This window comes from Geomonas sp., from assembly GCF_056994735.1.
Genome location: NZ_JBXKJL010000217.1, coordinates 1 through 57,671, shown reverse-complemented (window position 1 = coordinate 57,671; position 57,671 = coordinate 1). Strand labels below are relative to the sequence as shown.

Sequence of the window (57,671 nt, the reverse complement as noted above, 5' to 3'; positions counted from 1 at the left end):
TTCACCCGGGCCATCCTGGAAGGGCGCGCCATCGACGTCTTCAACTACGGCAAGATGAAGCGCGACTTCACCTTCATCGATGACATCGTGGAGGGGGTAGCGAGGGTGATGGAGCGCATTCCCGCAGGGAACCCCCAGTGGAGCGGCGAAAGTCCCGACCCGGGGACCAGCTACGCTCCCTACAAGATCTACAATATCGGCAACAACTCTCCGGTCGAGTTGGTCCACTTCATCGAGGTACTGGAGAAGTCGCTGGGGGTGGAGGCCAAGAAGAATCTCCTCCCCATCCAGCCTGGTGACGTTCCGGCGACCTACGCCGACGTGGACGACCTGATGCGGGACGTGGGCTTCAAGCCGGCAACCGCGATCGAGGACGGCGTCGCCAGGTTTGTCGAGTGGTACCGCGGGTACTACCGCGTCTGATCAAGGCACTCAAACCCCGGTTTTCCCCCCTCCCCTTCGAGGGGAGGGTCAGGGTGGGGATGGGGTGAAATAGATGTACAGAGTAACTATCTTCTTCTGCAACTAAGGAACAGGTGTATATGGGTGGAGGTGTGGTTTCGTCGTCGGTGCGGCAGCTGAAAGGTTTCAGTGCGTTTGTACTGCGTTACGCCGGTTTCTGGGTCCTGTACTTCCTGCTGTGCCGGCTCGCTTTCGTCAGCTACCACGGCTCCAAACTCGCCGGCTTCCGCGCCCCCACCCTCGCCGGCATCTTCGGTTTCGGCGCCTATGCCGACCTCTCGGCTTCCTGCTATCTGCTGGTCATACCGTATTTCATCTGGTTCGCCAATTCGCTCTTCCCCTTCCGCATCTCGAAGGTGCTGATCAGGTGGTACAGCTACCTCTTCATAGTGGTCGGCGCCGTGATCAGCGTGGCCGACCTGCAGGTCTACCAGGAGTGGGGGACCAAGCTCAACGCCCAGGCGCTGGCCTACCTCCGCTATCCCCAGGAGGCTTTCGCCTCCGCCGCGTCCTCTCCGCTCCTGCTGCTCTTCGCCGTGGCCGCGGTGCTCGCCGGGATCGGCATCTTCCTGTACGGCGCGATCTGCCGGGACTTGCCGGCCGAGGACCGTCCCGACCGGGGGGTGCTGCGCTTTCCCCTCTTCGTGCTCTTCGCCGGCCTGATCTTCCTGGGGATCCGCGGCAGCGTCGGTGTCGCTGCCATGAACCCGAGCTTCGTCTACTTCTCCCAGAAGCCGTTCGCCAACCATGCAGCCCTGAACGCCAGCTGGAACCTCGTCTACGACGTAAAGTACTATTTCCGGCAAAAGCGTAACAACTACGTCTATATGGCCGACGTCGAGGCGCAGCGCCGTGTGGAGCGCCTCTTCGGCAGGGAAGCCCATAACGACACCGAAGAGATCCTGACCACCAAGCGGCCGAACATCGTGCTCTTCTTGCTGGAGAGCTGGACCGCCGACGTCATCGAGGCTCTGGGCGCGGAGAAGGGGATTACCCCCTTCTTCGAGGAACTCACCAAGGATGGCCTTCTCTTCACCGACTTCTACGCCAACGGCTACCGCAGTTCCTTCGGCGTCCCGGCAGTGCTGGCGGGATATCCTTCCACCCCGGAAGGGACCATCCTGAGCCACCCCCTGAAGATGGAGCGGCTGCCGACCCTCGGGGGGAGCCTGAAGAAGGCCGGATACGCTACCCAGTTCCACTACGGCGGCGACGACCGCTTCGACGACATGATCGCCTTCTTCCGCCACTCCGGGTTCGACAAGATAGTCGACCGCGAGGCCTTCGACAAGAAGGACATGAACTCCAAATGGGGTGCGCAGGACCATGTCCTCTTCAACCGGGTGATCGACGACCTGAAAGGGGAGAGGACGCCGTTTTTCAGCGCCATGTTCACCCTGAGCAGCCACGAACCTTTCGAGGTGCCGATGGAGCCGGTCTATCGGGAAGGGAACTCGGCGGCGCTCTTCAAGAATGCGGTTCTCTACAGCGATCGCAGCCTGAAGGGCTTCTTCGAGCGGGCCAGAAAGGAGGCGTGGTACAAAAATACCCTGTTCGTCTTTGTTGCCGATCACGGCCACCCCCTCCCGCTGAACCGCCCGAACGATTTCATGACAGAGCGCTACCGCATCCCGCTCCTCCTTTACGGGGAGGTCCTCAAGAAGGAGTACCGCGGCCGGCGTAACCCCGTCACTGCGTCACAGGCGGACATCGCCTCGACCATCCTGGCCCAGCTGGGGCTCCCTTATGGCGAGTTCGAGTGGAGCAACAACCTCTTCAACAAGAACAGGAACAATTTCGCCTACTACAACATCCACGGCGGATATGCGTTGCGCACGCCGCAGCAGAGCATCGCTTTCGACAACATGGCAAAGAAGGTGCTGATGCGGACCGCCGGCGGACGCAGCGAAGCCCAGGACGCCGAGTCGCTGAAGAACGCCCAGGCTTACGTGCAGTACCTTTACAAGCGCTACCAGGGGCTGTGAAGAAGGTAAACTTCCCACCAACCTCCCTCTCCTCAAAGGGAGGGGGGGCGAACGAAAGAAAGGACAGACATGAAGTACGCACCTCTTGATTTCTCCGGGGTCAGCACCTACCCGATCGAGACCCGTAACAACAAGGTCAGCGTGGCCAACGACTTCGCCGGGACCGTTGCCGGCGGGATGACCGTTTCCGGCCTGCTGGCGATGATGCCCAACCAGCTCGGCTCGCAGTCGCTAAACAGCATCATTAACGCCGTAGTCGCCGCGAGGGAGAAGGGGAAGCCGGTGGTGATGGCCATGGGGGGGCACGTGATCAAGTGCGGGCTCCAGCCCGTCTTGAAAGCGCTGATCGAGGCCGACGTGGTGACCGCGGTGGCCCTTAACGGCGCCGGCTCCATCCACGACTTCGAGATCGCCCTGATCGGCGCCACCAGCGAAGACGTGGGAGCCGTCCTCCATGCCGGGACATTCGGCATGGCCGAGGAGACCGGGGCCCAGATCAACGCCGCCCTCAAGTCCGGGGTGGCGGCGGGACTCGGGCATGGGGAGTCGCTGGGGCGGAACATCCTGGAGCGGGAGCTTCCCTACCGGGAGCAGAGCCTGTTGGCGACCTGCGTGAAGCACGAGATTCCGATCACCGTCCACGTCGCGGTCGGCACCGATATCACCCACCAGCACCCCAGCGCCGACGGCGCCGTGATCGGGGCCGCGAGCTACACCGACTTCAGGATCTTCACCTCCGTGGTATCGCAGCTGGGGGATGGCGGGGTCTATCTGAACGTGGGGAGCGCGGTGCTCCTGCCCGAGGTCTTCCTGAAGGCGCTTTCCATCGCCCAGAATCTGGGGCACCATGTCGATCAGTTCACCACCGCCAACTTCGACATGCAGCAGCACTACAGGCCGCTGACCAACGTGGTGAAGCGCCCGACCTCCGGGGAGAGCCGCGGCTACACCGTCACCGGCCATCACGAAATCATGATCCCGCTCCTCGCGGCTGGAATCCTCGACAAGGTAAAGGGATAATCGATCAAGAGCCTTAACCACAGGGGACACAGAGGGGAGCGCAGAGGGGCCCAGAGGAAGTAAAGGGCATTTCGCTTTTCCTCTGGGCCCCTCCGGGGGGACCTCGGTGTCCTCTGTGGTGAGCTTTTATAGTTGGGAGATTGTATGGAAAGAAGACAGGTTGAATCGTTTCTGGAGAAGGCTGCCTCGGTGCGGGCACTGGTGGTCGGGGACCTGATGCTCGACGAGTACCTGTGGGGACGGACGGACCGCATCTCGCCGGAGGCCCCGGTGCAGGTGGTCGAGGTGGCGCGCGAGGACCTGCGCCTTGGCGGCGCGGGCAACGTGGTCAATAACCTCGCCGCCCTCGGCTGCAGCGTCGCGGTCTGCTCGGTCATCGGAGCCGATGAGAATGGCGCCCTGCTCCGCCGCGCCTTCGAGGACAAGGGTGTCGAGCTGGAAGGGCTCTTCGAGGACCCGGAGCGCCGGACCAGCAAGAAGACCAGGGTGATCGCGGCCAACCAGCAGATAGTGCGGATCGACCGGGAGACCAAGTCCCCGATCGGCGAGGCCTCGGAGGCCGAGTTGGCCGGCTACCTCCGCTCCTGCTGTGGCAGCTTCGACGTCATCATCGTCTCGGACTACCTGAAGGGGGTCCTCACCCCGCAGGTCCTGGCCACGGTCTGCCAGGCCGGAAGGACCCTGGGGATCCCGGTGGTGGTCGACCCCAAAGGGAGCGACTACGGCAAGTACCGCGGCGCCACGCTCCTCACCCCGAACCGCAAGGAGGCCGAGATCGCCTCGGGTGTGGCCATCACCGACCAGGAATCGCTGGAGCGGGCGGCGGGGGGGCTCCTCTCGGGGCTGGAACTCGACGCGCTGCTGATCACCAGGAGCGAGGCGGGCATGTCCCTCTTCTCTGCCGAGGGGGGCGCGGTGCACATCCCCACGGTGGCCCGCGAGGTCTTCGACGTGACCGGCGCAGGCGACACGGTCATCTCCGTCCTCTCCCTGGGACTCGCCTGCGGCCTCCCGATGGCCGACGCCGCCTGGGTCGCCAACGTGGCGGCCGGCATCGCGGTCGGCAAGCTCGGGACCTCGACGGTCTCGCCGCAGGAGATCGTGGCCGAGGTCGGGCACGGCCTCAAGGACAGCGACGCCAAGATCAAGAACCTCGACGTCCTGGCCCACATCACGGCCCAGGAGCGCTCCCGCGGCAGGAAGGTGGTCTTCACCAACGGCTGCTTCGACCTTCTCCACGTGGGGCACGTGAAGTACCTGCAGAAGGCCAGGTCGCTGGGGGACCTCCTGATCGTCGGGCTCAATTCGGACAGCTCGGTAAGGCGCCTGAAAGGGGAAAAGAGGCCGCTGATCGAGGAGTCGGAAAGGGCCCACATCCTGGCGGCGCTGGACTGCATCGACTACGTGGTGCTCTTCGACGACGACACCCCCTTGCGCGTCATCGAGGCGGTGGCCCCGGACGTGCTGGTGAAAGGCGGGGACTACAGCCTGGACGGCGTGGTGGGGCGCGAGGTGGTGGAGGCCAACGGCGGAAGGGTGGAGCTGGTCCAGTTCGTGGACGGCCGCTCCACCAGCCTGATCATCAACAAGATCCTGGCCAGCTACTAGCGCCGGGATCGGGGGCGCCGCAGCCGATCCCGGCCCCCTGTTCGCGGGGCGGCGTTTTGGAAGGAAGAAGGCCGGCAGCTTCGCTCGAGCCCAGACGCCAAACGGGGTTTTCCTTGCGATTGCCCGCCGCCTCATGTATTTATGAATTCATCTTCGTCATCGGAGGGGAAAATGAAAAAGGCGCTTATTACCGGCATCACCGGACAGGACGGCTCCTACCTTGCCGAACTGCTGTTGCAGAAAGGCTACCAAGTCCACGGCATGATCCGCCGCTCCTCGTCCTTCAATACCGGCCGTATCAACCATATCTACCGCGACCCCCACGAGGAGGGGACCAGGCTCTTCCTCCATTACGGGGACCTGAACGACGCGAGCTCCATCAACCGCCTGCTGCGCGAGGTCCGCCCGGACGAGATCTACAACCTCGGGGCCCAGAGCCACGTCCGCGTCTCCTTCGACGTGCCGGAGTACACCGGCGAGGTCGACGCCCTCGGGACCGTCAGGATACTGGAAGGCATCCGCGAGACCGGCCTCACCCCCCGTTTCTACCAGGCCTCCTCTTCGGAGCTTTACGGAAAGGTGGTGGAGACTCCGCAGCGGGAGACGACACCCTTCTATCCGCGCTCTCCTTACGCCTGCGCCAAGGCCTACTCCTTCTATATCACCATGAACTACCGCGAGAGCTACGACCTCTTCGCCTGCAACGGGATCCTCTTCAACCACGAGTCCCCCCGCCGCGGCGAGACCTTCGTGACCCGCAAGATCACCCGCGCCGCCGCCAGGATCAAGCTCGGAATGCAGCCGTGCCTCTACCTCGGCAATCTCGATGCCAAGAGGGACTGGGGCTTCGCCGGCGACTACGTGGAGGCCATGTGGCTCATGCTGCAGCAGGATCAGCCCTCCGACTACGTGGTGGCCACCGGCGAGACCCACAGCGTGCGCGAGTTCGCCGAACTGGTCTTCGCCCGTCTGGGGATGGAGCTTGGCTGGCAGGGAGAAGGGGTGCACGAGAAGGGGATCGACAAAAAGAGCGGCAAGATCGTGATCGAGATCGACCCGCGCTACTTCCGCCCCGCCGAGGTCGACCTCCTTCTGGGTGACGCCGCCAAGGCCAGGAGGGAGCTCGGCTGGGAGCCGCAGACCGACTTCAAAGGACTGGTCGAGATGATGACCGACGCCGATCTGGCGCAGGCCGAGAGGGAGCTGCGGGCTGATGGATAAAGTGGGCAAGATCTATGTCGCCGGGCACCGCGGACTGGTGGGCTCGGCACTGCTCAGGGAGCTGGAGCGCCAGGGGTACCGGAACCTGGTGGTGAGGACCAGCCGCGAGCTCGACCTGCGCGATCAGGCGGCGACACTGGCCTTTTTCCGCGAGGAGCGGCCCGATTACGTCTTTTTGGCAGCGGCCAAGGTCGGCGGCATAGTGGCGAACAACAGCTACCCGGCCGAGTTCATCTACGACAACCTGATGATCCAGAACAACGTGATCCACTCCTCCTACCTGAACGGGGTCACCAAGCTCCTGCTGCTGGGGAGCTCCTGCATCTACCCGAAGCTCGCTCCCCAGCCGATCCGGGAGGAGGCGCTCCTCACCGGGCCGCTGGAGCCGACCAACGAGCCGTACGCCATTGCCAAGATCGCCGGGATCAAGATGTGCCAGTCCTACAACCGCCAGTACGGGACCCGCTTCATCTCCGCCATGCCGACCAACCTCTACGGCCCTAACGACAACTTTGACCTGACCACCTCGCACGTTCTGCCGGCGCTCTTGAGGAAGTTCCACGAGGCCAAGGTTTCCGGTGCGCAGGAGGTGGTGGTCTGGGGGAGCGGCACCCCTTACCGCGAGTTCATCCACGTGGACGACGTGGCCCAAGCATCGCTCTTCCTGATGGAAAAGTACGAGGACTCGGAGCCGGTCAACGTGGGGAGCGGGGTGGAGCTGACCATCAGGGAACTGGCGCTGAAGATCGGGGCGGTGGTGGGATACACCGGCGAGATCCGCTTCGATTCCAGCAAGCCCGACGGCACCCCCAGGAAGCTCTGCGACGTCTCCAGGATCCACTCCCTGGGGTGGCGGCACAGCATCGAGCTCGATTCCGGCCTCAAGGATACCTACGCCTGGTACCTTGCCAACCGGGGCTGAAACCCTTTTTCAATCTTTGTGCCAAAGTGTCTCGTTTCACCATAATTAGGCTTTACACCCAATTTTGATGATGATATACTTGGCGGCGAAATCATGCATAAACTCAATAATATCAGGCGATTCCTCGCCTTCGTGGCGGTATTTGCCTCGCTCGTGGTGGCCGCCACCATATTCAACAGGATGAGGCATGCGGGGCCCCCCAAGCCGGGGGTGCGGAAGCTCCCGGTGCAGGTCGACGTCTCGCTGCAGAAGGTCCATTACACCGAGACCAAGGGCGGCGAGAAGCGCTGGGACCTCTCGGCGGACCGGGCGGAGTACAACAAGGAAAAGGACAGCACCTCCCTTTCCGGGGTCAGGTTCACCATGCCGGGGAGACTCTCGACAGGGGATCTGCAGGTTACCGCCGAGCGGGCCGAGTACCACAACGCCACCAGGGACATCGACCTTGTCGGCAACGTGCAGGGGAAAAGCGGCAAGGGGATGGAGTTCTCGGCTCCCGCTGTCAACTACCTGGCGGGCCGGTCGCTATTGAAGAGCAACGACAGGGTGCGTTTCGTGGACGCGGGGCTCGAGCTGGAAGGGGTCGGAATGGAGTTCGAGACGCAGACGCGGAGGTTCAAGTTGATGAAGGATGTGACCGCCGTTTACCGGCAGCAGGGGGCGCGGCGATGAGAAAAATATTCTCCGTCGGCCTGGCCGTCCTGCTGCTGGCGCAGAGCGCCTGGGCGGCGCCTGCCACCGGGCGGGAGCCGTTGAAGATAAAATCCGACACCCTCCACGCCGACAACGAGAAGAAGACGGCGGTTTTCGAGGGGAAGGTGGTGGCCCGCCAGGGTGACATGACCCTCTACGCGGACCGGCTGGTGATCACCTCCAGCGGCGTCGGACGCGAGCTTTCCCAGGTGGAGGCCTTCGGCAACGTCAGGATCCTGCAGGGGAACCGCCAGGCCAGCGGCAACCACGCCATCTACTACACCAAGGAGGCCCGCATCATCCTCGACGGCTCGCCCAAGGTGGTGCAGGGCGATGACGTCATCACCGGCAAGGTGATCACCTATTACGTCGACGAGGATCGCAGCGTGGTAACCGGTGGCCCGAAGCAGCGGGTGGAAGCGGTCATTCACCCGGGAGAGCGAGATGGGGCAAAAGCAAAACCGTAGCACGCTGTCGACCGAGGGGCTGGCCAAGGGGTTCAACAGACGGATGGTGGTCAAGGGGGTCGACCTCGAGGTCTCCTCCGGTGAGGTGGTGGGGCTTCTGGGGCCGAACGGGGCCGGCAAGACCACGACCTTCTACATGGTGGTGGGGCTGGCCCGGCCAGACAGGGGGCGTGTTCTTTTGGATGGTGAGGCGATCACCGAGCTCCCCATGTACCTCCGGGCGCGGCGCGGCATCAGCTACCTGCCGCAGGAACCTTCGGTCTTCCGGCGCCTCACCGTGAGGGACAACCTGATGGCGGTGCTGGAGACCATGCCGATGGAACAGGTCCGGCGGCGCGAGCGGGTGGAGGAGCTCCTGGGAGAGTTCCGCATCGAGCACATCGCAGGGAGCCGCGGCTTCGCCCTTTCCGGCGGCGAGCGGCGCCGGGTGGAGATAGCGCGGGCCCTGGCCACCGACCCGGCCTTCATCCTGCTGGACGAGCCCTTCGCGGGGATCGACCCGATCGCCGTGATCGACATCCAGAACATCATCACCGAACTCAAGGAAAAGGGGCTCGGGGTGCTGATCTCGGACCACAACGTGCGGGAGACTTTGGGGGTCTGCGACAAGGCCTACATCATGAGCGCCGGCGAGGTGCTGGAGTGCGGTGACCCGGTCCAGATCTCCCAGAGCAAGAAGGCCCGCGAGATCTACCTGGGCGAGAAGTTCAGGCTGTAGCGGTGAAATTTCCCGGAGCCCGTTTCGAGCCCCGGCTCATCCGGCTCGCATAGGGGAGCTCGACAGGCTATAATGGGATCAAATAATGAACCAGGAAGGGGTCGATAGAGACTTCGACAAAGGGCAGGAAGCGTAGGAAGGTGGCAGACGGCACGTCCAAGGACGGACTTTCGATAGGAGTCAAAGAGGACTTATGGCAATAGAGATGCGCCAGCAGATGAAACTGAGTCAGCAACTGGTGATGACCCCCCAGCTGCAGCAGGCCATCAAACTCCTCCAACTCTCCCGGTTGGAGCTGCAGGACGTGGTTCGACAGGAACTGGAGGAGAACCCGGTACTCGACGAGGTGCTCGACCAGGAGGAGGTCCGCGAACCCGAGCAGCTCGAGTTGCGGGAGAAGGAGGTCGAGCCTGAGAGCCCGGCCGCCGACTTCCAGGAAGTGCGGGCGGGAGAGGATACCCGCGAGGCCGACTGGGACTCCTACATCGACGGCTACAACTACAGCTCCGGCGAGCAGTACTACGACGACGAGGACCGCCCCTCCTTCGAAAACCTCCTGACCAAGAAATCGACCCTCTTCGACCACCTGATCTGGCAGCTGAGCCTGACCCGGATCTCCGAGCGCGAGACCGTGGTGGGGGCCGAGATCATCGGCAACATCGACGAGGACGGCTACCTCAGGGCAAGCCTCGAGGATATCGCCTCGGCCTGCGTCAAGACGGCTCCCTTTCTTGATGAGATGCTCGAGTGGTCGGGCCTTTCCCCCGACGCCCCGCAGGACCGGCTCCAGGAGGCAGAGGACGGCTTCGCCGAGAGCGTGCTGGTACCGCTGGCCCAGACTGTGCTGAAGCGGATCCAGGAATTCGACCCGGTCGGGGTGGGGGCGCGCGACCTGCGCGAGTGCCTCCTGCTGCAGGTGGCGAGCCTGGGCATGGGCGGTTCCTTGGTCGAGTCGCTCCTCAAGGACCACCTCAAGGACCTGGAGGCCCGCCGCTACAAGCAGGCCGCCAAGGTGCTGGGGGTCGAGGTCAACGACATCCTCACCGCCTCCAGGATCATCGCCGAGCTCGATCCCAAGCCGGGCCGGGGCTTCGGCTCCGAAGACGTGCAGTACATCTCCGCCGACATCTTCGTGCACAAGGTGGGCGACGAATACGTGGTGGTCTTGAACGACGAGGGGATGCCCAATCTGAGGATCAACCCCCTCTACGCCCCCGAGGCCAAGGCCAGCCGCGCCGTCGACAAGCAGGCCGAGGAGTACATCGGCGAGAAGATGCGCTCGGCCATCTGGCTGATCAAGAGCATCCAGCAGCGCCAGCGCACCATCTTCAAGGTGGCCAAGAGCCTGGTCAAGTTCCAGCGCGACTTCCTGGACCGCGGCATCGAGTACCTGAAGCCGCTGGTGCTGCGCGACATCGCCGAGGACATCGGCATGCACGAATCGACCATCAGCCGCGTCACCACCAGCAAATACATGCAGACCCCCCAGGGGCTCTTCGAGCTGAAATACTTCTTCAACTCCGGCATCTCCACCGGGGAGGGGGATTTCATCGCCTCCGAGAGCGTCAAGAGCAAGATCAAGGAACTGGTCGACGCCGAGGACCCGAAGCGTCCCTACAGCGACCAGCGTCTGGCCGAACTCCTCTCCACCCACAACATCGTGATAGCAAGGCGCACCGTCACCAAGTACCGGGAGATGCTCCGCATCGGGTCCTCATCGGAGCGCAAGAAGCACTTCTGACGCAAAGCCCGTTTCGGCCAGGGCTTCGGCGTGTATTATCAATAAAGGGAGGTACCAGTATGCAGATCACAACGACATTCAGGCACATGGAGCCCAGCGATGCCCTCAAGGGGTACGCGGAAGAGAAACTGGAAAGGGTGAAGAAGTATATCGACGAGCCGATTGTCGTCCAGGTGTTCCTCACCGTCGAGAAGATCCGTCACGCGGCCGAAGTGACCATCGCGGCCAAGGGAATCACCATCAAGGCCGCCGAAGAGAGCAACGACATGTACGCCTCCCTGGACGCAGTCGCCGACAAGATCGAGAGACAGCTGCGCCGCTTCAAGGAGCGGATCAAGGCCCACAAGCCGAGTGAGGCCCGCGAGCGCCACGTCCAGAAGAGCATCGTGGAGGCAAAGAGCATAGACGAGAGCCGGGAGCCGGTGATCATCAAGACCAAGACTTTCTCGATGAAGCCGATGTCGGTGGAGGAGGCGGTCATGCAGATGGAACTTCTGCACAAGGACTTCCTGGTCTACACCGAGGCCGCCACCGAGAACATCAACGTGGTCTATCGCCGCAAGGACGGCAACTACGGGCTGATCGCCCCTGAACGCCCCTAAAGAGAGCATCGAACAGGAGGCGCCGCAAGGCGCCTCCTCCATGTCGCCCCTCCCGGGGCGCCGGCGCGTGTTGGAAAGGTCGAAGCATTGACAATAATGAGCCTCACCATCAAGGATCTCCTGGAAGACAAGGCCTACGGCCTGGACCTGCAGCTCATGGCAGGCGAGGCCGGGCTCACCAACCGACTCTACAGTTCCCGTATTCAGAAACCAGGCCTGGCGCTCACCGGCTACACCGAGCACCTCCATCCCGACCGGGTCCAGGTGCTGGGCAACACCGAGATCTCCTACCTGAGCCAGATCCCCGCGGACCTCGGGAAGCAGCACATCGACAAGCTCTGCAGCTACCCGATCGCCTGCTTCATCGTGACCAAGGCCCTCGATCCCCCGAACTTTCTCAAGGATTCGGCCCAGGCGGCGGGCATCCCGCTCCTGGTGACCCACCACCAGTCCTCCACCTTCATCTCGCTGATCACCAAGTTCCTGGAGGAGAGCCTCCTCCCCACCACCCACATCCACGGCGTGCTGGTGGACGTACTGGGGGTAGGTGTGCTCCTCCTGGGCAAGAGCGGCATCGGGAAGAGCGAGTGCGCCCTCGACCTGGTGATCCGCGGCCACCGCCTGGTGGCCGACGACGTGATCCACATCAAGAAGAAGATGCCGGCGGCGCTGGTGGGGCAGGCGGGGGAATCGATCCAGCACCACATGGAGATCCGCGGCCTGGGGATCATCAACGTCAAGGACCTCTACGGGGTCTCCTCCATCAGGGAGAAAAAGATCATCGACGTGGTGCTCGAACTGGTCGAGTGGGACGCGGACCAGGAGTACGAGAGGTTGGGCATCGACGACCAGGTGAAGACCATCCTGGGGGTCGACCTGCCGCACCTGAAGATCCCGGTCCGCCCCGGCAGGAACCTGACCTCGATCATCGAGGTGGCGGCCAGGAACTTCCTCCTCAAGGGGATGGGCTACCATTCGGCGCGGGAATTCCACGAGAAGCTGCTGGCGCGGATGGAATTCAGGCCGCTGGGAAACGAGGTCGAATAGCATGCGCATCGTGATCATCACCGGACTTTCCGGATCGGGCAAATCGACGGCGGTGCGCGCCCTCGAGGACGAGGGCTTCTTCTGTCTGGACAACCTCCCCGTCTCCCTGGTGGCCACCTTCCTCGAACTGGTGGAGAACTCCCGCGAAGGCATCAAGGACGTGGCGCTGGTGATGGATATCCGCAGCCGCGACTTCATGAAGGGCTACGACGAGGTCTTCCGGAGCATCTCCAAGGCCGGGCACACCGTCAGGATCCTCTTCTTCGATGCCACGGACGAGGTGCTGATCAGGCGCTTCTCCGAGACCAGAAGGCGCCACCCGGCGCTGGAGGGGGGGACCGTCCCCGAGGGTATCCGCTTCGAGCGCGACCACCTGGCGGGCCTCAGGAGGATTGCCACCAGCATCATCGACACCTCCGAGATGAACGTGCACCGCCTGAAGGAGGTGGTGATCGCCACCATCATGGGGAGCGAGAAGGGGCTGGACATGCAGGTGAACCTGCAGTCCTTCGGCTTCCGCTACGGCCTGCCGCTCGAGTCGGACCTGGTCATGGACGTGAGATTTCTCCCCAACCCCTACTTCGTCCCGGCGCTGCGGCCCTTTTCCGGGCTGGACCAGGGGGTGCGGGATTTCGTGATGGAGCACAAGGAGACCCAGGTCTTCCTGCAGCACTTCAGGGAGATGATGGATTTTCTCCTCCCCGGCTACCGCCGGGAGGGAAAATCGTACCTCTCCGTCTCCATCGGCTGCACCGGCGGGAGGCACCGCTCGGTGGCCATCGCCGAGGAGCTGTACCAGCATTTCAGGCAGAGAAACGTGAACATAAAAATCACCCACAGGGACATCGAGAAGGGGTAGCGATGATAGGACTGCTTGTGGTAACGCACGCCGGGGTGGCCAAGGAGCTTGTGGCCGCGGCGGAGATGATTGTGGGGAAACTGGAGCTGGCCGAGGCGGTCGCGATCGATCCCAGCGCCTCCGGCGCCACGGTGATGGCTTCGATCAAGGACGCCGTCGCCAGGGTTTCGGGGGACGGCGCCATCATCATGACCGACATGTTCGGGGGAACACCCTCCAACATGAGCCTTTCCTTCCTGGAGGAGGGGAGGGTCGAGGTGGTGACCGGGGTGAACCTCCCCATGCTGATCCGCTTCACCCAGGATCGTGGACGTTGCAACGTCCACGAGCTGGCGATCAGGCTCAAGGACAGCGGCCGGGACGGGATCTCCGTGGCCGGGGACTATCTGAAGAAATGACGCGGGGGGACGGGCAGTTCAGCCCGGTACTGCATATATGATCGAAGGCGAATTCGTGATACCCAACAAACTCGGGCTGCATGCCCGGGCCTCGGCGCTCCTGGTGAAGACCGCCAGCCGCTTCAACTCCGAGATCCGGATCGAGCGCGAGGGGGTAGAGGTAAACGGCAAGAGCATCATGGGGATCATGATGCTGGCCGCGGCCAAGGGGAGCACCGTCAAGCTGAAGGTGGAGGGGGCTGACGACGCCGAGGCCTTCGCCGCAATCGGGGAACTGATCCGCAATGGCTTCGGAGAAGAGTGATTCAAGACAGTTCCAGGGGATAGGCGCCTCTGCCGGGATCGCCATCGGGCGCCTGCGCATAACCGAGCGGCGCCGTGTGGCCGTGACCGAGGTCACGGTCGCACCGGATCAGATCCCCGGCGAACTGGCGCGCTTGGCCAAGGCCATCGAGCGGGCCAAGGATGACCTGGTCTCGCTCAAGGGCCAGCTTTCGGAGACCCACGGCCCGGAGCACCTCTGCGTGATCGATGCGCACCTGATGCTGCTCGACGACACCATGCTGGTCGGGGAGACCACCCAGTACATCGAACAGCTGGGGATCAATGCGGAGGGGGCGCTGAGGCGGACCCTGAACCGCTTCAAGTCCTTCTTCGCCGGCGTCGAGGACGACTACCTCCGCGAGCGCGGCAACGACATCGAGACCGTGGTCGAGCGGGTGCTGCGGACCATGGTGGGCGAGAAGCAGGAGCCCCTCACCAGGGCCGGCGACGGCAAGGTCATCGTGGTGGCGCACGACCTTTCTCCCGCCGACATCCTCCAGATCGACAAGTCGCAGGTCATCGGCTTCATCACCGACCTGGGGGGCAAAACCTCCCACTCCGCCATCCTGGCCCGCGCCTTCGAAATTCCGGCGGTGGTGGGCCTGGAGCGGGTGACGACCGAGGTCTATGACGGCGAGATGGCCATCGTCGACGGCGCGAGCGGCGTGATCATCATCGACCCCGATGCCGAGGAATTCAAGGACTACCTGCACAGGAAGCAGCGCTTCGAGTACATCGAGCGGGAACTCCTGAAGCTCAGGGACCTGCCGGCGGAGACCCTGGACGGCCACCGCATCAGGCTCAAGGGGAATGTGGAGATCATCGAGGAGGTGGCCTCCATCAACAGGCACGGTGGCGAGGGGATCGGCCTCTACCGGACCGAGATGCTCTTCATGAACAGGGAGACCATCCCAAGCGAAGAGGAGCAGTTCGAGGCCTACGCCGCCATCGTGAAGCAGATGGCGCCGCACCCGGTCACCATCAGGACCCTGGACATCGGCGGCGACAAGTGCCTGAACGAGCACCTGGCGGACGAGATGAACCCGGCACTGGGGGTGAGGGCCATCAGGCTTTCGCTGCGCCAGCCGGAGGCCTTCAAGTCGCAGTTGAAGGCCATCCTCCGTGCCAGCGCCTTCGGCAAGGTGCGGGTCTTCTTTCCGATGGTTTCGGGTCTGGCCGAAGTGCGGGCGGCCAAGGCGCTTTTCGAGGAGGCCAAGGAGGATCTGCGCGCCGCGGAACTCGCCTTCGACGAGGCGCTTCCGCTGGGAATCATGATCGAGATCCCTTCCGCCGTGGTCATCGCCGACCTCCTGGCGGACGAGGTCGACTTCTTCAGCGTCGGCACCAACGACCTGATCCAGTACTCACTGGCGATAGACCGCACCAACGAGCACCTGTCATCGCTTTACGAGCCGCTGCACCCGGCCGTGCTGCGCTCCCTGAAGATGGTGGTCGACGCGGCCCACGCCGCCGGGATAGACGCCTGCATCTGCGGCGAGATGGCCGGTGAGCCGGAGTATCTCCCGGTCCTCCTAGGGCTTGGTTTCGACGAGCTCTCCATGAACGCGGTATCGATCCCGCGCGTCAAAAAGATCCTCCGCCGCTGCACCATGGAAGCCGCCCGTGAAGTTGCCGCGCGGATACTCACCTATCGGACCGCCGCCGAGGCCGATGCCTATCTCAGGGGCGAAATTTCCGCCCGTTTCTCCGACAGTTTCGACTAGGACCAGATTCCCCCCTGAAATGCGTGCTTCGACAGGCTCAGCACGAACGGGTCTCACATTGCATGCCTCGACAGGCTCAGCACCAACGCGTTCATCGTGAGCTTATCGAACGAAGGAATGGCCGTTCACCCCGAGCTTGTCGAAGGGGGTGCTGGCTTTCCTACAAGCCGTACCCCGCACGCCCCCCCGACTATAGAGTCAGCGCTCTCCCCAAGAGTTCCACGCAGGCGGCCAAATTGTTCCCGGCCTTTCTGGAGTTGCCGGCCAGCTTGATGAGCTGAGGGATGATCCACGGCCTCCTAATCACGCACCCCAGGATCCGGGGGAGACTCAGGTTGAGCTCCCCATCGCAGAATTCCTCCAGCGAGAAGCCAAGCTCCTCGTCCGCCGCATCACTTATCCCCCTCACCGCGACCACGGGTATGCCGGCTTGTCGCGCCGTGGACAGGATGGCTGCGGTCTCCATCTCCAAAACCGGGATCGGGACGGTGTCCCCGAGCAATCCCGCCACCTCTTTCTTGTTCATTATGGCTGCCGCGGTGACGAAGGTCCCCGCCCTGACGGTGATCCCGGCGAAGCGGCAGGCATCCTGCAGCATCTCCGAAAGCTGCCGGTCAGGGAGGGGTGCCTCGGTCAGCTCCCCTTCCGCGAGCAACAGCACCCGGTCCGCCACTACCAGGTCTCCGACCTCAATCCCGGTCCGTACCCCACCGCCGAAGCCGAAGTTCACTATGGCTTCGGGGGCAGCCAGGGAGATCAGTCTTTCGGTCGCGGCGGCAGCCTTCCTCGGCCCCATCCCCGACTCGATGAGCACGACCGGGACCTCTCCCAGCGTGAAGCGGTAAAGAACCCATCCCGCTCCCTTCTCCTTACGGTACCCCGGAACGCGCCGCAGCAGCGGTCCGATCTCCTCGGGCATGGCGGCGACCATGCCCAGGCAGCCTTTATTCATAAATCTGTCTCCGATCTGAAAATACCTCCGCGGGAGAGAGGGCGGGGAAGAGCTGGCGCCGAATGGCTCGGCGGCCCCCTCTCTGCTCTCTGTCATAGCAGTCTTGCCGAGTGTTTAGGCCGAGCCGGCGCTGCCTTGGTCGCACTTTAACAGAGGGCGCGCAGGCCCGCAACGCTAAAGATGGCGGGGCTTTGGCCTTGACAAAAGGGTGCCATCGCTTTATTGTGACGGATTGTTTTTCCTGAGATGTCACACCCCTGGAGGGAGTAAGTCATGAAACCCTTATTTCTGAACCCACCGACCTTCGAGGACTTCGACGGCGGCGCCGGCGCACGCTATCAGGCTTCCCGCGAAGTAACCTCTTTCTGGTTCCCCACCTGGCTCACCTATCCTGCAGGCATGATTCCCGGTTCCCGCGTGGTAGACGCCCCGGTGCAGAGGCTCGATCTCGACGCCTGCCTGGACATCGCCAAGGGCTACGACATGGTGGTGATGTATACCTCCACCCCGACCCTCGCCATAGACGTCGAGACCGCCCGCAGGATCAAGGCCCAGAAGCCGTCCACCGTCACGGTGCTGACCGGCCCGCACGTCACCATCGTCCCGGAGGAGAGCCTCAGGTTCGCCGCCGGCGCCGTGGATATCGTCTGCCGCGGCGAGTTCGACTACCAGATCAAGGAACTGTGCGAGGGGAGGCCCTGGGAAGAGGTTGACGGAATCGCCTTCCTCAAGGACGGCTCGTTCGTGCAGACCAAGGACCGTCCCCCCCTGACCGACCTGGACAGCCTGCCGTTCTCCAGCCAGATCTACAAGCGCGACCTTCCGATCTCGGAGTACGTCATCCCGCACATCAAGCACCCGTATGTCTCGATCTACACCAGTCGCGGCTGCCCTGCGCGCTGCATCTTCTGCCTCTGGCCCCAGACCTACTCCGGTCACAAGATGAGGACCAGGAGCCCCGAGAATGTCTACGAAGAGGTGCGCTGGGTCAAGGAGAACCTCCCTGAGGTGAAGGATATTTCCTTCGACGACGATACCTTCAGTGCCGACAAGAAGCACGCCGTAGCGGTGGCGCGCCTGATCAAGCCGCTGAACGTCTCCTGGGTCATCAACGCCCGGGCCAACTGCGACTACGAGACGCTGAAAGAGATGCGCGAAGCCGGCCTGCACCACGTGATCGTGGGGTACGAGTCTGGGAACGAGCAGATCCTGAAGAACATCAAGAAGGGCGTCACCAAGGCTCAAGCCATCGAGTTCACCAAGAACTGCAAGAAGCTCGGGATCACCATCCATGGCGCCTTCATCATGGGCCTTCCCGGCGAGACCCCCGAGACCATCAAGGAGACCATCGACTACGCCATCTCCCTGAATCTCGACTCCATCCAGGTATCGCTCGCCTCGCCCTATCCGGGGACCGAATTCTACGCCCTTTCCAAGGAGCATGGGTGGATCTCCTCGGACAGCTTCCTCGACCCGACGGGTCACCAGAGGTGCGTGATCAACTACCCCGGGCTCTCCAACCAGGAGATCTTCGACGCGGTGGAGATGTTCTACAAGAAGTTCTACTTCCGCCCCCGCTACATCGCCAGGAGCATCTACCGCATGATCGTGGATTCCGAGACGCGCAAGAAACTCCTCAAGGAAGGCGCCCAGTACTTCGACTACATGAAGAAGCGCCGGCAGATGAAGATGTAGGTTCGAAGTCCCCCTTTGAAAAAGGGGGATTTAGGGGGATTTGGTTTTCGACTGCAGAGGCTGAAATCCCCCCGACCCCCCTTTTGCAAAGGGGGGAGGTGGATGAGATCCTTATGAAAGAGCTGATCATAAATGCCGATGACTTCGGCCTCTCCTGCGGCGCCAACCGCGGGATCATCAGGGCCTGGAAGGAAGGTATCCTCACCAGCGCGTCGCTCATGGTCGGTGGAGAGGCCTTCGAGGAGGCCGTGGATCTCGCCCATGAGAACTCGGATCTCCAGGTGGGGCTGCACCTGACCCTGGTCCAGGGGCGGGCCCTCGTCCCCCGGAAGGGGCTCCCTTCCCTGGCGGACTCGAACGGCGACTTCAGCAACGACCCGGTGCTGGCGGGGATGCGTTACTACTTCATCAAGCCGCTAAGGAAGCAGCTCTACTGCGAGATCGAGGCGCAGATCAACCGCTGCCGGGAGGCGGGAATCAGGCTGAGCCACATAGACGGGCACCTGAACATCCACATGCACCCGGTGGTCTTCGATATCCTCTGCGAGCTGATGCCGAAGTACGGGATCGAGACCTTCCGGCTGTCACGGGAGAGCCTCCCCGCGAACCTGGCGGCCGACCGCGAGAGGCTGATCGGCAAGTGCGCCGACGCCTTCATCTTCGCCTCCCTGGCCAAACGCTGCCGGAGCAGGCTGGACCGGCTCGGCATCCGCTATGCCGGTGAGGTGAAGGGGTTACTGAATTCCGGGCGGATGACCGAAGATTATCTGCTGCAGGCGCTTGACAGTGTGGGTGACGGACTCACGGAGATCTACTTTCATCCCGGATGCCGCCCCTGCGCCGAACTGGACCGCTGGATGCCCACCTACCGCCACGACGAGGAGCTTGCGGCCCTGACCAGCCAGCGGGTGGTGGCAAAGCTGAAGACCCTCGGCATCCGGCTGAGAAATTATCGAGGAGAGGTAAAGAAAGATGCTTAAGACTATCGTCGTGATGCTGATAGCCGTTACGGCCGGGACCATAGGGGACGTGCTGCTCGCCCGCGGCATGAAGGAGCTCGGCGACCTCTCCGCCATGAACCTCAAGGGGATCTTCAGCGTCTTCCTGCAGGCCCTCACCTCGCCAAGGCTGGTGCTGGGGACCTGCATGCTGGCGGTATTCTTCTTCCTCTGGCTGGCCGTCCTCTCCTGGGAAGACCTCTCCGTGGCCCTCCCGATGCAGGCCCTCAACTATATCCTCGTCGCCTTCCTGTCCCAGTACTTCCTGCACGAGGTGGTCAGCCCGCTGCGTTGGGCCGGCACCATCCTGGTTGCCATAGGTGTGATTCTCATCACCAAAAGCGGCGGAGCCTGAGGTTTTCCTCGCCGGATCGGCCGCTTATGGCGGAATTGCCCGATATTTTCCTTGTAAAAAAATCGGCCTTTCCGCTACTCTGGAACGATGAAAACTTTAGCCCTGTTGGCCCTAAGCGCGTTCCTTTCCCTCCCTCTCACCGTCTCCCCGGCGTCGGCCCTCACCGTCCCGGAAAAGCTCGTCTATGACGTAAGCTGGACCGGTGTACCCGCGGCCACCGCCGTCCACGAAATCACCGCCAAGGGAAACGATCTCCACATCACCTCCACCACCCGCTCCGCAGGATGGATCAACACCTTCTTCGCGGTCGATGACCGGGCCGAATCGGTGATCACCCGCGGCAGCGGGCCGGACCATTTCGGCATGCCGAAAAGCTACCGGATGAAGATCAGCGAGGGGAAGTACCGTGCCCTGAGAGAGGCGCAGTTCGACCCGGACAGGCTGAAGGTGGAGGCGAAGGACCTGATCAAGAAAACGGAAAAGGTCGACGACATCAGCCCCAAGACCTTCGACAGTCTCTCCTGCGTCTACTACATCAGGTCGATGGAACTCATCCCCGGCAAGTCCGTCTTCGTCGACATCTACGACTGCAAGAGGTTGTGGAAGACCGAGGTGCAGGTGCTGAGGCGGGAGGAGGTGACCACGCCGGTCGGCCGGTTCAAAACCATCGTGGTTAAGCCGCTGCTGAAGGCGGATGGATTCTTCGCCCGCACCGGCGATGTCACGGTCTGGCTGACCGATGACGAACTTCGGATACCGGTGAAGATGACGACCAAGGTGAAAATCGGGAAGATAACCGCAACCCTGGTCGGTGGGAGCTACTGGCCCAAGGAGACGGCATCGGCACGATAGAGCGGAAATAGAATAAAAAAGGCCCCAGCGATCTCACCCGCTGGGGCCTTTTTGCGTCTTTGGTTCGAACTACCGCTGTCCTTCGATCTGGACCACGATGTTTCCGGGCTGGCCGACCCTGGCGATCACGATCTCGCCCCTGGTGCGATTTATGTTGTCGACACGATAGCTCTTGCCGTCGAACTCGATGGCAGCGCCCTCGTTCAATTCCTTGATCCGCAGCGTCTTTACCGTTGCTGCCGGCTCCCCTTGCGTGGTCCAGTAGTCGTAGTAGATCGACCAGCAAGCGGTCAGCAGTACGCAAGCGATGATGGCCATGCCGAGATAATCGGCCATGGTCAGCGCTGAGTTGGGATTGCTCAGGAGGTGGACGGTAAAGACCAGGCTGAAAATACCATCGGCAATAATAGCGGCCAGTGCGGCGTCAACACGCACCCGCTTCCCTGCGTTATTTCCCATACATTCCAATCCCTACATGGCATTTCATTTAACTGGTCCCGGAGGGGACCACAGGAATACATGCACTTATGCTCGATTTGTGCCAGCTGGGGGCAGCGGAAGTTGCAGGAGCTCGATCTTCGGAGGGGCAGGCGGCATGGTTGGAGGCTATGTGCCGGGGATGACAGGGGATAACCGGAATAGGGAGGGGCTGATGCTCTTTTGTCTACCAGCGGCGGAGGGGGAAATGACCGGCCCTTGCTTCGGGTGGAGTGGGGGGGGATGGCTCAAAGTCGCGTGCAATCACCACGCTGGCCTTGAGGTATACGGTTAAAACACGGCACGATGTCCAGGGGGCCGTGCCGGAGGGGGACGGGAAGGCCCCCGCGAAGGGGCCCTTGCCTTTAAGGCCGATGCCGGCTGGTCAGAAGTCGGCGTGCTTCGGTGTCCGGGGGAAGGGGATGACGTCCCTGATGTTCTCCATGCCGGACAGGTACATGATCAGCCTTTCGAAGCCGAGACCGAAGCCGGCATGCGGGGTCGAGCCCCAGCGCCTGGTGTCGAGGTACCAGGAGAGGGCTTCCGGCGCAATGCCGCTCTCGGTCATGCGCTGGGTGAGGCGGTCGAGCCTCTCCTCGCGCTGGCTTCCGCCGATGATTTCCCCCACCTTCGGGACCAGCAGGTCCATGGCCGCCACGGTCCTGTCGTCGTCGTTCATCCGCATGTAGAAGGCCTTGATCCCCTTCGGGTAGTTCGTGATGAAGACGGGACCCCCCACCACGTTTTCGGTGAGGTAGCGTTCATGCTCCGACTGCAGGTCCAGCCCCCATTCCACCGGGAACTGGAAGGTCACCGGTGCTTTCCGCAGCCGCTCGATCGCCTCGCCATACTCCATCCTGGCGAAAGAGGCGCCGGCCACGGCCTCGATCCTCTCGATCAGCCCCTTGTCGATCTGGCTATTGAAGAACTTCATGTCCTCGCCGCAGTTGTTCAGGGCGAAGGTGCATAAGCGTTTGAAAAAGGACTCCGCCAGGTCGGCGTCGTCGTGGAGATCGGCAAATGCCATCTCGGGCTCGATCATCCAGAACTCGGCGGCGTGGCGCGAGGTGTTGGAGTTCTCGGCCCGGAAGGTGGGGCCGAAGGTGTAGATGTCCGAGAAGGCCTGGGCGAAGATCTCCCCTTCCAGCTGGCCGCTGACGGTGAGTCCGGTGGCCCGGCCGAAGAAGTCCTCGGAGAAGTCGACTTCCCCGTCGATCCTGGGAGGGCTCCCCAGATCCAGCGTGGTAACCCGGAAAAGTTCACCGGCACCCTCGCAGTCGTTGGCGGTGATGATCGGTGTGTGGACGTAGAGGAAGCCGCGTTCGGCGAAGAAGCGGTGGACTTCCTGGGCCAGGGCCGAGCGGAGCCTGAAGACCGCGCCGAAGGTGTTGCTGCGGACCCGCAGATGGGCGATGCCGCGCAGGAATTCGAAGGAGTGCCGCTTCTTCTGCATCGGGTAATCTTGGTCCGCCTCCCCGACGATCTCGACCTCCCGGGCCTTCAGTTCCAGCGCCTGTCCGGCGGCAGGCGACTCCTGAAGGACGCCCCTGACGGCAATGGCGCTCCCGGTGCCTATGCGGCTCACTTCGGAGAAGTTGGCCAGATCCGGCTCGGCCACCACCTGGATGCCGGCCAGGGAGGAGCCGTCGTTGAGCGCGATGAAGGTGACCCCCTTGCCGGTCCTGACGCTTCTCACCCACCCCTTCAGCAGCAACCCATCTCCCGGCTTCCCACTGGCCAGTGCCTCTCTTATCCTGGTTCTGACTGTCATATCGACCACTCCGCTGGACGTTAGAATATAAGATGTTAAGATTCATTATAATATCACACCGAAGTCGCGGCCGCAAAAAGATCTTCGTTTGCCCGTTACCATGGTACGATACATAGGCTTGACAGAAAGAGCAGGGTTAGCTACCTTCCCCATCATGAATAAAACTATCCAAAGAGTTATGGTGGCATTCCTGCTCCTGACCGGAACGGCCTGGGGCGTCAACTCATCGGTTCTTTTCGGCGGGGTCGGGATAGACGGGGTGGCCAGGACGGATGGGACCATCGTGGTGAGACAACTGGTGCTGGGAGGGCCCGCTCAAGAGGCGGGAATACACGCCGGCGACATCATCACCCAGATCGACGGGACCTCCACGGTCGGCAGCGATTTCAAGAAGATGGTGGAACACCGCCTGCGGGGACGCGCCGGGACGCCGGTGGTGCTGAAGGTGAGGAGGGCGGGAAACCCGAAGCCGCTCTCGTTCAAGCTGGTGAGGCGACAACTGGCTGTTTCGCCCGCCAGGAAGAAATAGCAGCAGAAGCAGCAGTTCCGGGGGCATTATGAGGACTTTGCTGATAGCAGCCGCGGCTCTTCTTTTCCTGCTTCCTCTTTCCCAGGCCCGCTCCGAGGAGATGAGCGCCACCCTGGTGCCTCAAAGCCCGCTGGCGGAAACGCCGCTTCCGGAGAATCCTCTCCCCCCCGCTCCCCTCTCCGAAACCGGGACCCAGGAGGAACTCCTTCCCGGGAGCACGCTCCCCCAAAGCCCGCTCCCCGCGACCGGCCCGCCCCACAGCAACTACCCCAAGATCGTCCTCTTCTCCGTCTCCTGGTGCCCGCACTGCAAGGCTGCCAAGGAGTACCTGACCAGAAACAACATCCCCTTCATCAACAGGGACATCGAGATAGATCCCGACGCCTATCAGCTCCTGACCCGGAAGTACAACAGCCAGGGGGTTCCGGTAATCGTGATTGGCGACGATGCAGAGGTGATAAGAGGATTCGACGAAGAGAAATTCCAGAAGGTGCTGGAGAAGTATAAGAAGTAGCTTCGAAAGATGATCTGTTATTGTCCCGGTCCGGCTGCCGGTGTGAGGCCGGCGGTTCCCAAACTAAGGTCCGGCGATTAGGCCGAAGAGCGTATCGACCAGGTACGGGTCGAGGTTTTTCCCCTTCATTCCCGTCAGAGTAGCGACCAATTCCTCCCTGGTGAACCCCCTGCGATAGGGGCGGTCCATGCTGAGTGCGTCGCAGATGTCCGCTGCCGAGACGATCTGCGCCTCCAGCGGTATCCTCGATCCCTTCAGCCCCATCGGGTAACCTGTGCCATCGTAGCGCTCGTGGTGGTAGAGAACGATGTCCTGCACGGCCTTGGGCAGGTTGGCCTTGCGCACCACCTCGCACCCCCATTCCGGATGCTTCTTGATGATGGCGAATTCCTGGTCCGTCAGGCTCCGCTCCGCGTTCAGAATGGCCTCGGGGACCCCGATCTTGCCGCAGTCGTGCAGCCAGCTGCCGTAGCGGATCTGTTGACTGGTATCCTCGGACAGCCCCAGTGCCTCGGCAAGCCGCAGCGCCAGGCCGGCCACACGGTCGCAGTGTCCCTTGGTGCAGGCGTCCTTGAGCTCGATGGTCTGGGCCAGGGAGTGCAGGATGAATTCGTCCTCGCGCTTCAGGGACTGCAGCACGCGGTACCTGCGGAGCCCGTCCTTCACGGCACGCAGCATCTCCGTATTCTTCCACGGCTTCATCACGAAACGGAAGACCTCGCCGCTGTTGATGGCCGCCAGGGTGGTGCTGAGATCCGCCCGCCCCGTCACCATGATCTTCACCGTGTGCGGCGAGACCTCCTTGATCCTGCTGAGGAGTTCCACCCCCCGCATTCCCGGCATCTCGTTGTCCGAGACCACCACGGCGACCGCCTGCTGCTCAACGAGCTTCAGGGCTTCCAGGGCAGAACTGGCGGTGATGATGTCCAAGCCTTTGTTGCGGAAGATGCCGCTGGTGTAGGCGAGGTAATTTTCCTCGTCGTCCACGAACAGGACCGTCTCTCGCGCACCTTCGTTTAAAGACATTACAGATCCCCTTCCAGGCACTTCATTAGGGCGCCATCCCCTCTCTTCGGCACGAGGACTCATTACCTTAGCAAAAATATCACCCCCGCGGCCTCCAACCGGCACGCGGAGGAGTGGCTATCTCCCCTAAGCATGCTTGACAACAGGGGGGACAGCGGTACCATCCAACGATGTGGGGTAAGAGTGAATGCCTCATGGGAGAGGTCGCAGGGGGAGTCTCCCGCATGATAGCCGGGGCTTCCCCTTTCTCATTTAAAAGTTGCAGGGAGGCGGTTATGCTGGTGACGAAGGCGTGGTACACCATCGCTGAGGCCGTGGACAAGTTCGGCGTGGAAGAGGCGCGGCTGAAGGTCTGGATAGAGGAGGGCGTGATACGGACCGAGGAGGAGAACGGTGAGGTGGCCAGGGTCAATGGCGACGACATCGAGTTGAAGCTCGCGGAACTGACGGGAATATAGCGTCGTTTCGGAAAAAAGCCCATCTCGGATTCAAGGTCTTCGCGATGCTGCCGATATAGTGATCTGTGCCGCGCCACTGAGCTAAGTGGCCGGACCAGTTCGCGGTGACGGAGGTTGTGCTATGGGTGAGCTGTATGTCCCCGTTAATATCGAGACCATTCAGGCCGAGGTCTTTCCCGATGTGGCCCTGTACATCCGCAGCGGCGACAAGTATATCCTCTACAAGAGCCATGGGCGCAACTTCTCCAGCGCCGACGCCGCCCGACTGATCGAAAACAACGTCGAGTTCCTCTTCGTCAGCCCATCCGACCTGGAGGTGATCACCTCCTTCATGGAGAACAACGCCGAACGGGTCCTCACCGACGACACGATCCAGCCCAGGACCAAAGGGAAGATCATCTACCAGACCTCGATCAACTTCGTCGGTGACCTGTTCGAGCACCCGGAGAAGGTCGCCGATTCCTCCCGCAGCAAGAGGCTGGTGGAGAACCTGTTGAAATATCTCTCCAGCGATGCCGCCTGCCTCGATTCCCTGGAAAGCGTCATGTCTCACAACTATTACACCTTCGTCCACAGCCTGCAGGTGGCCGCGCTTTCGGTGCTGCTTCACAAGGAGGCCTACCTGCTCTCCCATGACGAGATGATGGACGTCGCCATCGGCACGCTGCTGCATGATTTCGGCAAGGTCTTCGTGTCGCAGGAGATCCTCAACAAGGATGGGAAGCTCACGGCGGCCGAGCAGGAAGCCTACCGGAGGCACCCGGAAGAGGGTTACCAGTACCTGAAAAAGAACACCCGGATCTCCGACATCTCCTTGGGCGTGGTCCGCTATCACCACGAGCGCAACAACGGCAAGGGGTACCCGCAGGGACTGAAGGGGATTTCCATATCCCGCAGCGCGCAGGTCGCGGCCATCTGCGACGTCTACTGCACCCTTACCATCGACCGCAGCTGCCGCAAGGCCCTCTCCTCGTCCATCGCGCTGCACCTGATGAAGCAGGAGATGAAGGAATCGTTCAACGAGCGGCTTCTCGATGCACTGGAGGGGATAGTCTGCACCGATAACCCCGCGCAGTTCCTGTAGGGAAAAAGTCCCGGTGTCACCGCCGGGAAGACTCGCGCCGAGGCCCGCGCCGCCTTTCGTGAGGGGTTGGAAGTGGCAGCATCAGCAGCAGGGCCCGTGATGGGGTCAGGAAAGGGAGGAAGTTTTGAGTAGCATCACCTTTGAAGAAATCATGTTCACCATCATGTCGGCTACCCAGGACACCTTCAAGAGCTACATGGACACCGACATCTATGCCGGCAAGGTGGAGAAGAAGATCAACCCGATGCGCAGCGACGTGGTGGGCATTGTCGGGGTGGCGGGCGACCGGGTCGGCTACATCCTGGTGGCTACCGAGAAGCACTCTGCCGAGCAGATAGCGAAAGAGCTCCTGATGCTGGACGAGGCGGACGAGGACGCCATCAACGACGCGGTAGGCGAGGTCACCAACAACATCGCCGGTGTCTTCAAGACCAAATATCACGAGCTCTACGGGAGCGTGGCGCTGGGCCTCCCCCTGGTGGTCTCCGGTCGCATCCGCCCCATTGATGAGTTCCCCGAGACCGCCCCGAAGGAGGGAAGCATGAGCGTCCAGTGCAAGGGAGTCACCATCCCCTTCACCACCATGGACGGCAGGATCAACTTCCGGGTCATGGTTTACATGTAAACCTCTCCCCTTTTCCCACAGAACCAAAAGGACAGGCGGCTTTTTGTGAATCTCTCACAACTGCCGCCTGTCCTTTTTCGTTCACCGCCTTTCACTTCTCCACTACCTGAACCTGAAGCTATCGATAGTCACGGTACCGTTACTGACAGTGAGGGATCCGGTGGTGGAGTACCCTCCGCTGTTCGTGGTAAAGGCGGTGTCATAACCACCTTGCAGGAGCACCGCGATGTCCTTGGCCAGGACCAGGCTCTCGGCGAAGCTCATGGCCTGGGCCTCGATGGTGTTGCCGCTGGTGGCGTTGTCGTAGGCGCTCTGGAGAGTCTGGTACCCTGTAGCGGCAGGAGCCAGGAGCCGGACCGGGGAGGGTGCTGCCGCGGTTGTGAATGTCCAGGTCATCGCCTGGCTCATCGCGTTGCCGGCGACGTCCTTGACCGCGGTGGTGATGGTGGCGGTATAGGTGGTGGAGTAGGCGAGGCTTCCGCTCGGAGCGAAGGTCGCCGTCCTGGTCGTGTCATCGTAGGTCACGGTGCCGGTCGCGCCGTGGTCGACGGTGAAGTTCGCAAAGGTAATGGTGTTCGCATCGACGCTTTCACTGAAGGTGGCGGTTATGGGAGCGGTAATGCTTACTTCCGCAGCGCCGGCCGCGGGAGAGATGGCGGTGACAGTCGGCGGCGTGGTGTCCGGCATCACCACAGTGGTCTTGAAGATCCCTCTGCCATGGGTTGCCGCAAGGAGGGTGGAGTCATCCAGCCAGGAGAGTTCACTGATCTCGACGTTGGCCGGGCCGTCGTTGGTGGTCTGCCAGGTGGTGCCGCCGTCCTGGCTGGTGAAGAGGCCGACCTCCGTTCCGACATAGAGCCAGTTGGAGTTGGTCCGATGGCGGACGATGGTGAAGATCGGGACGCTGGGGAGATTGCCGGTGATATTGGTCCAGGTGGAACCGTTATCCGCGGTGACATAGAGGTTGTCCGCATTGTAGCCGCCGAAGGCTGCGTAGACCCGATTGGGATCATCCGGATCGATCATGATGCGGTTAACCATCCTTGCCGGCGTTTTGGTGGTAGAGACCTGGGTCCATTTTGGAGAGGCTGCGAGACTGTTGGAGCTCTGATAGATCTTGCCGTTGTTATGTCCGACCCAGACCGTGGAGGAGATTCCGTTCGCCACGGCAATGGCGCTGATGTTGCTGCCGATGGAGGCCTTGATGGCACTCCACGACGGTGAAGAGGCCTTGACGGCGAGACTCTGCCAGAGAGAAGCGCCTCCCGCAAGGAGCCGGTTGTTGTCGTTGGGATCGAGGATGAAGGGGGCGATGAAGTTGGCGTTGGCCGACTGCCCCGCGTCGGTGATGCCGCTGTAGATATAGGAGGATGCCGCGCCGTTGGTGGCGCGGTGGAGCTGCAGATAAACGTATTCGCCGTAGAAATAGTTGTCATCCTGGCTGTCAACCGCGGAGAAGCCGCCATCCCCCCCGTAGGCCAGCTGCCAGTCGTTCGCCGTCGGGGATTTCACCTGGGAGCCGTTATCCTGGGTGCCGCCGATGATCCTGCCGCCGGCGGAGGTATGCCCGGCTCCGCTGTAGAACTGGGTGATCGCCAGGCCGTTGTTGAGGTTTTCCCAGCCGCTGGTCTCGGTGGCCAGGGAGATGTCGGGGGACCGGAAGACCCCGCCGTCGTTGGCGTTGTAGAGCCTTCTGTTGGTGGTGCCGTCATAGTTCGGATCGGAGACCAGGACATGATGGTCGGCATGCGGGACCTGGCGGTAGCCGTTATACATGTTGTTGACCCAGTTGCTGATTTTCGTCCAGCTCACCCCTCCGTTGGTGGAGCGCCAGAGATCGAGCCCGCCGATGACGAGATGCGAGGCGTTGGTCGGGTCGACCCAGATGGTGTTGTCGTACCATCCCTGGGATCCTAGGTGCTGGGGATTGGAAACCGTGGTCCAGCTCGCTCCGCCATCGGTCGATTTCAAGATCTGTCCGCTGGAGTAGTCCTTGGAGGCATAGACAATCTGGGAGTTCGACTTCGCGTATGCCAATTCTATCCTGATGGAGCCGACGAAGGTCCCCCCGGTGATCCAGCTCTGCCCGCCATCGACGGAGTACATGATGTCACTGTAATAGGTCCCGGAGGCATAGCGGATGACGTTGGCGACTGCCTTGCGCGGATCGTTGGGATCGAACCGCACGTCCGATACCCTGCCAAGGTTACTGACGATGCTCCAGCTTGCCCCGCCGTCGGTAGAGCGGTAAATGGCGCCGACATTGGCGTAGTAGCCTCTGGTGGCGGCGAGGATGGCTGAGCCGTCGCCGGCCATGGCGAGGCGATTGACATAGAACCAGTTATAGTCTTCGCTGCTGATGTTGCTGGAGGGCGTGGTGGCCGGCAACTGGTTCCAGGTGACCCCGCCGTCCGTGGACTTGAAGACCCCCGCCCCCCTGACCGCGTCCCCGTTGTAGGCTCCCTCGCCGGTGCCGGCGTAGATGACATTGTGGTCCCTGGGATCCATGACCAGGCTGCTCACCGAGAGGTTGCCCATGAAGTCGTTGCACGGGCTCCAGGAGGCGCCCCCATCGGTGCTGGTCCAGATTCCGCCGCTAACGCTCCCCACCCAGATCCGATCGGCATTGGTCGGGTCGACGAGAATGGCGCGAATCCTTCCTCCGACATTGCCGGGGCCAAGCGATGCCCATTGATTGCCGCTGATGCCGGCGGAGAGGGTGGAGGCACTCCCCGGTACCGTGGGGTCCGCCGTGGCTGTCGTCCCTGCGGCCGCACTTCCAGCAAATCCGGTCCCGGTACCTGCGGCAGTCCCGGGGCCGCCCGGCTTTCTCAACATGTTCTTTCGGTGCTCAAGAGCCTTTATCAGCCCCTCGGCCTTGACCTTCCCGTCCTCGCTTCGCCTCTGCATGTTGCGGAATTCCGCCCATTCCCCGGGGTGGTCCGCCTTCGGCTTGTCGAGCCTGGCAAAGGCCCGTTGCAGGGCGGCATCGGGCATGGTGCAGATGTCGTTGTTGGCGAGGGAGCGATAGGTCTTCAGGGCTGCCAGCCGCGCCGGTGATACATTGATGCTGCGCGCCACCACTTCATCCGCAGCATTCTGGGGACAGCGTTCGATCAGGGGGCGAAGGTTACTTGTGGTTTCGCCGCCGGTATTGAGTGAGAAGCTCTGGCAACCACTGAACGTCAGGCATAGAGACAAAAGCAGCAGGTAAAAGCCATTCCTGGTGAGCATGGTCCTCCTCATAGCATCACAATTCAGAGCCAAAGATGACTAAGTGGTCCGCAGGCACTCGACGTTACCGGGTCTGCGGGCAACACGGATCAGTAATACCACGATCTGCTTCTTTTTGAAACTTTTAACAAACTGGAGCTGACAGAAATTGCAGTGCTTTTATCCTCGCTCCAAAATAAAAAAAGCCCCCGGTGCCGAAACGGCCGGGGGCTTTGATTTTCGCAGAATGGTCGGTTACACACCCAGCTGCTTGAAGAAGTCGTTACCCTTGTCGTCCACCAGGATGAAGGCGGGGAAGTCGACGACCTCTATCTTCCAGACTGCCTCCATGCCGAGTTCGGGGTAGTCGATGCACTCGACCTTCTTGATGTTCTCCTCGGCCAGGATGGCGGCGGGACCGCCTATGGAGCCGAGGTAGAAGCCGCCGTGCTTCTGGCAGGCATCGGTGACCTGCTGGCTGCGGTTGCCCTTGGCGATCATGATCATCGAGCCGCCGTTGTCCTGCAGCAGGTCGACGTAGGAGTCCATGCGGCCGGCGGTGGTGGGGCCGAAGGAGCCGGAGGGCTTCCCTTTCGGGGTCTTCGCCGGGCCCGCGTAGTAGATCGGGTGGTTCTTCAGGTAGTCCGGAAGGGGCTTGCCGGAGTCGAGGAGTTCCTTGAACTTGGCGTGGGCGATGTCGCGGCCGACCACGATGGTGCCGGTCAGAAGGAGCGGCGTGGAGACCGGGTGTTTGGTGAGCTCGGCCAGCACTTCCTTCATCGGCTTGTTAAGGTCGATGCGGACGCCGTGGCCGTGCTTGCCGCGGTACTGCTCGGGAATCAGGCGGCCCGGGTTGTCGTCCATCTGTTCGACCCAGATGCCGTCCTTGTTGATCTTCGCCTTGATGTTGCGGTCGGCGGAGCAGGAAACGCCCATCCCGACCGGGCAGGAGGCGCCGTGACGCGGCAGGCGGACGACGCGGACGTCATGGCAGAAGTACTTGCCGCCGAACTGGGCGCCGATGCCGCTCTCCTGTGCTGCCTTGAGTAGCTTTGCCTCGAGCTCGACGTCGCGGAAGGCCTGGCCACCCTCGTTGCCGGAGGTGGGGAGGGCGTCGAGGTACTTGGCGCTGGCGAGCTTTACGGTCTTGAGGCAGGTCTCGGCGCTGGTGCCGCCGATGGCGAAGGCCAGGTGGTACGGCGGGCAGGCCGCGGTGCCGAGGGTCTTCATCTTGGCCACCAGGAACTTCACCAGGCTGTCCGGGTTGAGGAGGGCCTTGGTCTCCTGGTAGAGATAGGTCTTGTTGGCCGAACCGCCCCCCTTGGCCATGAAGAGGAACTTGTACTCGGTTCCCTTGGTGGCGTAGAGGTCGATCTGGGCCGGGAGGTTGGTCCCGGTGTTGATCTCCTTGTACATGTCGAGAGCCACGGTCTGCGAGTAGCGCAGGTTTTCCTCCGTGTAGGTCTTGTAGACCCCCTTGGAGAGGTATTCCTCGTCGTTGGCGCCGGTCCAGACCTGCTGGCCCTTCTTGCCCATGACGATGGCGGTGCCGGTGTCCTGGCAGACGGGCAGCTCCAGCTGTGCGGCCACCTCGGCGTTTCTCAGGAAGGCGAGGGCGACGCCCTTATCGTTCTGGGAGGCCTCCGGGTCGGCGAGGATTTTCGCGACCTGCTCGTTGTGCTCCGGACGCAGCATGAACGAGAGATCCTTCATGGCGGTGTTGGCCGCGACGGTCAGCGCCTCAGGCGCCACCTTGAGGATCTCCTGGCCTTCGAAATTCGCCACCGATACGTACTTCTGTGAATCGGGGATGAGGCGGTATTTCGTGGTGTCCGGCCCGAGCGGGAAGGTGTCCTGGTACTTGAAATCGGGAGTTGCCATCGGTTGTCTTCTCCTTTTGGTGGGATGATGGTGACTAACTGTATTCGAAGAAAAATCGTCGCTTGAATGGTCGCGCCGGCTCGAATCGTATGCCGCCCGCCGTAATTTGTATACAGCATGTGAATATATTGCAAACGGCTCATTTTGTCGAGAGGAAGTTTAGGGAGCGCGCACGAGGAAGAGGTCGGTAGGGATGGGGCTATAGGGCAGGGGAGCGGGGTCGAATCGCTGGGTGAGTGGGGTGCTGCTGGTGGTTGCTGGTTGGTCCTGGCAACGGAGGGGAGAATGATTATTCGCCCCTACCGATTCCTTCCCCCTCCCCTGGAAGGAGGGGGCTGGAGACCGCATATCCACAGCTCACTTCTGACGCCCGAAGACCTTCATCACCGGCGGCGGGACCACCTTGTATTCCATCCCGGTGCCACCACCGACCGCCAACCTCGGCAGCGCCGATGACGTCACGGTTGGATCCACCACCAGGTCCCTCGTCAGGAAGTACACCATCTGCCGCTGGGCTAGCTGCAACGATATCGGGGAGTTGACCGCATCGATGAGGAAATTATGGGTGACGTCCGCCTGGTCGAATTGGAAATAACCCTCCCGCGGCGCGGTTGCCGTGGCGTCTATGGCGGCCAGGGTCGCCTTCGGCGCCAGCGTGCCTCCGGAAAGGGTGAACATGAAGAGCGACGGGATCCTGCCGGAGGCATATGCCAGCTCCTTGAAACCGGGGGCGATGTCCGTTCCCAGTGCCCCGCGTCCGCCGAGGGCGTTGCCGAAATAGCGGGTGCTGGAGTTGGGAACCACCAGGTCTCCGTTCAATGGCGTCCCCGTGGCGCTGAACGTCGTGCTGGTCCCCTCCTGAATCGAGATGCGTCCGGAGAGCCGCGATGGCAACTGGTCGGCCGACTGGAAGTTCGGCAGCGGTGTGGTCATGGTGGCAGGATCGACCGGGTCGAGCACCGTCTGGGTGAGGAGGAAGAACTGCTCGTAGCTTGGTGTTCCTGTCGCGATACCCTTGGCGGCAAGTCCCGCGTTTATGCCCGGTCCGAAATCGGGGCTTTCCCGGATCAGATAGGCGACGCGGCCCCCGGGGGAGTTCAGCAGCCCCTTCATGTCCCTATCGAGCGAAGCCTGGGTGTAGGGTGGCTGTCCCGTGGCCGGATTAAGCGTCGTATTGCCGGCCAGGTAATAGGCGCCGACGATGGCGCCGAGGCTCAGAGCGACGTATCTCGGCTTGATGGCTGGATTAGGCGCGTTGGCCCCCAAGGCCGCGAATCCCATCGCGGCGAAGGCCGGATTAAAACTGGGGGTGGCAATTACCAACTCGAGCCGGTCCAGGTTGAAAGCCGCCTGCTGGATGTTGGAGCGGGTGGCCAGCGGAGCTCCCAAGGCCATGAAGTCCTGGGTCCACTGCTCCCGCACGGTGTGCCCCGGCATCGCCAGTTGGCCGTGCAGCGGGAGGTCGATGGCCACCACTGCGAAGCCCGCCGCGGTCAGGGAACCGGCGACCCCGAGCACATCTTCCTTCTGGCGGTTGATGCCGTGCTGGAAGATGACCAGCGGCCAACCACCCGTCGGAGGCGTACCTGCCGGAGAGAGGTAGACGAACGGAATCTGTCGCTCGGAGTTGTACCTGTAGCCGGTGAGCCTGCCGGTGGTGAAGTTGCGGAAAGGCTGTACCACGGAAGTTGCCGCGCTGTAGGTGCCGAACGGGACGTTGAGGTTTATCGACCTGCTCGACCGCGCCACGACGGGATTTACCGATATGTCGGCACTGGTGAAGGTCCCGGTCGCCACCGCCCCGACGCTGGCAGGAGCGCTGACCGTTCCGCCTGTCACGCTGGCCCAGTAACTTGCCGGGGTCAGGCCCGAAGGGGTGGTAACGGTGACGCTGTTCAGGCCGGCTCCGATCCAGCTCTTCCCGGGGAGTCCGCCGGGGAGGTCACTGCCGGCGGCGAATGCCCGCAACGCGCTTTCCACAGGCACGAAGCTTCCGGCAGGATTCCCCGGGGCGGTGGAGACAAAGCCTGCCGTGGTGGTGATGAACCGCCCCAGGAGGGCGATCTGCGTCCTGCTCGATACCGTGGTGATTGACGAGGAGGCTGTCATGTCGTTCATGACCTTGGCGTAGCCGGAAAATAAGATGTTCCCGCCCGAATCAACGGTATTGGCGCGGATGGCCTCGAGCCCGGCGAAGGCCCCCCCCAGCGGAACCGTCGACTTCAGTGCCTGGAAATATACCGAACCGGTGACGGACGCGCCGGTAGCGGCGTCTTTTACCCGGTTGGTCACCAGGTAGAGGTAGCGTGTCCCGGGCAGCAGCGGGAAGTTGGGAAACAATGAAACGTCGCTTCTCCCCGCTGTGTACTTGAAGGTAAAGAGTCCGGTGACCTCGGTGAAGCGCAGCGCGTTGTTCTCAGTGGCGGTCGGGCTGGCACTGTCGGGGGTGATCTGGAAGACCTTGATGTTTTCGGGCGTAACGGTCGAGGCAACCAGCGGAGCGGCAAAGCGGATGTAGATCGGCGCGTTTAATCCGGAGACGGCGTTGGTGTTGCCTACCTCGTAGCGGTTGACGTAGGCCAGAGCCTCCAGCGGGTTCATGGCTGCTGTAGCCGGACGGCTGATGACGTCGCCGGTCGCCGGGTCGGTGAACTGGGTAAGGGGATCCTTCGCCGTCGCCGTGGCCAGGACGTTGGGAAGCGGGATAGTCCCGGTCGTGGGGTCGAAGAGGGCAGTGTTCGAGCTCGTGCTTTCGGTCCCGCCGGAGTGTTCCCCGCAGCCGCCCAGCGGGAGCAGGATCAAAAGATACAGCACGAAGCGTTGCAAGAAACCTTTCATAATCCACCTCGTCGGACGGCAGTCGCTTTCCCCGTTTCCTTCACCCTTCACCCTTCACCCTTCACCCTTCACCCTTCACCTTTCACCTTTCACCTTTCACCTTTCACCTTTCACCTTTCACCTTTCACCTTTCACCTTTCACCTTTCACCTTTCACCTTTCACGCCTCTAAAACTTGACCGTGATATTGGCGGCCAGGAGGTAGGCGTCGCTCTTGAACGTGCCGTCAGCGCCGCGCAAGGTGGACATGTCCTGGTTGTTTACCTTGCGGTCCAGGAAATGGACCCACATGTAGGCGAGATCGAATGCGGCATAGTCGTTGTGAATTCCCGTCCCTATGGCAAAGCTGTGACGGTCGGAGTCGGGCAGCAGCGGGTCGATGGTGGCATCCGGAACGGGAGAGATGTCATAGGAGTAGCCGGCCCTGAGGTCCACCCGTGGGGTCAGCGCGTACTGGGCACCGAACTTGTAGCTCCAGACGTCCTCCCAGTTTCGGGGCTCAGGCTGATTGTTGAAAGCGGCGAATTGCGGGCTGTCGAATTCGATTTCAAACTTCTTGAAAGAGCTCCATCCGGTCCTGGTGGCGTCGAATTCGAGCGTCAGTTTGTCGGTGGGGCGCCAGGCGACGGCAAGGTCCAGCGAATCGGGTAGGGTCACGGTGGTCGAGGCCGCAGTCGTTGCCCGTGCGCGCGTGAAAGGGAAAAGTGCTGTGCTTGAGAGCCCGATGGCCCCCAAGCCTGTCGGTGTTGTGGCCAGGAAATTGGCATCACCCCGTATGTCGAGGTTTACTTCACTGCGGTAGGCGAGGCCAAATGACAGGTCCCGGCGGGGCTTCCACATGATTCCGAAGTTATAGCCGAAGCCTGTGGCCGTCCCGTCCAGGCCCAGTGACCCCAGCTCGAAGGCTCCGGAGGGGGGGGAAGGGTTGGACGGGTCAATGAAGGGACTGTAGGCCGACCTCTGCAGCGAGACGATGGCGTAGGTCACGTCGAGTCCGGCTGCGACTGCAAGCTTGAGGTCGTCGAAACGGTAGGCCACGGTTGGCTGGAAATTGACCGGCTTGATGGAGACGTTCTGGACTTGGTTGCGGAAGACGCTGCTGTCATCCCAGCTCTTGGACAGGGGGTAGATCGCGTTTATCCCCAGCCCGACCGAGAGGGGAGCCTTGTGGAAGCTGTAGGTGGCGTAGAAGGTAGGCGAGACGACCAGATCCCGCTTCGACCTTTCCTTAACCACCGAGTTGCCGGTATCGAGAGGGGGATTGCCGCTCAGGGGAGTGGTCCCGGTGAACTCGGTCTGCGGCTCCGTTATCCCGGTCATCCCCACGCTGAACTGGGCTCCCCGGAGGAAGGCGATGCCGGCAGGGTTGAAATAGAGCGCTGAGGGATCATCCGCCTGTGCCGAGAAGGCATTCGCCATGGACATGGCCTTGGCGCCCTGTTCGCTTATTTTGAATCCCGCCGCATAACATGTGCCGCTCATCCCCCAGACGAAGCTGAAGATGGCGGCACAAAGCGATGCCTTTCTCATTGGGTTCTCCTTTAGAGAAATCATGAGGATGACCGAGTTTTGCCTGACATGCTTCGAATTGTGGAAAGGAGGCTCCGCATAGCCTGAACCCGCGGCCTCTCAACCAACCGCAGGCAGAGCGCTGCAGAATAAAGATGAATATCTGCTCATGCTACAGCCGTTAACGGCGAAGTCAAGGCGCTATCATTATGAATTCACAGCCGGAAAGGTGAGATGCGATCCAGAAAATAGGTGCACGCGGATCACATCTGATAAGGTCGGATTAAAACCAGATTGAGTCGAAGGAAGGTCGTCATACCCGCGCAGGCGGGTATCCTGTTTTGTCGGATCTGGATTCCCGCATTCGCGGGAATGACATAAATTGGGGGGGGCAATTCCGTTTCGGTATCAGATGTCGATCCGATTTGATCAGAAGTTATCCGCGGGAACGGGCTTTTCCTGCCTGTGGGTCAGTCGCGGGTGGATACGCTGGCCTCGACGGCGAAGCGCTTGATCTTCCTGGTGGTGGTTTTGGGGAACTCGTCCTCGCGCAGCGTGAAGCGCTTCACGCGCTTGTAGTCGGCAAGGCTATTGCCGGCAGCGAGGACCTCTTCCCTGACCAGCTTTTCCACATGAGCCACGGTCATCCGGCCGAGCCCGTGGTCGAGGGCGTAGTTGTCGAGCTCCTCCTGGTTGGGATAGATGATGGCGTGGACTTCCTCCGCTGCCGGGCCGACCTTGTGTCCGTAAACCATGACCTCGGCTATGAACCTGCTCTTCAGCAGTTCGTTCTCGACCTCTTCCGGATAGACGTTCTTGCCGTTGGGTGTGACGATCAGGTTCTTGACCCTGCCGCAGATCGAGAGGTAGCCGTCGGGGTCGAGGCGGCCCAGGTCGCCGGTGCGGTACCAGCCGTCCCGGAGCACCTCTGCCGTCGCCTCGGGGTTCTTGTAATACCCCTGCATCACGTTGGGCCCTTTGACCACGATCTCGCCGATCCCTTCCTCGTTGGGGTTGTCGATGCGGACCTGGACGTACGGGAACAGGCGGCCCACCGTCCCGAGCCTCGTTCCTCCCGGGTTCTCCGCCGAGATGACCGGCGATGTTTCGGTGATGCCGTAGCCCTGGTAGACGGGGATGCCGAAGGAGAGGAGGCCTTTGGCGATGGCGGGGTCGAGGGCGGCTCCCCCGCTGATGAAGATGGTACCTGCCCCGAAGGCCTTCTTGACCTTGGAGCTCACCAGCTGGCGCGTGATGGGCATGGAGAATAGGACCTTGGAGAGCCTGTGGACATCGACATTTTTCCTGATCCGGTCCAGTATCATCTTGTAGACAGCCGGGACCCCCAGCAGGAAGGTCGGCTTCACCTCCCCCAGGTTTTCCCCCAGTTTTTTCAGCGACTCCGCGAAGGAGACCTTACCGCCGACGGAGAGCGGGAGCAGCACGCCGGCCACCTGTTCGAAGACGTGATTGATGGGGAGAAAGGAGAGTGTGTGCATGGTGTCGTCGAGGCTGAAGTGCGAGGCGGCGCCCTGGATGTTGGAGATGATATTGGCGTGGGAAAGCATGGCCCCCTTCGAGCGGCCGGTCGTTCCGGAGGTGTAGAGAATGACGGCGGTGTCGCTGCTTTTTCGCTGTGACGGTGGAGGGGGCGTGTCCTGCAGCATCGCGTCCAGTGGGATCATCTTTCCGTCCGGGAGGACCGGCATCGGCACGGAAAGGATAGGGTCCAGCAGATGCGGCTCCCGATCCTTCCCCTTGGCAGGGGCGGAGACCAGCAGGCGGTGGACCTGGCCTGCCAGGATTTCCATCCTCGACACCGATTCCTGCGGAATCTCGTGGTTCTTGACCAACTCCCGCCACTCCGCCAAAAGTTCTTCCAGCGCCTTCGCCATCCTCACGTCGTGGACGTGAGGCTTCGAAGGGTGCAGGATGATGACGGTTTCCAGCCCCGGGAGGGCCGGGATGCACTGCATCAGGGTATCGAGGCAGGCTTCGTCCGTGAAGATGAGGCGGGCCTCGGAGTCGGCAATGATGTGACGGAGTTCGGCGCTCTTGAGGTCTTTGTCGACAGGAACGACGACGCCCCCGGCCCTCAGGATGCCGAGGTAGGTCTCAACCCAGCGCATGGAGGAGGGGGCAAGGATCGCCACGTGTTCGCCGGGCCTAAGTCCCAACTTGACGAGGCCGGAAGCGATCCTCCCGGAGTTTTCCCATAGTTCCCGGTAGGTCGCTTCCCGCCAGACACCGGTGACCTTCTGTCGGAGTGCCGTTCTGTCAGCAAAGGCTTCACAGCGGGTTTTCAGAAAGGAGTCGATGGTCTGCACGGATCTGCTCCTGGCGGCGTGATATGAAGTAGTTATATCAACAATCACCAGCTGCTGCCAGAAAAGATCTCGTAACTGCAGAAGCCACCGCCTGCGTCAGTGCAGGGTCCTTCCTTTCATTACCTCTCCGAGCATCTGGCGCAGCGTGTCCTCCTCCACGAACTGGAAGAGCTCGCTCTTGCCGAACGCCACCTCCACCGTGCCGCGGCTTTTCTTGAGCGTTACGGAGACTTCGTGTACCCCGTTCCCGAGCAGGCCCGAATAAACCTGCTCGACGATATTTCCTATGCGATGGGGTTCCCTGCCGCGAAGTTCGAAATAAACAGCCTGGTCCAATGCGTCGTTGGTAAGGTAGATCATGGTGCACCTCCTTGTTTTCCTACATTGAACCGCACCGGTGAGACAGAATAAGTCGTTACCGCCCGAGGCGGCATGGTTTCGGCATTGTCGCCATCGTGTCACCTTACCCACCCTGTGTCTGCGGGGGGAAGCGCCCCGCGGCGCGCAAGCCTCTCCCCTCCCGCCCGCGGGGGTGTACTCCGGATCAACGCGGAGCTTGACAATGTTCAGCGGCTCGGATAATGAGGCAGGATGAGTAGGCACGGAGGGCTGGATGGAGTCGGATCGAACCAAATGGAATCAACGTTACTCGGGGGGCGAGTACCTCTTCTCTCTCACCCCGTGCCGTTTCCTGGCGCAGAGCCTGGACCTGGTGAAGATGCTGGTCCCGGGGCGGCGGGCGCTGGACTTGGCCTGCGGTGAGGGGAGAAATGCCATCTTCCTGGCCAGGAACGGGTTCGAGGTCGATGCGGTCGATATTTCGGAGCGGGGACTCGCGAGGGCGCGGGGCCGGGCAACGGAGCTGGGGCTCGCCATCAACTTCGTGCAGGCTGATCTGGAGCAATACCGGCTGGAAAAGGTCTACGACCTGATAGTCGACTTCAACTTCCTGCTGAGGCCGCTCCTTCCATCCATGGTCGAAGCCCTCGCGCCGGGCGGGGTCATCGTCATGGAGACGATTCTGAGCGCCCCGCACCTGCAGGGGGAGCACAACGCGGATTTTTTGCTGCAACCGGGGGAACTGGAGCTGCTGTTTTCAGGCTTTGAAGGAAGGATACTGAGGCTTGAAGAGGATCCCTTGCAGGAGACACCGCTGGCGAGGGTGATGTATCAGAAAAGCGTTTCTCGCGGATAGAATCGGATAACATCTGATCCGACTTCTGATTTTCAAAAAGAGCTTAATCGGATTTTGATCAGAAGTTATCGGAGTTGATCCGCGAGAAACGTTTTCAAGGTTTACCTGGTGCCGACGTAGACGGTGGCGATGCCTCCGGTGAGGTCGTAGTGCCTGACCTCCTTGAATCCTACCTTGGACATGATGGCCTTGAAATCCTGCCGGGAAGGGAACTCCAGCACGGAGTCGGGAAGGTACTGGTAGGCGCTCATCCTGGAGAAGAGTCCTCCGACCTTGGGGAGCACCTTCAGGAAGTAGAAGTGGTAGAGCGACCTGAAGACAGGCAAGGTCGGAGTGGAAAACTCCAGGATCACGATCCGTCCGCCGTCCCTCAGCACCCGGTGCATCTCGGACAGACCCTTGGTGCGGTCGACCACGTTCCTGATCCCGAACGAGATGGTGGCGGCGTCGAACGTCCTGTCTTCGAAGGGAATCTCCTCGCAGGGAGCCACCTGGAATGAGATGCGTCCGGCATGGCGGGATTCCTCAACCTTGACCCGCCCCAGGTCGACCATCTCCTTGCAGAAATCTATGCCGACGATGCTGACGGAAGCGGGGGTCTGAGAGGCGATCTCGATCGCGACGTCACCTGTCCCGGTCGCCACGTCGAGCACCTTCCCCGCGCCGGAAACGCCGATCTTCTTGACTGCGAAGCGGCGCCAGCGGCGGTCAATCCCCAGCGAGAGGAGGCGGTTCAGAAAGTCGTAACGCGGAGCGATGGTCCCGAACATGGCGCGTATACGTTCACCCTTTTCCGACAGTGCGTACATATTTTCCTACCTTTTTAATCTTTAAAATGCTATAAATTTTAAGCCCTTTGCCAGCGGCTCTGCGATTTAAAGTCTGTTTATTAGCACAAAGTGGCCCGGCTTGCCAGTAAAAAGGGTGAAATCGCCGTCTGTCCCAGAGAGGAGAAAGTAGCTTGTTCCCGTATTTCCGGCCCCAGGATATCGCCGATATCCTGATCATGACCTTCCTGGTTTACCAGCTCTACAGCTGGTTCAAGAACACCAAGGCCCTCCAGGTCGTGCTTGGGCTGCTCTTTCTCGGCGTCATCTACGTTATTACCAAGAATCTCGGCCTCTTCATGACCAGCTGGATACTGCAGGAGCTCGGGACGGTCTTGCTGGTCCTGCTCATCGTGGTTTTCCAGAGCGAGATCAGGCAGGCCCTTTACCGGCTCAGCCTGCTCCGGAAGCTCTTCGACCGGCAGGAGACCCCGGTGCGGGTCGATCTCCTCGAATTTTCCGCAACCGTTTTCGCCCTTGCCGAACAGCGCATCGGCGCCCTTGCCGTCTTCCAGCGTGAAGAGCTTCTGGACGACCTGATCCTTCATGGCGTGCCCCTCGACTCCCTGGTGACCAAGGAACTCCTGACCAGCATCTTCAACCCCAGCTCCCCCCTCCACGACGGCGCGGTCCTGATCAAGGACGGCAGGGTCGCCCTGGCCTCCTGCCACCTGCCGCTGTCGGTGAGCTCTGAGGTCCCGCAGCATTTCGGGACCCGCCACAGGGCCGGCCTCGGCCTCTCCGAGCGCTCCGACGCCGCCATCGTCATCGTCTCCGAGGAACGGGGCGAGGTTTCGCTTTCGGTGGCGGGGCAGTTGGAGTGGATCAAGTCGCAGTCTGAGCTTCATGAGAGGCTCAATTCCCTGCTGCTGCCGCTCTCCACCGAGGCGCAGAGGGTAGGGTGGATCACCAGGCTTTTCTCCAATTTCTGGCCCAAACTGGCGGTCTTCGCCCTGGTTGTCGTCAGCTGGCTCCTGATCACCTTCCGGCAGGGGGAGATTCTTACCGTTTCCGCTCCCATTAAATACCGCAACGTCCCCGAAAGCCTGACCCTGTCCCGCACCTATCCCGACGAGATCGAGCTGCAACTCAGGGCCTACTCCAACCTGATCTCGTCACCCAAGGACCTGAACGTGGTGGTCGATCTCGACCTCTCCAAGGTCAGGGAGGGGGCCAACAGCGTCCAGATCAGGAAGGAAGACATCAAGCTTCCTCCGGGGGTAGCCGTCGCCAACCTCGCCCGTCCGACTGTCAGGGTGGTTACCGTACGTAAAACAATGAAGGACGGATTGCGGCCTCGTTGATTTCTGCAAGTTGCTGTTATTTAAATAGGTATAACTGAGCGAGGAGGTGCTTCATCATCATTAAACTTGACAATGCTGCGCAATTGTTATACAAATTGAGGCACTTTTGTTTGTTTGTAAAACGATGAAGGAGGATTCATGACATATAGACTGAAACTGATAGCCTTATGCCTTTTCATCCTGTCCTTCCCTTCCCTCGCCCTTGCCGCAAAAACCCATCGTGTAAAAAAGAACGAAACCGTTTACACCCTCGCCAAGAAATACCACGTCACCGTTGCAGAATTGAAGTCCGCCAACAACCTGGTTGGCAACAAGCTCAAGCCCCGCTCCGTCCTGGTCATCCCTCCCCGCACTGTTGCCGCGGCTGCACCGGTTTCCTCCGGCGCCTCGGTCTACAAGGTGAAGAAGGGGGACTCCCTGGCCCGGATCGCGAAGAAAACAGGGGTCTCGGTGGCGGAACTGAAGAGGCTTAACGGTATCGGCGGCAAACAGCGGGTCAAGCCCGGGAAGGTGCTGGTGTTGAAGGAAAGCGCACCGGTGGAGGAGCCGCGGCCGAAGATGGTCAAGAGGCTGCAGCTGCGGCACGGCGACCTCTTCAGCGACAAGGATTATGAGCAGAGCCTGCAGGAACTGGCCGAGCTGGAGCCCGAGCACCAGGTCGACCTGAGGAAGAGCACCGAGCTGAAGGTGGATGGAATCAGCGAGCTGAAGAAATCGGCCTACGGCTTCCTCGGCACCCGTTACCGTTTCGGCGGGAACTCGCGGGCCAGCGGCATCGACTGCTCCAGCTTCGTGCAGAAGGTCTTCCGTGAGCTCGAGGTCTCGCTTCCCCGTACCGCACGTGAGCAGTTCGAAGTCGGCAGTGCGGTTGCCCCCGGCGACCTGCAGAGGGGAGACCTGATCTTCTTCAGCACCTATGCCTCCTATGCCTCCCACGTAGGCATCTACCTCGGCGACAACAAGATGATCCACGCTTCCTCGCGTGACCGCCGAGTAGTGATCTCGCCGATGAACACCGCCTACTACCGTTCCCGTTTCCTGGGGGCCAAGAGGATCACCAAGGTCAACCCGGATGTCTTCAAGCTCGACGACCTGATTCTCGGTGTCGAGGAGGAGAAGCCTGACGAGATCCAGCAAAACGACGCGCTTGGCCTGAGCAGCAACTAACGCCAGGTCCAAGTGACGTGACTTCCGAATCCGGCCCCCTGTGGGCCGGATTTTTTTATGGCTCTGTCCGACCCGCCCCCCGTCCGGCATCCGGTTCAGTGAGGGGGTACGATGAGCCCGTGGCCTTGGTTTGACCCGGTGCGAGGCGGAAGCTCCGGCTCCTGCCAAACGACTCCATACCCGAAGAGCCGAGTTGTGGTACAAAAGAGACGATGAAGATACTTCTGACTTACAAGGCACATCCCGCTGGGGCCGAGGATCCCTTCACCTCCCTGCTGCCCGCAGGACTCCTTACCCTCGACGCTGTGGCGCGGGAGGCGGGACACCAGGTCACGCTGGCCAACCTTTCCGGGTTTACCTGGCCGAAGGTGCGCCAACTCCTCAAGAATCTCCGTCCGGAGCTGGTGGGGATTTCCCAGTTCACCCACAACAGGGAGGAGTCCCTGGCCCTCGCCAGGCTCGCCAAGGAGTTGAACCCCGGATGCTTCGTGGTTCTCGGCGGTCCGCACGCCACCCACTCGTGGCGGGAAGTCCTTGCCCGTCACCGCGAAGTCGACGCGGTGGTTCTGGGGGAAGGGGAGGCCACCCTGGTCGAACTTCTCGAGGCGATCCAGGCGTGCCGGGGGCTGTCAGAGGTTGCCGGACTTGCCTACCGCAAGGATGATCAGGTCGTAGCCAGCGCTCCCCGTTCCCCGATCAGTGAGCTGGACGCCCTCCCGCTCCCCGGGGGGCGCACCGGTGAGAGCGTGGGGGTCGACTACCGGCGCCAGCTCGAGTTCGTAATCACCTCCCGCGGCTGCCCCGCGAGCTGCCTTTTCTGCTCCTCTCCCCTCTTCTGGGGCAGGGGCGTCCGCTTCCGCTCTCCCGCTTCGGTCGTTGCCGAGATCCGCATGCTGAAGGACCGCTACGGCCTGATCTACTTCTCCTTCCGGGATGATACCTTCACGGCCGACCGCAAAAGGGTGCTGGAGATCTGCCGGCTCCTGCAGGAGCAGGACCTGCACATCCTCTGGAACTGCCAGTCGCGAGTCAATGCGGTGGACGAGGAGATGCTGGTCGCCATGAAGAAGGCCGGGTGCGAGTGCATCCAGTTCGGGGTGGAGTCCGGCTCTCCGCAGATGCTGAAGGTGCTGGGGAAGAGGATCCTCCCGGCCGATGTGGAGCGGGCCGCGGCGATGGTGCGCCGTGTGGGCATCAACCTTTCGGTCTACCTGATCACCGGGATACCCGGAGAGGGGGAGGCCGATCTGCGGCAGACCGTGCGGCTGATCGAGAAGGTCAGGCCGCAGGACGGTCAGGTCTCGCCGCTGGTTTACTATCCCGGGACGAGGTTGTTCGACGAAGCGGTGCGGGGGCAGGGGGTGCCGGCGGATATCTTCGAAGAGCCGCAAGGAGAGGGTTTCCCGGTCCGCACCGATGCCTTTGTGGAAAGAAGCAGGGTTTCGATGCTGAAAGCCTTGGCGCGTGCTGGAAGGAAGGCTCTCTTCACCCGGGAGGATTTCAAGGGGCAGCGCACACTGGTCGGGTACTCGTTCGTCACTGAAATGCTCTTTGGGGAGGCGCTGGAGCAGGGTGGGGACTGGGACGGAGCGCTGGTGGTGTATCGTGAGATGGCCCGGAAGGAGCCTGACAACCCGTGGGGGCATCTCCTTTACGCAGGGCTTCAGGCCAGAATGGAGCAGTTCCCAGCTGCCCGTGCCTCGTATCTCAAGGTATTGAAGCTCGTCCCCCGGCACCTGCCGGCTTACCTTGCTCTGGGCGAGATTGCCCTTGAGACAGGCGATGTGGCTTCTGCCAAGCGGCACTTCCAGGAGGCGCTGAAGCTCGATCCGGAAAACGCGGCAGCCCTGGAAGGATTGGCCGCCACCAAGTAACGCCCACCCTCCTCAACGACCCCTCTCCCTTCGGGCTGGGGTCGTCATTGATGCTGCACCAGGGTGCCCGGGGCAACGCCCTCACCCTGCCCTCCCCCGGAGGGGGAGGGGTACTCAACCCCCCTTGGTCCCAGCCCGGAGGGGGAGGGCTAGGGAGGGGGAAAGGTGGTGTCATCCCCGAGGTAAGGGCTAGTTCCGCAGACGCAAAAAAAGGGGTCGCGACCGTAAGGTCGCACCCCTTTCTTTGTATCTGCCTTTGCTGCCGAGGCTTACTTGTTGACTGCGAGGCCCGGAGCGAAAATGATCTTGTCGAAGGTACGCTTCAGGGTCTTGCTCTGGAAGTTCACCATCGGCGGGGAGTCCGGGAACTCGACGGTGTCGCCGACTTTCACAGGGGTCTGCATAGCGGCAACCCAGATCTTCTGGCCGTTCTCGTCAACCAGCACGTAGGTGTACCCGCCGGAGTCCATGGTCTCGAGGACCTTGCCCTTGTGGCCGGTGCCCGGTTTGACTTCCTGCGGCTTCAGCCCTGCGTGCGGGTTTTCGCCGGGAGCGGCAGCCGGCATCTGTCCTGCGGGTGCTGCCTCGGGAGCCGTTGCCTTCGGAGCTTCTTCCTTCTTCTTGCAGCCGGCAGCTGCTACGGCAACAATTGCCAACATGACTACCAAAGTCTTCTTCACAGTTTCCTCCGTGGTGAATTGATTTAAGCGTTAATCGTCGCTCAAAATACCACCGTTTAAACCTCATTACAACAGAAAAATTACGCCAACTCATTGACAACGGGTGCGACTTCGGGTATGGGACCGGCCCGGGGTCAGTTTCCCAGCAGGACCTCTCCGGTGTCGGTAATCAGTCGCGCGGGGAGCTCGAAGACCCTTTTGAAGATGTTCAGCACGCCCTTGCCCAGGGATTTCACCGGGACCGCCTTCACCTGCGGGTCATCGATCCTCCCCTTTGCTTCGAAGTAGGTGGTGATCAGCGAGTGATCCTTGCCGGTGAGGATCCAGCCCACGATGGGGATCCGGCTTACCACCTTGTCCACCGTCTGCAAAGGCTGCACCCCGATCGACATGTCCAGCTCCTCTCGGGCCAGGTCCAGTTTTCCGACGGCGGAGAGGTTCATGGCGTTACTGTCCATGAAGAGGTTGCTGGTGGTGGCGACGCCGTCACGTATGGCGAAGTCCCCGGTTATCTTGTTGTACGGCATCCCCCCCGAGACCATGTCCGGGAGCTGGCCCTTGAAGAGCTGCGAGACGTTCAGGATGGAGAAGATCTTCGACAGGGTCGAGAATTTCCTGACACTGCCGTCTTCGATCTTAAGCTTCACCGCGCCCAGCGCCGTTCTGCGGAGCTCGGGGGAGGTCTCTCCCTTGGCCGTCACTTCTCCCTGCATCGACATGCTCCCGGTGAGCTCCTGCTTCTTCGCGCCCAGGAACCGCGCCATCTTTTCGGCCGAGACCCGCTGGACTGTGCAGTTGACCTGGTAACGGGGTGCGCCGGAGCCGAAGTCGATACGCATCCTGCCGGTTATCTCCCCGTCCATGCAGCTGACTTCCAGGGGCTGAAGATAGAGGATGTTGTCCTCCAGCATGGCCACCGTCCTTAGCCGCTGAAAGGGGACGTCCAACGCCTTCCCCTCGCTGGCGAAGAGGTGGACCTTCATGCTCACCCTGTTCCCGCTCCCTCCCGTTGACAGCCCGAAAAGGGGGGTGATGTCCGGAAGCTCCAGGTGTGGCGAGGTGACAGCGAGATCCATCTTCGGGTGCTGCAGGTCCTGGACCACCCCCTTGACCTGCACCTGGCTCCGCCCCAGCGTCGCCGATAGCGAGGTGATCTGCAGGTAATCCTTCTCCCTGTTGTAGGAGAGGGTCCCTTCCACTTTCTGTGTCCTCAGCGGGACCTTTCCCTGCCCGAAACCGAGGTCGGTGAAATCGATCCCGGGGGAGTAGAAGGAGCAGGTGACGCTAGGCTTCTTGAATCCGGTGACGGTGCCATGTCCGCTGAACGCCGAGTTCCCCACTCTCGCCGAGAGCTGCGAGCTTTCCACGGTTTCTCCGTTGATCTGGAGGCTGCCGTTGACCCCGGTGACCGGCTTCATCTTTTCCCCCGCCTTCAGCGAAACGCCGGAAAGGGCCACCGTCCCGCCCCAGGTCAGCCGGTCCATCCCCGGCCCCGTGGCGTGCAGCTGCGCCTGCACCTTCCCCGCCGGGCGGTAGGGGGCGTAGGTAGGCATCAGCGGCCCGACGTCGGCAGCCTGGAACTGGTTGGTCCTGAATTCGAAGCTGATGGGGCCGTTGTAGCGGCTGACGGCGGTGGCGGCGAGGGAAAGGGAGCCCAGCTGGTAGTTGAGAGCGGTGATGCGATAATCTTCCTTCCCGAAAGCCAGGCGGAAGGCCATGGTGTTGGGTCGCCCCTTCGGCTTGGAAACGATTTCCGGTGCGGTGTAGGCTACGGGGCCGAGGTCCCAGCTTCCGGAGATGTTGTAGAGCGAGGTGGTCCCTTCACCGGTGACCTTGGCGGTGGAGCCGTCGGTGAGGCTTATCTTGGCGCCACCGACCGCCCAGGCGGCCTCGGGCTGCCTGGCGCGGACGTTGGCCGAGAAGAGGTAGCGGCAGGGTGCGTCGGTCGGGTAGTCGGTGATCCTCCCCTCGAGGGCCATCGGGGAGGTGCCGAAGTTGCCGGTCATCCCCTTGAGGATGAAGTCCTTCCCCTCCAGCCTCAGCTCCCCCTTGATGGCGCTCACCACCGGGAAGGTGCCGCCGTAGGCCACGACCCCATCCTCGACGTGCGCCTTGACCCACAGGATGTTGTAGTTCGTCCCCCGCTCCATATGGAGGATCTGGCTGACCGTGCCGTCGAGGCGCCCCTCCTCCAGCCGGTAGAGACCCCCCATGACCTTCCGCTCGATGAAGTCGGCGGTGTCCTTGACGATGATGCCGTAGGGGATGAACTGCCGGAATTCGCGCAGGTTGAAGCGGGTGGTGGAGGCCTTGGCGGTGATGCGCATGTCCCTGGAGTAGATCCCGGAAAGGAGGCAGCTGCCGTTGACCACCAGGCCGTCGACGTTGGCCTTGATGCCGGTGAGGTGGAGGTTCTCCCCCTTCCGCTCGATCTCGCAGGAGGCCTTGACCGACTTCGGGGTGAGCCTTGCGTGGAAGACCTGCGGGTAATCGAGATCGAGCCTGCCGATGGTGAGTTCCACCTTGCTCTTGAAGGCGTCGAGGCGCCCCCTGAGTGTCGCTTCCACTCCGAACTCTCCCGCGAGGGTCTTGAAGGGAACAAACGTGCGGTAGTAGGGCCAGAAATGCGAGGAGTCGAGCGGACCGGTGCGGACCCTGCCGGTGACTTCGCAGCTGGTCCAGGCTTTTCCCTCTTCCGGGAGCTTCACCGCCCCGGCCAGTAAGACGGGGACCTTGCGGGTGCCCGAAGTGAGCGAACCGGAGAGCTTGAAATCGCAGCTCTTGCCGCGGGTAAGGCGGCTCAGATAGAGGTCGGTGTCGGAAAGTTCGGTAACCACCGGAGCCTCGGAAACCGCCAGGTCGGTGAAGCGGAGATGGGCGTTCTTCAGCTGGATGCCGCCGATCTTCGTGGAGGTGCCGGAGGGCTGGGAGAAGAGGTCGCTCAGGTTGAAGACCCCCTGGCGGTCGCGGGAGAGCTGCAACGTCGGGCGCTCGAGCTGCATGCGGGAGAGCACCAGTTCCTTTCGCAAGAGCGGGATCAGGGCGATCCTGATGGTCAGGCTGTCGGCCTTGATGAAGTCCCCCACGCCGTCCTTTTCCTTGATGGTGACGTCGGTGAAGGTGAAGGACGGTCCGTAGCGGAAGGAGAAGTCGCCGGAGCTGTACCGAAGGTCGCGCTTGAGGGCGCTGCGCACCTGGGCGATTATCTGGCCCTTGTACGTGTCGAGGTCCAGGAGTCGCAGCGAGAGGCTTCCCGCCACCACCGCAATCGAGACGATGGCGGCGAGGAGAGGCAGTAGCCATGATCTTTTCGAGTTAAGCCGCATATGATCTATGTCCGGGTGGTAAAGGCCTTCAGGCGGCGTCGGCGGGGAGTTCGATTACGAACCTGCTCCCCTTGGGGAAGTTTTCCTTGGCCCTGATGAAGCCGTGGTGGTCGCTGATGATGGTGTTGACGATGGCGAGGCCCAGCCCCGTGCCGCTCTTCTTCCTGGAGAAGTAAGGCTCGAAGAGCCGCGGGCGGTCCTCCAAGGCGATGCCGTGGCCGGTGTCGGAGACGGTGAAGGTGGCCATCTTGAGCTCCCTGTCGTAGGAACTGGAGAGTTCGATCTCGCCCTCCCCCTCGATGGCGGCTACCGCATTGTCCAGGAGGTTGATCAGCACCCGCTTGATCTGGTCCCGGTCCAGCATGATGGCCGGCATTCCCTCGTCGGCGTTCAGCTGGAAGCTGATGTGCCGGTGGGCCTCGACGTAGAGGGTCAGCGCCTCGCGCAGCAGCGCGTTCAGATCGCTGGCCGAGAGGACGGCGGCGGGCATGCGGGCGAAGTTGGAGAATTCGTCCACCAGCCCCTTCAGCTCATCCACCGATTTGATGATCATGGCGGTGCACTCGTCGAAGACCTTCTCCTCCCCCTCGAACCTGGAGAGGTAGCGCTTGCGCAGACGCTGGGCCGAGAGCTGGATCGGGGTCAGCGGGTTCTTGATCTCGTGGGCGATCCTTCTGGCCACCTCGCGCCAGGCCGCCATGCGCTGGGCCTTGATCAGGGTGGTGAGGTTGTCCAGCACCACCACCATCCCCATGAAAACCCCGTTTTCGTCCTTTAATACCGTGAGGTTGGTGAGCAGGGTCAGCTCGGCGTCCCGCATCGGGATGGTCAGCTGCTTGGTGATCGAATCCTGCTTGGAAAGGACCATGTCGCGCAGGAGGCCCTTGACGATGTCCAGGTGTTCCGGGCAGAGGACCTCGCGGAAGTTCTTCCCCGTGACCCTGTCCATGTTGATCAGCAGGAGCTTCTCCGCCGACTTGTTGACCGTGGTCAGCAGGCCGTCCTTGTCCACCGAGATGATCCCGGCGGTGACGTTGGCCAGGACCGTTTCCATGTAGCGGCGGCGCTGCTCCAGCTCCAGGTTGCTCTTCTTCAGCTCCTCGTTGGTGTGCTGCAGGGCGAGCTGGTTCTCCCGGAGGTCCTGGGTCATCCGGTTGAAGGAGGTGATCAGCATGCCGATCTCGTCGTGCCCCGTCTCCCCGAGGTGCACGTCCAGGTTCCCCTCCGCCACCTGCCGGGTAGCCTCGGCCAGCTCCTTTATCGGGGTGGTGAGGCTCTTGGCCAGGTAGACCCCGAACCAGACCGCCAGGAAGACGATGACCATGGTGATCAGGAAGAGGGTCAGGATGTACCCGGTGGCGATCGGGTTTTTCATGATCTTCAGCTGCTTGAATTCATGATAGGAGGCCGAGATCTCCCTCATCTTGGCGACGAGGGAGTAGGGGACGTAGTAGTTGACCACGATGACGCCGACCACGTCCTTGCCGTTCCAGTTGGAGCGGATCGGAACGATCCCCCTGATGAGGTCTGCCTTCCCGGTCGGATTGACCCTGGTCAGCTTCTCCCCGGCCAGCCCCACGTTGATGTCCTCGGAGGAGGGGTTGGTGAAGTCCCCCAGGGGGAGCTTCGGGTTGCCGGCGCGGATCAGCTCCTCGCGCTGGGAGGAGAAAACCTCGACCACCCCCAGGTTGTACTCCTGCTGCTTCTGGCGCACCAGGGCCTTGAGCTGCGGGAGGTTCTCCTCGTTGAGGAGCTTTTTGTGCTTGATGATCTCGCTGATCTGCTCGCCGTAGTAGAGCGCGTTGGCGGCGGAGCTCTTGTAGTAGGTCTGGGCCACCTCCATCGACTCGTTGAGCGAGTTCTCCACCTGCTTGTTGAACCAGTTCTGGATGGTGTTGCTGATGAAGCCGGCGCAGACGAAGAAGAGGAGCATGGTGGGGACCAGCGACAGGGTCACGAAGGCCAGCACCAGCTTGGTTCGCAGGTGCGCCCCCGGCGTATTGTTGCGCCGTTCCAGGAGGAGCTTGGCGATGTTCCTGACGACCAGGTAGACCAGGAGGATGATGAGCAGGATGATGACGTTGATGATGCCGAAGATGACGATGTTGCTCCCCATCGGCACCTCGGAGGAGAGGCGCGACAGGTGGATCTCGATCGAGGTCAGCACCAGGATGCTGAGCAGCGACAGGCAGACGAAGACTGCTTCCCGTTTCCTCTTCCTCAGTTCAGCGGGAGGGAGGCCGGGTGCGGTGTCGTGCTGGGGCGCAGCGCTATCGGGGGAGGAATTCGGCATCAGGTCACTCTATACGAAATGGGCGTATGATTTCAAGGGCTGTCGGCATTCTTACAAAAATCCGGGCCATCGTCTCGGTAGGAGCGCCCTCCCGGGCGCGAACGTTGGCGGGCGGTTCGCGCCCGGAAGGGCGCTCCTACGGGCGCGCGCCAAAAAAAAGCAGCCCCGGGGAGGGCTGCCATATGAAATACATCTCTCGATCTCGATCCTGTTCCCGGCCTGCCTCTTAGGCCGCGGTATAGACCAGCTCGGGAATCGGGAGCTGGAACGGGGCGTTGAGGGCCTGCGGGGTGAATTCCATGACGGTGAAGCAGTCGGGGCGCTTGAGGAGCTCGGTGACCAGCTTGTGGTTGAGGTCGTGGCCGGACTTGGTGGCCTTCACGTGCCCGAGCAGACGGTAGCCGCTGAGCGCCAGGTCGCCGACCGAGTCCAGGATCTTGTGGCGCACGAACTCGTCGGAGAACCTCAGGCCCTCCTCGTTGATGACGCCGTCGTCGCCGATGACCACCGCGTTGTCCAGGGAACCGCCCAGGGCCAGGCCGTGCGCCTTCAGCATCTCCACCTCGGCCAGGAAGCCGAAGGTGCGGGCCTTGGCGTACTCGTCGGAGAAGGATTCCTGGCTGAAGAGCATGGAGCGGAACTGGCTCCTGACCGCGCGGTGGGAGAATTCCATGTCGAAAGAGATCTTGTAGTGGCGTGAGGGGATGATGGAGATCTTCTTGTCCCCCTCGACCACGCTGACCGGCTTCTTCACTACCAGGAACTTGCGGGCCTTGCCGCATCCCTTGGTGCCGGCCTTTGCGATGGCTTCCACGAAGGGGGCGGCGCTGCCGTCCATGATCGGGACTTCGGGGCCGTTGATGTCGACGTGGGCGTTGTCGATGCCGCAGCCGTAGAGGGCGGCCATCAGGTGTTCGATGGTCGAGACGCTGGCCTCTCCGCGGCCGATGGTGGTGGAGAGGCGGGTCGAGACCACGTTGGCTGCGCGTGCCTCTATGGAGACCGGGGGGGAAAGGTCAACCCGGTGGAAGACGATCCCGGTGCCGGCCTCCGCCGGACGCAGGGTCAAGGTGATGGTCTTTCCCGTGTGCAGGCCGATGCCGCTGAAGGTTGCTTTGTTCCCCAAGGTGTACTGGTAAGTCATTGCGTGCTCCCGGCTGATAAGTAATCAGTATGCGGACTATATAGCAAGGAGCGGGCCAAGCGGGGAGATGGTGTCTTGTCTCGACAAAAGGCAATGATATCGGGCTGCTGGGGTTGGACCAGGTCGTGCGGCGGGGATGCCTGGGTGTGGCGAAAGTGTGTCCTGTGGTGTAAAAGCAACGCGGGGTGTTGCGTTTGTGCAACAGTTACAGGCGGCCCGAGCGCAGGATGGCGATCATCCACCATAAGCCGACCACGCCGGCGCAGGCGTATCCGAAGAAGGCGAAGGCGGGGAGCCCTAGGAGGAGGGGGCCGCGGTTGGTGGTCATGGCAATCGACGAGCCTACGAGCAGCGCGGCTATGATGAGACTCAGGCAGACCCGGTTGGCCGAGCGGTCGAGTTCCCTGCTGAAGCGGTCGAGGCCCCGGTGTTCGAGGTCGATGCGGAACTTGTTGCGGTTGATCTTCTTCAGGACCTCCTTGACCTCGCGCGGGAGGTTCCGCGCCAGGGTGAGGTAGGACTGGAAACCCCTCTCCATCTCGTGTAGCAGCCGGGTCGGCGAATGCTGCTCCTTGAAGGCCCGCTCCAGGAAGGGGCGCAGGTGGCCGACCATGTCGAACTGCGGGTCGAGCTCCCTCCCCATCCCCTCCACCACCACCAGCACCTTGACCAGCATGGTCAGGTCCGGCGGGATCTTGATGCGGTGGGTCGAGACCAGGTCGATGAACTCGAGGAGCATGCGGCCGACCTCGATCTCCTTGAGCGGGATCTCGAGGTACCCGTCGATGAACTCGGCCAGCCCCTTCTTCAGCGCGGTCACGTCCAGGTTTTCGCTCACCTCCACGGTGTCGGTGATGGTCTCCACCAGTTCGTCCACGTCCCTCCTGATCACGGCGGCCAGGACGTCGGTGAGGTAGCGCTTGGTCCCCGGCTCGAGCCTTCCCACCATCCCGTAGTCGAGGAGGCAGATCACGTTCCCGTTCAGGATCATGACGTTGCCCGGGTGGGGGTCTCCGTGGAAGAATCCGTGCTCCAGCACCATCTTGAGGAAGGCCTGGGCCCCGCGGCTGGCGATCTCCCGCCGGTTGAGACCGATGGCCTCGATGGCGGCATGGTCGCTGACCTTGATCCCGCTCACGTACTCGATGGTCAGCACCCCCTTGGCCGTGGCCTCCCAGTACACCGTGGGAAAATACATGGTCGGGTCGCCGCGGAAGTTGTCCCGGATCCTCTCGATGGCGTGTCCTTCGCGGGAGAGGTCCATCTCCCGCCTGATGGTGTAGGCGAACTCGCGCACCACCCCGACGGGGTCGTAGATGTCGCTTCTGGCCATGTGCCGCTCCAGAAGTAGCGCCACCCCCATGAGGATGTCGATGTCGGTCTCGACCATCTCCGCGACCCCCGGGCGCCGCACCTTGACCACCACGTCCTCCCCCGAGAGGAGGCGGGCCCGGTGGACTTGGGCGATGGAGGCGGCGGCTATCGGCTCGGGATCGACTCGGGCGAACTTCCTGGAGAGAGGACCTTCCAGTTCCCGTTCCATCTGGGTGCAGATGTCGCTGAAGGGAATGGAGGGGACGTTGTCCTGCAGGTGCGCGAACTCCTGGACGAAGGAGGGGGGGATGATGTCGGCGCGGGTGGAGAGGAGCTGACCCAGCTTGATGAAGGTCGGGCCGAGTTCCTCCAGGGCCAGTCTTAGCCGCTGCGGGGGGGTGAGATTGGCGCCCTTCGATTCCGAGCGGCGCAGCACGCGACGCGACGCCGCCACCACGTGGGCGAGGTTCATGTACTCGAGGAGGTGCCCCAGGCCGTAGCCGGCGAAGACCGTGATGATCTGCCGGTAACGCCTGATGCTCCTCACGTTGCGGTTTAGCTGAATCAGTCTCAGCATTCGGTCCCCGGCTCCTCGTCCAGCGACTGCAGGGCCTCCAGCGCCCGGACCCGCCGCTCGAGCCGGTCGAAGTCCTCGCGCGAGACCACTCCCATCCGATCCATGGCCCGTTTGACCTCGACCTCGGCCATCTCGGTGGTCCGCTCCCGCCCGACCCGGGCGATCTCCTGGATCCGGTCCAGGAAGGCCCGTCCCTCCTCCTCGCTCATCTTGTAGCGGGATTTCATCTCCTTGACCAGTTCCTCACCCTTCTTCTGGGTCAGCGCCGCGGCTCCCAGGGCGGTAAGGGCTGCCTTCTCCAAAAGTTCGAACATGGTGTGCCTCCTTTGGCGGGCTCATGAGCGAGCCTGAAGGGGGGGATGCCCCCTGCTAATGATATCGGCGGCCCGGGCAAAGTCAACGCCGGACCTCCTTGACTTTACTCGGGTTCTGGCCGATACTGCCTTGATGGCGACCAGCGAAACGGGTAAGGTTATGGATAATAAGAAGACCATCACTATCAAGAACGTGGCGCAGATACTTCTGCAGCGTCGGCTGATAGACGAGGAGCAGTTCGCGGACCTCCTGGCCAGGGGCGAAACCCAGTCCCAGCGCCTGGCGGGAGGACAGCAGAGCGGCTATTCGCGGCGGCTGCAGCACACCCCGGAGAAGCCTTCCCCTGCCGAGGTGGTGGCTTCCTTCAACCTCGAGATTCCCGGGGGGCACGGCAAGCTCCTGACCGAAGACGCCATCACCGAAGTGCTCGCGGCGGCGGTCGGGATGCCGTACATGAAGATCAACCCGCTGAAGCTAGACCTGGAACTGGTCACCGCCCATATTTCCCGGCCCTTCGCGCTGAAGCACCTGATCGTCCCGGTCGGCTTCGCCGCCGGCGTCCTCACCATCGCGGTGGCCGACCCCTTCAACGACGAGGTCATCTCGGAGTTGCGGGATCTGACCCGGATGGAGTTCCGCAGGGTCCTTGCCTCCCGCAACGACATCCTCAAGATCCTGAGGGAGTTCTTCGGCTTCCGCGCCTCGGTCAAGGCGGCCGAATCCGAGGTCGGGGCCGGGGTCGACCTTGGCAACTTGGAGCAGTTCGTCCGCCTGAAGATGGGGCACGAGATCGAGGGGACGGACCGCAACATCATCTCGGCGGTCGAGTTTCTCCTGCAGTACGCCTTCGACCAGAGGGCCAGTGACATCCACATCGAGCCGAAGAGGGAGAAATCGCTGGTCCGCCTGCGGGTGGACGGCGTGCTCCACAACGTGCACGCGGTGCCGAAGCAGCTGCACCCCCCCATTGTCTCCCGCATCAAGATGCTCTCCCGCATGGACCTGGCCGAGAAGAGGCGCCCGCAGGACGGCAGGATCAAGACCTCCCACCAGGACAAGGAGATCGAGCTGCGCGTCTCCACCCTGCCGGTGGCCTTCGGGGAGAAGGTGGTGATCAGGATCTTCGACCCCGACGTGCTGATGCAGGAGCTTGACCAGATCGGCTTCTATCCGCGCGAGTACCAGCTCTACAACTCCTTCATCCGCCGCCCCAACGGCATCATCCTGGTCACCGGCCCCACCGGCAGCGGCAAGACCACCACCCTGTACTCGTCGCTGCGGACCCTCTCCTCGCCGGAGATCAACATTGTGACGGTGGAAGACCCGATCGAGATGGTCATGGAGGAGTTCAACCAGGTTGGGGTGCAGACCGCCATCGGGGTGACCTTCGACAAGGTGCTGAGGAACATCCTGCGCCAGGACCCGGACATCATCATGATCGGCGAGATCCGCGACCACGAGACCGCCGAGAACGCGGTGCAGGCGGCGCTGACCGGCCACCTGGTGCTCTCCACCCTGCACACCAACGACGCACCCTCCTCCATCACCAGGCTGCTGGACCTCGGCATCCCCTCCTTCCTGATCTCCTCGACCGTCATCGGCATCATCGCCCAGAGGCTGTTGCGCAAGATCTGCCCGGCCTGCAAGCGGGAGCGCAGCCTCACCGAAGACGAGCTGGAATACCTGAGGCTCAAGACGGCTGGACAGGTATGGTACGGCAAGGGCTGCCCGGAGTGCCGCGGAACCGGGTACAAGGGAAGGACCGGGATCTTCGAGGTGCTGGACGTCAACGAAACCATCAAGGCCTCCATCGCCGAACGGGTGGAGCTTGCAGCCCTGCAGGAGGCGGCGCACCGGGACGGCATGGTGCCGTTGAGGGAGCAGGCGGTAAGGAAGATGCTGGAAGGTATCACGACCTACGAGGAGGTTGTCGCCGTCACGTGACAGGTCGGCTTGGAGGTAGAAGGTTCAGAGGAGGCTGGTATGGAACCGACCGCTGCGGAACGCGTTGAGACTGCCATCTTCGCCGGCGGCTGCTTCTGGTGCATGGAGCCCGTCTTCGACAGGATACCAGGAGTCCTCTCGGTCACCCCCGGCTACACCGGCGGGACCGTCCCCAACCCCAGCTACCAGGAGGTCTGCACCGGGGAGACCGGCCACGTCGAGGCGGTCCGCATCCACTTCGACCCGTCCAGGGTCAGCTATCGAGAGCTGTTAAAGCTCTTCTGGCGAAACATAGATCCCACCACCAGAAACCGGCAGTTCTGCGACTTCGGGAGCCAGTATCGAAGTGCCGTCTTCTATCTCGACCACGAACAGCAAAGGGTCGCGGAGGAGTCCATACGCGAGCTGGAAGCCGCGAGACCCTTCGATCGTAAGATCGCCACCGAAATCCTGCCCGCCACCGAGTTTTATCCCGCCGAAGAGTATCACCAGCAGTACTACAAGAAGAACCCGCAGCGCTACCAGCAGTACCGTGACGGTTGCGGCCGTGACGCCAGGTTGAAGGAGCTTTGGGGAAAGGAGTAACGGCAGGAGCGTCCTCCCTGTGGTGGATGGGGAGACACTTCGACGAGGGGCGCAGAGCGAACTACCTGGTGCCCGCCATATCGATCAAGGTCCGCTGAAGGGTTTCGCAGCGGTAGGGCTTGACTATGGCGGCACAGAAGCCGTGATCGGCATAGCTCGCCATCACCGGGTCGTTGGAGTATCCGCTTGATACTATCAGCCGCGCCGCCGGGTCGAAGGCCAGGATCAGCTG

The 57,671-nt window shown here is 62.0% G+C and carries 48 protein-coding genes (1 of these 48 running past the window's edge); 31 read left to right on the top strand and 17 right to left on the bottom strand.

Annotated features, from left to right (window positions below):
- From AC11W3_RS09410 to ptsP, 16 genes are all read left to right on the top strand, one after another.
- Positions 1-423, top strand: partial view of an NAD-dependent epimerase gene (locus AC11W3_RS09410; protein WP_484091732.1) — the 3' end only. It extends 588 nt beyond the left edge of the window; the window shows 423 of its 1,011 coding nt (coding positions 589-1,011); its start codon lies off the left edge, out of view; the stop codon is at positions 421-423.
- A gap of 131 nt (positions 424-554) precedes the next feature.
- Positions 555-2,447: an LTA synthase family protein gene (locus AC11W3_RS09405; RefSeq protein ID WP_484092906.1), complete on the top strand. Its 1,893-nt coding sequence runs from the start codon at positions 555-557 to the stop codon at positions 2,445-2,447.
- 69 nt (positions 2,448-2,516) lie between these two features.
- Complete coding sequence (locus AC11W3_RS09400; protein ID WP_484091725.1) at positions 2,517-3,467, top strand: GSU2086 family protein; 951 nt, start codon at positions 2,517-2,519, stop codon at positions 3,465-3,467.
- A 144-nt stretch (positions 3,468-3,611) separates the two neighbouring features.
- Positions 3,612-5,075, top strand: a complete 1,464-nt coding sequence (hldE, locus tag AC11W3_RS09395) for a bifunctional D-glycero-beta-D-manno-heptose-7-phosphate kinase/D-glycero-beta-D-manno-heptose 1-phosphate adenylyltransferase HldE (protein WP_484091724.1) — start codon at positions 3,612-3,614, stop codon at positions 5,073-5,075.
- Positions 5,076-5,246: 171 nt separating this feature from the next.
- Positions 5,247-6,296, top strand: a complete 1,050-nt coding sequence (gene gmd / locus AC11W3_RS09390; protein WP_484091723.1) for a GDP-mannose 4,6-dehydratase — start codon at positions 5,247-5,249, stop codon at positions 6,294-6,296.
- A complete protein-coding gene (gene fcl, locus AC11W3_RS09385; RefSeq protein WP_484091722.1) occupies positions 6,289-7,218 on the top strand; it encodes a GDP-L-fucose synthase in 930 nt (309 codons plus the stop codon). Before gmd ends, fcl begins: the two co-directional genes overlap by 8 nt.
- Before the next feature lie 93 nt (positions 7,219-7,311).
- The gene (lptC, locus tag AC11W3_RS09380) at positions 7,312-7,890 is read left to right on the top strand and encodes an LPS export ABC transporter periplasmic protein LptC (protein ID WP_484091721.1); all 579 of its coding nucleotides are present in this window, start codon (positions 7,312-7,314) and stop codon (positions 7,888-7,890) included.
- Positions 7,887-8,378: a lipopolysaccharide transport periplasmic protein LptA gene (lptA, locus tag AC11W3_RS09375; RefSeq protein ID WP_484091720.1), complete on the top strand. Its 492-nt coding sequence runs from the start codon at positions 7,887-7,889 to the stop codon at positions 8,376-8,378. Before lptC ends, lptA begins: the two co-directional genes overlap by 4 nt.
- The gene (lptB, locus tag AC11W3_RS09370; protein ID WP_484091719.1) at positions 8,356-9,096 is read left to right on the top strand and encodes an LPS export ABC transporter ATP-binding protein; all 741 of its coding nucleotides are present in this window, start codon (positions 8,356-8,358) and stop codon (positions 9,094-9,096) included. Before lptA ends, lptB begins: the two co-directional genes overlap by 23 nt.
- Before the next feature lie 193 nt (positions 9,097-9,289).
- Positions 9,290-10,837: an RNA polymerase factor sigma-54 gene (rpoN, locus tag AC11W3_RS09365; protein WP_484091718.1), complete on the top strand. Its 1,548-nt coding sequence runs from the start codon at positions 9,290-9,292 to the stop codon at positions 10,835-10,837.
- A gap of 59 nt (positions 10,838-10,896) precedes the next feature.
- Positions 10,897-11,439 (top strand): ribosome hibernation-promoting factor, HPF/YfiA family, encoded by a 543-nt coding sequence (hpf, locus tag AC11W3_RS09360; protein WP_484091717.1) that lies wholly within the window; start codon positions 10,897-10,899, stop codon positions 11,437-11,439.
- Positions 11,440-11,535: 96 nt separating this feature from the next.
- The gene (hprK, locus tag AC11W3_RS09355; RefSeq protein WP_484092908.1) at positions 11,536-12,486 is read left to right on the top strand and encodes an HPr(Ser) kinase/phosphatase; all 951 of its coding nucleotides are present in this window, start codon (positions 11,536-11,538) and stop codon (positions 12,484-12,486) included.
- Position 12,487: 1 nt separating this feature from the next.
- Positions 12,488-13,345, top strand: coding sequence for an RNase adapter RapZ (gene rapZ, locus AC11W3_RS09350; RefSeq protein ID WP_484091036.1), 858 nt, complete (start codon positions 12,488-12,490; stop codon positions 13,343-13,345).
- Positions 13,346-13,347: 2 nt separating this feature from the next.
- Positions 13,348-13,743: a PTS sugar transporter subunit IIA gene (locus tag AC11W3_RS09345; RefSeq protein ID WP_484091037.1), complete on the top strand. Its 396-nt coding sequence runs from the start codon at positions 13,348-13,350 to the stop codon at positions 13,741-13,743.
- Positions 13,744-13,780: 37 nt separating this feature from the next.
- Positions 13,781-14,047 carry an HPr family phosphocarrier protein gene (locus tag AC11W3_RS09340; protein WP_484091038.1) on the top strand — a complete coding sequence of 89 codons (267 nt, stop codon included), beginning with the start codon at positions 13,781-13,783 and terminating at the stop codon, positions 14,045-14,047.
- Positions 14,028-15,791, top strand: a complete 1,764-nt coding sequence (gene ptsP / locus AC11W3_RS09335; protein ID WP_484091039.1) for a phosphoenolpyruvate--protein phosphotransferase — start codon at positions 14,028-14,030, stop codon at positions 15,789-15,791. The genes AC11W3_RS09340 and ptsP overlap by 20 nt, the downstream gene beginning before the upstream one ends.
- A 190-nt stretch (positions 15,792-15,981) precedes the next feature.
- Here the strand turns inward: ptsP and AC11W3_RS09330 are convergent, their stop codons facing one another.
- Positions 15,982-16,743, bottom strand: a complete 762-nt coding sequence (locus tag AC11W3_RS09330; protein WP_484091040.1) for a phosphorylase family protein — start codon at positions 16,741-16,743, stop codon at positions 15,982-15,984.
- A 273-nt stretch (positions 16,744-17,016) separates the two neighbouring features.
- Between AC11W3_RS09330 and hpnJ the strand changes: the two genes are divergently transcribed.
- The 4 genes from hpnJ (at position 17,017) to AC11W3_RS09310 (ending at position 20,643) form a co-directional block, all read left to right on the top strand.
- Positions 17,017-18,438, top strand: coding sequence for a hopanoid biosynthesis associated radical SAM protein HpnJ (gene hpnJ, locus AC11W3_RS09325; protein ID WP_484091041.1), 1,422 nt, complete (start codon positions 17,017-17,019; stop codon positions 18,436-18,438).
- A 113-nt stretch (positions 18,439-18,551) separates the two neighbouring features.
- A complete protein-coding gene (gene hpnK, locus AC11W3_RS09320) occupies positions 18,552-19,418 on the top strand; it encodes a hopanoid biosynthesis-associated protein HpnK (protein WP_484091042.1) in 867 nt (288 codons plus the stop codon).
- Positions 19,411-19,791, top strand: a complete 381-nt coding sequence (locus AC11W3_RS09315; protein WP_484091043.1) for an EamA family transporter — start codon at positions 19,411-19,413, stop codon at positions 19,789-19,791. The genes hpnK and AC11W3_RS09315 overlap by 8 nt, the downstream gene beginning before the upstream one ends.
- 87 nt (positions 19,792-19,878) lie before the next feature.
- Entirely contained in the window at positions 19,879-20,643 is a 765-nt protein-coding gene (locus AC11W3_RS09310) for a DUF3108 domain-containing protein (protein WP_484091044.1), read from the top strand.
- A gap of 69 nt (positions 20,644-20,712) precedes the next feature.
- Here the strand turns inward: AC11W3_RS09310 and AC11W3_RS09305 are convergent, their stop codons facing one another.
- Both AC11W3_RS09305 and asnS read right to left on the bottom strand, forming a co-directional pair.
- Positions 20,713-21,102, bottom strand: coding sequence for a hypothetical protein (locus AC11W3_RS09305; RefSeq protein ID WP_484091045.1), 390 nt, complete (start codon positions 21,100-21,102; stop codon positions 20,713-20,715).
- A gap of 403 nt (positions 21,103-21,505) precedes the next feature.
- Positions 21,506-22,891 carry an asparagine--tRNA ligase gene (gene asnS / locus AC11W3_RS09300; RefSeq protein ID WP_484091046.1) on the bottom strand — a complete coding sequence of 462 codons (1,386 nt, stop codon included), beginning with the start codon at positions 22,889-22,891 and terminating at the stop codon, positions 21,506-21,508.
- A gap of 178 nt (positions 22,892-23,069) precedes the next feature.
- Here asnS and AC11W3_RS09295 point away from each other — a divergent pair, with 178 nt between their 5' ends.
- Positions 23,070-23,420 (top strand): S41 family peptidase, encoded by a 351-nt coding sequence (locus AC11W3_RS09295; protein ID WP_484091047.1) that lies wholly within the window; start codon positions 23,070-23,072, stop codon positions 23,418-23,420.
- A gap of 28 nt (positions 23,421-23,448) precedes the next feature.
- The gene (locus AC11W3_RS09290) at positions 23,449-23,934 is read left to right on the top strand and encodes a glutaredoxin domain-containing protein (protein ID WP_484091048.1); all 486 of its coding nucleotides are present in this window, start codon (positions 23,449-23,451) and stop codon (positions 23,932-23,934) included.
- 63 nt (positions 23,935-23,997) lie between these two features.
- On the opposite strand, the gene AC11W3_RS09285 is transcribed toward AC11W3_RS09290, so the two are convergent.
- The gene (locus AC11W3_RS09285) at positions 23,998-24,960 is read right to left on the bottom strand and encodes an HD domain-containing phosphohydrolase (protein WP_484091049.1); all 963 of its coding nucleotides are present in this window, start codon (positions 24,958-24,960) and stop codon (positions 23,998-24,000) included.
- 275 nt (positions 24,961-25,235) lie between these two features.
- Here AC11W3_RS09285 and AC11W3_RS09280 point away from each other — a divergent pair, with 275 nt between their 5' ends.
- From AC11W3_RS09280 to AC11W3_RS09270, 3 genes are all read left to right on the top strand, one after another.
- Positions 25,236-25,418: a MerR family transcriptional regulator gene (locus AC11W3_RS09280; RefSeq protein WP_484091050.1), complete on the top strand. Its 183-nt coding sequence runs from the start codon at positions 25,236-25,238 to the stop codon at positions 25,416-25,418.
- A gap of 121 nt (positions 25,419-25,539) precedes the next feature.
- Positions 25,540-26,502 (top strand): HD-GYP domain-containing protein, encoded by a 963-nt coding sequence (locus AC11W3_RS09275; RefSeq protein WP_484091051.1) that lies wholly within the window; start codon positions 25,540-25,542, stop codon positions 26,500-26,502.
- Positions 26,503-26,626: 124 nt separating this feature from the next.
- Positions 26,627-27,127, top strand: a complete 501-nt coding sequence (locus AC11W3_RS09270; protein WP_484091052.1) for a chemotaxis protein CheX — start codon at positions 26,627-26,629, stop codon at positions 27,125-27,127.
- 102 nt (positions 27,128-27,229) lie between these two features.
- Here AC11W3_RS09270 and AC11W3_RS09265 read toward each other — a convergent pair whose 3' ends face one another.
- From AC11W3_RS09265 to AC11W3_RS09240, 6 genes are all read right to left on the bottom strand, one after another.
- Positions 27,230-30,361, bottom strand: a complete 3,132-nt coding sequence (locus tag AC11W3_RS09265) for an Ig-like domain-containing protein (RefSeq protein WP_484092905.1) — start codon at positions 30,359-30,361, stop codon at positions 27,230-27,232.
- Between the two features lie 234 nt (positions 30,362-30,595).
- Positions 30,596-32,221: a fumarate hydratase gene (locus AC11W3_RS09260; RefSeq protein WP_484092904.1), complete on the bottom strand. Its 1,626-nt coding sequence runs from the start codon at positions 32,219-32,221 to the stop codon at positions 30,596-30,598.
- Positions 32,222-32,578: 357 nt separating this feature from the next.
- Positions 32,579-35,059 (bottom strand): hypothetical protein, encoded by a 2,481-nt coding sequence (locus AC11W3_RS09255; RefSeq protein ID WP_484092903.1) that lies wholly within the window; start codon positions 35,057-35,059, stop codon positions 32,579-32,581.
- 167 nt (positions 35,060-35,226) lie between these two features.
- Positions 35,227-36,588 carry an OmpP1/FadL family transporter gene (locus tag AC11W3_RS09250; protein WP_484092902.1) on the bottom strand — a complete coding sequence of 454 codons (1,362 nt, stop codon included), beginning with the start codon at positions 36,586-36,588 and terminating at the stop codon, positions 35,227-35,229.
- A 449-nt stretch (positions 36,589-37,037) separates the two neighbouring features.
- The gene (locus tag AC11W3_RS09245) at positions 37,038-38,894 is read right to left on the bottom strand and encodes an AMP-dependent synthetase/ligase (protein WP_484091057.1); all 1,857 of its coding nucleotides are present in this window, start codon (positions 38,892-38,894) and stop codon (positions 37,038-37,040) included.
- Between the two features lie 96 nt (positions 38,895-38,990).
- The gene (locus tag AC11W3_RS09240; RefSeq protein WP_484091058.1) at positions 38,991-39,254 is read right to left on the bottom strand and encodes a hypothetical protein; all 264 of its coding nucleotides are present in this window, start codon (positions 39,252-39,254) and stop codon (positions 38,991-38,993) included.
- Between the two features lie 253 nt (positions 39,255-39,507).
- On the opposite strand from AC11W3_RS09240, the gene AC11W3_RS09235 reads away from it, so the two are divergent.
- Positions 39,508-40,089, top strand: coding sequence for a class I SAM-dependent methyltransferase (locus AC11W3_RS09235; RefSeq protein WP_484091059.1), 582 nt, complete (start codon positions 39,508-39,510; stop codon positions 40,087-40,089).
- A 101-nt stretch (positions 40,090-40,190) separates the two neighbouring features.
- On the opposite strand, the gene ubiE is transcribed toward AC11W3_RS09235, so the two are convergent.
- A complete protein-coding gene (gene ubiE / locus AC11W3_RS09230; protein WP_484091060.1) occupies positions 40,191-40,898 on the bottom strand; it encodes a bifunctional demethylmenaquinone methyltransferase/2-methoxy-6-polyprenyl-1,4-benzoquinol methylase UbiE in 708 nt (235 codons plus the stop codon).
- A gap of 152 nt (positions 40,899-41,050) precedes the next feature.
- Between ubiE and cdaA the strand changes: the two genes are divergently transcribed.
- From cdaA to AC11W3_RS09215, 3 genes are all read left to right on the top strand, one after another.
- A complete protein-coding gene (gene cdaA, locus AC11W3_RS09225) occupies positions 41,051-42,220 on the top strand; it encodes a diadenylate cyclase CdaA (protein ID WP_484091061.1) in 1,170 nt (389 codons plus the stop codon).
- Between the two features lie 138 nt (positions 42,221-42,358).
- Positions 42,359-43,387: a C40 family peptidase gene (locus AC11W3_RS09220; protein ID WP_484091062.1), complete on the top strand. Its 1,029-nt coding sequence runs from the start codon at positions 42,359-42,361 to the stop codon at positions 43,385-43,387.
- A 212-nt stretch (positions 43,388-43,599) separates the two neighbouring features.
- Positions 43,600-45,261: a radical SAM protein gene (locus tag AC11W3_RS09215; RefSeq protein WP_484091063.1), complete on the top strand. Its 1,662-nt coding sequence runs from the start codon at positions 43,600-43,602 to the stop codon at positions 45,259-45,261.
- Between the two features lie 269 nt (positions 45,262-45,530).
- Here AC11W3_RS09215 and AC11W3_RS09210 read toward each other — a convergent pair whose 3' ends face one another.
- From AC11W3_RS09210 to AC11W3_RS09185, 6 genes are all read right to left on the bottom strand, one after another.
- Complete coding sequence (locus AC11W3_RS09210) at positions 45,531-45,941, bottom strand: hypothetical protein (RefSeq protein WP_484091064.1); 411 nt, start codon at positions 45,939-45,941, stop codon at positions 45,531-45,533.
- Positions 45,942-46,075: 134 nt separating this feature from the next.
- Complete coding sequence (locus AC11W3_RS09205; protein WP_484092901.1) at positions 46,076-49,267, bottom strand: YhdP family protein; 3,192 nt, start codon at positions 49,265-49,267, stop codon at positions 46,076-46,078.
- Between the two features lie 28 nt (positions 49,268-49,295).
- Positions 49,296-51,560, bottom strand: coding sequence for a sensor histidine kinase (locus AC11W3_RS09200; RefSeq protein WP_484091066.1), 2,265 nt, complete (start codon positions 51,558-51,560; stop codon positions 49,296-49,298).
- A gap of 226 nt (positions 51,561-51,786) precedes the next feature.
- Complete coding sequence (gene lpxC / locus AC11W3_RS09195) at positions 51,787-52,704, bottom strand: UDP-3-O-acyl-N-acetylglucosamine deacetylase (RefSeq protein WP_484091067.1); 918 nt, start codon at positions 52,702-52,704, stop codon at positions 51,787-51,789.
- A gap of 205 nt (positions 52,705-52,909) precedes the next feature.
- Positions 52,910-54,595, bottom strand: a complete 1,686-nt coding sequence (locus tag AC11W3_RS09190; RefSeq protein ID WP_484092900.1) for an ABC1 kinase family protein — start codon at positions 54,593-54,595, stop codon at positions 52,910-52,912.
- Positions 54,589-54,909, bottom strand: coding sequence for a phasin family protein (locus AC11W3_RS09185; protein WP_484091069.1), 321 nt, complete (start codon positions 54,907-54,909; stop codon positions 54,589-54,591). Before AC11W3_RS09185 ends, AC11W3_RS09190 begins: the two co-directional genes overlap by 7 nt.
- A gap of 160 nt (positions 54,910-55,069) precedes the next feature.
- Between AC11W3_RS09185 and AC11W3_RS09180 the strand changes: the two genes are divergently transcribed.
- The gene (locus AC11W3_RS09180) at positions 55,070-56,854 is read left to right on the top strand and encodes a GspE/PulE family protein (protein WP_484091070.1); all 1,785 of its coding nucleotides are present in this window, start codon (positions 55,070-55,072) and stop codon (positions 56,852-56,854) included.
- 39 nt (positions 56,855-56,893) lie between these two features.
- Positions 56,894-57,439: a peptide-methionine (S)-S-oxide reductase MsrA gene (gene msrA / locus AC11W3_RS09175; protein WP_484091071.1), complete on the top strand. Its 546-nt coding sequence runs from the start codon at positions 56,894-56,896 to the stop codon at positions 57,437-57,439.
- Positions 57,440-57,671 lie beyond the last annotated feature (232 nt).

Excerpts from the sequence above, each read along its gene's own strand:
- AC11W3_RS09260 (WP_484092904.1), bottom strand. The coding sequence starts at position 32,221 with ATGGCAACTCCCGATTTCAAGTACCAGGACACCTTCCCGCTCGGGCCG.
- AC11W3_RS09345 (WP_484091037.1), top strand. The coding sequence starts at position 13,348 with ATGATAGGACTGCTTGTGGTAACGCACGCCGGGGTGGCCAAGGAGCTT.
- AC11W3_RS09185 (WP_484091069.1), bottom strand. The coding sequence starts at position 54,909 with ATGTTCGAACTTTTGGAGAAGGCAGCCCTTACCGCCCTGGGAGCCGCG.
- rapZ (WP_484091036.1), top strand. The coding sequence starts at position 12,488 with ATGCGCATCGTGATCATCACCGGACTTTCCGGATCGGGCAAATCGACG.
- AC11W3_RS09315 (WP_484091043.1), top strand. The coding sequence starts at position 19,411 with ATGCTTAAGACTATCGTCGTGATGCTGATAGCCGTTACGGCCGGGACC.
- ubiE (WP_484091060.1), bottom strand. The coding sequence starts at position 40,898 with ATGTACGCACTGTCGGAAAAGGGTGAACGTATACGCGCCATGTTCGGG.
- AC11W3_RS09340 (WP_484091038.1), top strand. The coding sequence starts at position 13,781 with ATGATCGAAGGCGAATTCGTGATACCCAACAAACTCGGGCTGCATGCC.
- AC11W3_RS09215 (WP_484091063.1), top strand. The coding sequence starts at position 43,600 with ATGAAGATACTTCTGACTTACAAGGCACATCCCGCTGGGGCCGAGGAT.
- lptC (WP_484091721.1), top strand. The coding sequence starts at position 7,312 with ATGCATAAACTCAATAATATCAGGCGATTCCTCGCCTTCGTGGCGGTA.
- hprK (WP_484092908.1), top strand. The coding sequence starts at position 11,536 with ATGAGCCTCACCATCAAGGATCTCCTGGAAGACAAGGCCTACGGCCTG.
- AC11W3_RS09275 (WP_484091051.1), top strand. The coding sequence starts at position 25,540 with ATGGGTGAGCTGTATGTCCCCGTTAATATCGAGACCATTCAGGCCGAG.
- asnS (WP_484091046.1), bottom strand. The coding sequence starts at position 22,891 with ATGACAGTCAGAACCAGGATAAGAGAGGCACTGGCCAGTGGGAAGCCG.
- AC11W3_RS09305 (WP_484091045.1), bottom strand. The coding sequence starts at position 21,102 with ATGGGAAATAACGCAGGGAAGCGGGTGCGTGTTGACGCCGCACTGGCC.
- AC11W3_RS09400 (WP_484091725.1), top strand. The coding sequence starts at position 2,517 with ATGAAGTACGCACCTCTTGATTTCTCCGGGGTCAGCACCTACCCGATC.
- AC11W3_RS09330 (WP_484091040.1), bottom strand. The coding sequence starts at position 16,743 with ATGAATAAAGGCTGCCTGGGCATGGTCGCCGCCATGCCCGAGGAGATC.
- AC11W3_RS09295 (WP_484091047.1), top strand. The coding sequence starts at position 23,070 with ATGGTGGCATTCCTGCTCCTGACCGGAACGGCCTGGGGCGTCAACTCA.
- AC11W3_RS09255 (WP_484092903.1), bottom strand. The coding sequence starts at position 35,059 with ATGAAAGGTTTCTTGCAACGCTTCGTGCTGTATCTTTTGATCCTGCTC.
- AC11W3_RS09180 (WP_484091070.1), top strand. The coding sequence starts at position 55,070 with ATGGATAATAAGAAGACCATCACTATCAAGAACGTGGCGCAGATACTT.
- AC11W3_RS09290 (WP_484091048.1), top strand. The coding sequence starts at position 23,449 with ATGAGGACTTTGCTGATAGCAGCCGCGGCTCTTCTTTTCCTGCTTCCT.
- msrA (WP_484091071.1), top strand. The coding sequence starts at position 56,894 with ATGGAACCGACCGCTGCGGAACGCGTTGAGACTGCCATCTTCGCCGGC.
- AC11W3_RS09235 (WP_484091059.1), top strand. The coding sequence starts at position 39,508 with ATGGAGTCGGATCGAACCAAATGGAATCAACGTTACTCGGGGGGCGAG.
- hpnJ (WP_484091041.1), top strand. The coding sequence starts at position 17,017 with ATGAAACCCTTATTTCTGAACCCACCGACCTTCGAGGACTTCGACGGC.
- AC11W3_RS09250 (WP_484092902.1), bottom strand. The coding sequence starts at position 36,588 with ATGAGAAAGGCATCGCTTTGTGCCGCCATCTTCAGCTTCGTCTGGGGG.
- AC11W3_RS09265 (WP_484092905.1), bottom strand. The coding sequence starts at position 30,361 with ATGCTCACCAGGAATGGCTTTTACCTGCTGCTTTTGTCTCTATGCCTG.
- AC11W3_RS09280 (WP_484091050.1), top strand. The coding sequence starts at position 25,236 with ATGCTGGTGACGAAGGCGTGGTACACCATCGCTGAGGCCGTGGACAAG.
- ptsP (WP_484091039.1), top strand. The coding sequence starts at position 14,028 with ATGGCTTCGGAGAAGAGTGATTCAAGACAGTTCCAGGGGATAGGCGCC.
- fcl (WP_484091722.1), top strand. The coding sequence starts at position 6,289 with ATGGATAAAGTGGGCAAGATCTATGTCGCCGGGCACCGCGGACTGGTG.
- AC11W3_RS09220 (WP_484091062.1), top strand. The coding sequence starts at position 42,359 with ATGACATATAGACTGAAACTGATAGCCTTATGCCTTTTCATCCTGTCC.
- AC11W3_RS09240 (WP_484091058.1), bottom strand. The coding sequence starts at position 39,254 with ATGATCTACCTTACCAACGACGCATTGGACCAGGCTGTTTATTTCGAA.
- rpoN (WP_484091718.1), top strand. The coding sequence starts at position 9,290 with ATGGCAATAGAGATGCGCCAGCAGATGAAACTGAGTCAGCAACTGGTG.
- hldE (WP_484091724.1), top strand. The coding sequence starts at position 3,612 with ATGGAAAGAAGACAGGTTGAATCGTTTCTGGAGAAGGCTGCCTCGGTG.
- AC11W3_RS09200 (WP_484091066.1), bottom strand. The coding sequence starts at position 51,560 with ATGCCGAATTCCTCCCCCGATAGCGCTGCGCCCCAGCACGACACCGCA.
- lptB (WP_484091719.1), top strand. The coding sequence starts at position 8,356 with ATGGGGCAAAAGCAAAACCGTAGCACGCTGTCGACCGAGGGGCTGGCC.
- AC11W3_RS09310 (WP_484091044.1), top strand. The coding sequence starts at position 19,879 with ATGAAAACTTTAGCCCTGTTGGCCCTAAGCGCGTTCCTTTCCCTCCCT.
- AC11W3_RS09285 (WP_484091049.1), bottom strand. The coding sequence starts at position 24,960 with ATGTCTTTAAACGAAGGTGCGCGAGAGACGGTCCTGTTCGTGGACGAC.
- gmd (WP_484091723.1), top strand. The coding sequence starts at position 5,247 with ATGAAAAAGGCGCTTATTACCGGCATCACCGGACAGGACGGCTCCTAC.
- hpnK (WP_484091042.1), top strand. The coding sequence starts at position 18,552 with ATGAAAGAGCTGATCATAAATGCCGATGACTTCGGCCTCTCCTGCGGC.
- AC11W3_RS09205 (WP_484092901.1), bottom strand. The coding sequence starts at position 49,267 with ATGCGGCTTAACTCGAAAAGATCATGGCTACTGCCTCTCCTCGCCGCC.
- AC11W3_RS09190 (WP_484092900.1), bottom strand. The coding sequence starts at position 54,595 with ATGCTGAGACTGATTCAGCTAAACCGCAACGTGAGGAGCATCAGGCGT.
- lptA (WP_484091720.1), top strand. The coding sequence starts at position 7,887 with ATGAGAAAAATATTCTCCGTCGGCCTGGCCGTCCTGCTGCTGGCGCAG.
- hpf (WP_484091717.1), top strand. The coding sequence starts at position 10,897 with ATGCAGATCACAACGACATTCAGGCACATGGAGCCCAGCGATGCCCTC.
- lpxC (WP_484091067.1), bottom strand. The coding sequence starts at position 52,704 with ATGACTTACCAGTACACCTTGGGGAACAAAGCAACCTTCAGCGGCATC.